This window comes from Yoonia vestfoldensis SKA53 (assembly GCF_000152785.1).
Lineage (GTDB): Bacteria > Pseudomonadota > Alphaproteobacteria > Rhodobacterales > Rhodobacteraceae > Yoonia > Yoonia vestfoldensis_A.
Window position 1 is genome coordinate 1 of the sequence record NZ_CH672414.1, and the last position, 56,732, is coordinate 56,732.

The window sequence follows — 56,732 nt, forward strand, 5'->3', positions numbered from 1 at the left end:
TTCAGTTGACTGGTACTAATTGCCCGATAGGCTTGATTTGATCCAGTAATAGTAAGACTGGCGAAAATCAGGATACATACACAAAACTACAGTCGTACATGACTTGGAACATAACGGTGTGCCCCTCAAAAGGCACATCGCTGGCGTTGTTTTTTTGGTTTGGTGGTCATAGCGCGAGCAAAACACCCGATCCCATCCCGAACTCGGCAGTTAAGTGCCGCAGCGCTGATGGTACTGCGTCTTAAGACGTGGGAGAGTAAGTCACTGCCAAACCTAATAAACAACGCCTCCTTGGAACACTCCAAGGGTATCTCTCTTACGATGCACCTACCAAAATAGGTGCGCCAAACATTGGCGCGGGATGGAGCAGCCCGGTAGCTCGTCAGGCTCATAACCTGAAGGTCGTAGGTTCAAATCCTACTCCCGCAACCAAATCACACATAATATCATTACCTTAACACCCACCCTCGGGTGGGTCTTGGCGTTTGAATACCACACTGGACCGGTTGTGGACGCAAGCAAGGCGGCTGGCGGGCGACGGGCACCCTATGCAAAGAACGCTCAGCTTTGAAATCACCACTGAACACGTCGTCTTCAACACGCTGGCCTCTGCCGATCTCGTCATATGGATCTCGATTTGCCTGAAGGCGCTGGTCTACGCGACCACCGATGGCAGCGGGAAACGCTTTGACCCCGCTTACGCAACGCAGCCTGCCTAGGCGCGAGGCGCAGTCGCTGAAATCGCTTGCGGTAGGCGACACTGATCCGCACCATATTAATCACGACAGATGCCTTGAACACGCCCCAGCCGCGTCAAATGTCCAAGCAAATCGCAGGTGGCAAGTGCATTTTTGACACCGAAACACGCAACCCCAACAGACTTAGGAATAGGCACATGAAACGTAGAGATTTTTTGATCACCGCCTCCAGCGCTGCCGTTTTGGCTTTGCCGGTGCGTGCGGCTGTAGCCAAGATGCAGGTTCTCAAGTCGCCAACCTGTGGATGTTGTTCGGCCTGGGTGGCGCATATCGAGGATGCGGGACTGGTCGTTGAAACCCAGGACGTGTCGCAAGAGGTCTTGTGGGCGGCCAAAGACAAGGCGGGGATCACCCCTGAGCTGAGTTCATGTCATACAGGGTTCATTGACGGCTATGTCATCGAAGGCCACGTTCCAGCAGCGGATATCCAGCGGCTTCTGACAGAGAGACCCGATGCGATTGGCCTGACCGTGCCCGGAATGCCAATTGGATCGCCGGGTATGGAAATGGACAATCGGCGCGACGCTTTTGATACGCTGCTTGTGCTGCGCGATGGCAGCATTGTCGTGTTTTCAAGCCATACCTAGATCTAATCAGCGCAGGCCGCTTCTGATCTTGAACAGGCCAAAACCTCAGATTGGGGTGGCTGGATAGCCTGCTTCGGCAAGGGCGGCTTGCACTATTGCAGTGTCCACGACGCTCCCCAGCGCGATCCGCCGTGTTTCCATGTCGAAATTGATTTGGGCTTCGGGATCGAGGCCTTTGATAGCTTTTTCGACGATCGTCTTACAGTGGCCGCAGCTCATGTCGGGAATATGGAATGTATTCATGCGTTTCTCCTTTTGACGCAGTTAAAGGTCAACACGTCGCAGACGCAATGCATTCGAGATAACCGAGACGGACGAGAGGCTCATCGCCGCCGCCGCGATCATGGGCGAGAGCAGCAGGCCGGTCACAGGGTAGAGCAGTCCAGCAGCGATCGGGATTCCAAGGCTGTTGTAGGCGAAGGCGAAGAACAGATTTTGTTTGATGTTGCGCAACGTCGCGCGGGCAAGTTTGCGCGCCCGCACGATCCCCATCAGGTCGCCGCCGAGCAGGGTGATGCCTGCGCTTTCCATCGCCACGTCAGCACCGGTGCCCATGGCAATGCCAACATCCGCAGCGGCCAGCGCGGGGGCGTCGTTCACCCCATCACCTGCCATCGCAATCTTGTGGCCATCCTTGCGCAACTGGTCGATCAGCTTTTTCTTGTCTTCCGGTAGAACACCTGCGCGGACCTCATCAATGCCCAGCCTTTCGGCCACAGCCTTTGCTGTGCGTTCGTTGTCGCCCGTCGCCATGATGACGCGCAGCCCCTGGGCGTGGAGTGCCTTGATCGCCTGAGCCGTGCTGTCCTTGATCGGGTCGGCTACTGCCACGATGCCTGCCAGCGCCCCATCGACCGCGACGAACATCGCCGTCTTGCCCTCGGCGCGCAAAGCATCGGCCTTTTCTTCGGCAGCACCCGTGTCCAGGCCGATCTCTTGCATCATCGCCGTGTTGCCAAGGGTGACAGCGTGCCCGTCGATCTGTCCGCGCACACCCTTGCCGGTGACGGCCTCGAACTCGGTGGCCTCTTGCCTTGCGGCGCCTGCCGCTTCGGCCCCTTCAACGATGGCTTCGGCCAGAGGATGTTCGGACCCACGTTCAAGTGCTGCGGCCAGCGACAACAACTCCGCCTTAGTTACATCGCCCAGCGTCACCTTGTCAGTCAGCGTGGGCTTGCCCATCGTCAGCGTGCCGGTCTTGTCGACGATCAGCGTGTCAACAGACGCCATGCGTTCCAGCGCCTCGGCGTCCTTGATCAACACCCCCGCCTGCGCGCCGCGTCCCGCCGCCGTGGTGATCGAGATCGGCGTGGCCAGCCCGAGCGCGCAAGGACATGCGATGATCACCACCGAGACGGCTGAAGCGATGGCAAAGACAAGCGCGGGGTCCGGCCCGAAGATCATCCAGACGACAAAGGCGAAGATCGCAGTGCCTACCACGGTTGGCACGAAAACCGCTGACACGCGGTCAGCCAGTCCTTGGATTGGCGCACGCGACCGCCTCGCGTTCGACACCATCGTCACGATCTGCGCCAACACAGTGTCTGCACCGACCTTGCCCGCTTCGATTACCAACGCGCCGTTCTTGTTGATCGTAGCACCGGTCACAGCATCGCCGGGACCTTTTTCGACAGGCATCGCCTCGCCGGTCAGCATGCTTTCATCCAGGCTGGAACGCCCCTCGATCACCGTTGCGTCCACGGGGACGGCATCGCCGGGGCGCACGCGCAGCCGGTCGCCCTCCATGATATTTTCCAGCGGTGCATCGTATTCCGTGCCGTCCGGCAGAATCCGCCGCGCGGTCTTGGGCGCGAGGTCAAGAAGCGCGCGGATCGCGTCTCCGGTACGTTCGCGGGCGCGAAGTTCCAGCACCTGGCCAACAAAGACCAGCGCCACGATCACCACCGACGCCTCAAAGTATGTGCCGACGCCCGCGCCCATGCGATACTGGTCTGGGAACAGTCCCGGCAGGAACGTTGCGAAGATCGAATAGAGATAGGCCGCCGACACCCCAAGGCTGATCAGCGTCCACATATTGGGCGATCGGTTCACGACTGAATCCCAGCCCCGCTTGAAAAACGGCCATGCCGCCCAAAGCACGATGGGTGTGGCCAGAACAAATTCCAGATAGCTTGCGGTCTGATGCCCGATCCAATCGCGCACCGGCAGGCCGACCAGCCCGCCCATGGTCAGCACGATCAGCGGCACCGCCGCCGCTGCAGAAATCCACATCCGGCGGGTGAAGTCGGTCAGCTCCTCACTAGGTTCATCCGACGGAAGCATCGGCTCCAGCGCCATGCCGCAGAGCGGGCAGGCTCCGGGCGCGTCACGGATGATCTCGGGGTGCATGGGGCATGTGTACTGGGCATGCGCGGGCGCTGTCTTCTTCACCCCTGCCGCGCGGCCGGACGCGTAGTGCCACGGGTCGGCCTTGAACTTTGTCTGGCATTTCTCGGAGCAGAAATGGAAGGTCTCGCCCTCAAACTCCGCGTGCCGCCCGTCGGGCTTGACCGCGACAGTCATCCCGCAGACCGGATCCTTGGCCGTCTCTGCTCCCGCCTGCATTTCGGGTGCCGCGTGAGGGTGATCGTGGTCCATGAGGTGCCAGCCTTTCAGTTGTTTCTCAGCCCAAGGCGTCCAGTCATTGGAACCTCAATGGTCCTGTCACGTATTCGTGCCGCTCCAAGTGCTCGTTTAAGCCACTTTCGTTCGAAGGCGACACGGCTTTTCCAACCCAGTGCTGCGTGCGGACGGCGTGGATTGTACAAGCCGTTGATGTATTCGAAGAGCGCCATGAAAAACGGCTGCAGTGAAGCTCATATATTCGCCAAGTGACGATGAGAGCTGTTTTCGGTACCCAGAGCCGACCGCACAGCCGACGATACGACGGCAATGCAAGCCCGGGATCACAGCCAAGTAAAGCCAGTCCTCACGGGTCCAAACAGAGCTGATATCACCCGCCTAGTTCTGGTTTGGCGCTTCTGCCATGACGTCATGATCCAGCAGGTTCGACGCGATATTGAACTTATGATCACTGTCCACTCTGGGCAGATTACTTTGCAATCGCCTGCGGGGCAATGGTCGTCACCTTGTGTGTGCGGGTTCTGGCCACGGATATGCCGTTCTGGCACATCAATCGGCCAACGCAGCGGTGGGCTGTAACCAGTCCAATGTCCTTCAGCTATGCGGTAATGTGTGGGCGAGTATAGCTGCCTATGACCCGTCAACCTAAGCAGGCTTTCGCCCGAGTGATCAATTCAACCTGACAGAAATGGCTCCAAGGCCGTCGATCTGCCCATGCACTTCGCAGGGAACATCAATATACGTCAGCGGATGAAGTGATCCTGTAATCACGATTTGGCCAACCTGCAGCCCGCCACAATGTGTCCCGATCTTTGCCAAAAGCATCTTCAGGGTGGAAAATGCGGACCCACCCGGTACATCAGCAGGACCATCCAACATAATATTATCCCCAGCCTGCATCCGGGCTTTGATATTACCAATGTCACGTCCGTCCCAGTCGCCCATCGTCGCCCCGATGATCAGCCCGTGATTGATCTGAAAGTCTGCGAGCTTGGCAATCGGGTCTTCTGCGAGGGGGGCGCGCAACCGGCTGTTCACCAGTTCGATCACTGGCACCGGCCGAACGCTACGGCAGAGTTTGGCTTCAAAATCGTCGGCTGATTGGTCAGGCAATGGCGCAACGATCTTCCAGCCCACTTCCAATTCAACCCCCATGACATCGCCTATCGCCACGGTCGCACCAGATGCGAAAACGAAACCGGGTACGATCGGCGACATGATCGGCTCTTGCCCAGGCTTGAGTGCCGCCTTGAAACCGGCGATAGGCCCCAGTGCAGCGGACACCCGCGCTTGAATGTAATATGCCTCGGCATTTGTTTTGGGGGCAGGGCCATCAGGCGCACAGCGGTTGCCCGACTGATGGGCCTCGATCAGCGCATCTGCGAAAGCATCAAGATGTTTCATTGCCATTCCTCCATGATGCGCAGCATCCGGCGCGCTGCCTCTGGAATTGGTGCGATAAGATCGCAAGGTGCAAGTGGGCGTAAGCGTTCGGCAGATTGCCCTAAAGGTCCGCCGCCTATGATGACCGCCTGTGCACCCGCCGAGTGTGCCCTGTGCGTCGCGGCTAATAAAGCTGCATCGAGTGCGTCCTCATCTGCGGACAGTATCACGGGGTCGCCATCTGTTAGAAAAGTCCCCAGATAGGCGCCGCTTGGGGCGGCGGTGCGCATGAGCATGTCAATTCCGGACACCAGCCCTGGCGTATGGGTGACCACGGCATAACGTCGGCCGCCAGAGGCCGCGGCAATCGCCGCAGACTCGCCTATTCCGATGACAGGAATATCCAGTCGCGCCGCCAAAGCCGCGCGTCCGGGATCACCAAACGCGCACACAATGATCCCGCCCACAGCATCTGGAATCTCTGCCGCAGCCACATGTGCAGCCGCTGCATCAAGAAGCGTCATCGAGGTCAGCAACCCTGGTCCGTCTGGCGCAGTCCAGCCCTGTACGTCTGGCAGGATCGTGCTCGCGATTGCAGCCATCTCGCGGGTCGTCGCGCGATTGCTATTGGGGTTCATCAAAAGGACTGGTTGCCTTGGCTGTCGCGTCAATTGAGTTCAACCACGGCTTCCACTTCGACCAATGCATTGGCTGGCAAAGACGCTACGTTGACAGCAGTGCGCGCGTGCCGTCCGGCATCGCCCCAAAGGTCGATGAAAAGCTGCGATGCGCCGTTCACGATTTGTGGTCCATCCGGATAGCCGGGGTCTGCGGCAACAAAACCACCAACCCGCACGATCTGGCTGACTTTCGTCAGGGACCCGGCGACAGCACGTATCGAGAATAGAAGGTTCAGCGCGCACATTTGTGCGGCTTGTTGCCCAATGGCGGTGTCGAACCCGGTGCCAATGGGGCCAAAGTATTTTGGCACGCCTTCCCATTCACAGATTTGACCGGACAGGAACAATAGATTGCCGGTGATCTTGCCGGGCAGAAACAAAGCCCGCGATGGGGCCGATGGTGGCAGCGCAAGGCCCAGTTTGCCTAGCTGCGCTTCGATGGGGCAACTCATGTCGTGGTTCCTTTTGCCAGCGCATTAGCCAGCGCAATCAGCGATAAATCCGACCCGCGTGGCCCGATCAGAGAAAGCCCGAAAGGCGCGCCGTCGATACTGCCTGCGGGGAAAGTCACCTGAGGTAGCCCGACAAGCCCTGCCACGCACAAAAGACGCATAGCGTCGTGGCGGTAGGTGTCGAACACCTCGATAGGCGCGTCCAAGCGAAACGGAGCCTCTGGTACGACGGGAGCGAGCAGCACGCCGGTGTCACCCAGAAGTGCCACAATTTTTGCGGCATAGTTGGCCCGCGCCTTTCGCGCATCGGCGATCTGCGCCTCTGCAAGCTGTTCTGCTGCGGCCACCCGCCCATGAATGCCGCGCACCAAGGGCATCCCTGACGCTTTGATCCATGGCACGATTGCGGCTTTGGCATCGCCGCTGATCGTGGTCAGGAAAATGTCATATACAGCAGCTACCCCTTGCGGAAAAACTTCGACGTCTTGGGCTTGCAAGGCTCCAAAGACGCTGACGTATATCGCCTGTTGCTCCGCGGCCAGTTGCGCGATCATATCTGTCGGGCGCAGCAGCACAGGGTTTGGCGGTAAAGCGGCTGTATCCGGGCCGAGCAGCGCATCGGCAGCGCGGGCAAGTGTCGCGCCATCGCGCGCGAAAAGGCCAACAGCGTCATAGCTTGGCGCGAGCGGCTGAACACCGTCCAGACAGACCCGTCCATGCGTTGGACGCAGTCCCCAAATCCCGCAAAAGCTGGCTGGCGCGCGCACTGATCCGCCGGTATCTGATCCGATGGCAATATCGGCAAGTCCGCCTGCGACCGCAACTGCCGACCCCGATGATGACCCGCCGGGAATGCGGTCGGGGGCAGCAGGGTTCACAGGTGTGCCGAAATGCGCATTCATCCCGTACATCGACCAAGCAAGTTCATCAGTATGGGTCTTTCCGACAAACTGAGCGCCCGCATCTAACAGCCGCTGGGCCGCAGAGGCGGTTTTGCGTGCGACAGGGCTTTGCGCAAGCCGTGTTGGACAGCCCGAACCGGTGCGATAGCCTGCGACGTCAAAGATATCTTTCACGGCCAGCGTGAGGCCCGCAAGAGGGCCATCGGCGGCATGGGCCACGCGAATTGCCTCATACGGCATGAAACAGTTGAAGGGGTCTTTGTCGATCAGCACAATCTACTCCGCCAAGATGGGCGCATTGGGGTGGATACAGGCCACGCGGCGGCGGTCGTTTGGCGAATGAACCGGGGGCAGTGCCGCAAGACACTGCGGTTCAGCAAGCGGGCAGCGCGGCGCAAAAGAACAGGCATCTGGACGCGTGTCCAAGGGCGGCGGCGCGCCGGGGATCGCGTTCAAGCGTGCGCCGCGCGCTGCATCATGCAGGTTCGCCGCCAAGAGGCCGCGGGTATAGGGATGGCGCGGGTCTTTGATGATCTCGCGGGTGGTGCCTTCTTCAACGATTTGTCCCGCGTACATGACCGCGATGCGTTCGGACACTTCGACGGCCACGCCGATGTCATGCGTCACAAAGATCACGCCCATGCCAAATTCTTTTTGCAGGTCGCGCAGTAACAACAGGATCTGGATCTGCACCGTCGCATCAAGCGCAGTCGTTGGCTCATCCGCCAAAAGCAGCCTTGGACGGCAGGCCAGCGCCAGCGCGATCATGACCCGCTGTAACATCCCCCCCGACAGTTCATGCGGATAGTTGTGCAACCGTCGCTCGGGCGATGGAATCCGCACCCGTCGCAGCATGTCCAAGGCTGTTGAAAGCGCCTCGTCTTTGCGCACGCCTTTGTGGCGCATCACGGATTCAGCGATCTGGTCGCCCACGGTATAGACCGGGTCCAGCGCAAGGCCGGGTTCTTGAAAGACCATGGAGACTTCTTCGCCGCGGTAGGCTTGAAGTTTCTTGCCCGACAGCGTGAGGACATCAACACCGTTCACGACGATATTGCCGTCGATATGGCTGCGCTTGGGGGGCAGCAGCCGCAGCAGGGTTTTCAATGTCACGGACTTGCCTGATCCGCTTTCGCCCAGCAGGGCCATGGTTTCGCCCTGCTTGAGCGTCAGTGTCAGGTCATTGATCGCATGCACGGTGCGGGCACCGCTGAAGCGGACGTTCAAATTGCGGATATCGACAAGGTTCTCGGTCATTCGAACACGTCCTTTCCCGCCTTGCTGTGACCAGAGCTGATGTCGTGCAGGTGACAAGCCGCCAAGTGATCGGACCCGGCCGTCAAGGGGTGCAATAGGGGTACTTTGGCTTTGCACACGTCTTCGGAAAATCGGCACCGCGTATGGAACCGACAGCCAGAGGGCGGGTTGATCGGGTTGGGCGGATCACCGGCCAGTGGCGGTTCTTTCGTGCGGTTGTCGGGGTCCATCGACGGCATCGCAGAAAACAGCGACCGGGTATAAGGGTGCGCTTGCGAGGTCCAGATATCATCGACCGGGGCAATCTCGACCACTTCACCCAGATACATCACAAGGATACGGTCCGAAATGTAGCGGACCACGTTCAGGTCGTGGCTGATAAAAATATAGGTCAAACCAAATTCGCGGCGCAAGTCAGCCAACAGGTTGAGCACTTGTGCTTCGACCGATTTATCAAGTGCCGACACAGCCTCATCCAGCACCACCAATCGGGGCGACATGGCCAGCGCGCGGGCGATGTTGATCCGCTGACGCTGTCCGCCGGATACCTCGTGCGGATAGCGTTGGGCAAAGCGATCGGGCGCCAGGCCTACACGCTCCATCAGTTTTCGTGCGCGCCCGACCGGGTCGGACAGTCCCTGAATGCGCGCGCCAAAGGCTATCGAGGCTTCAATCGTCAGGCGCGGGTTCAGCGAAGCATAGCTGTCTTGAAACACCATTTGCACGCCGCGCCGCAATTCGCGCAGGGACAAGGTGCCACCAAGGTCTTGGCCATCATAGATGATCTCACCTTTGTCTTTATCAAGCAGGCCAATCAGCAAGCGCGCGGTCGTGGATTTTCCACAGCCAGACTCGCCCACGATGCCAAGGGTTTCACCCTTTTTGACTTCAAACGATACGCCGTCCACAGCCTGCACCACGGCCTTTTTGCCGCCAAAAATGCCACCGCGAACAGGGAAGTATTTCTGCAAATTGCGCACGATCAAAAGGGGTTGGGCCGGCCCGCCCTTATCTGGTTGGGTATCTGCCAAGGTTTCAGTCTTTGACATTCATTGCACTCCTGACGCCGTCGCTAAGCAGGTTCAGGCAAAGCGAGGTGATAAAGATCATCAAACCGGGCAAGGCAGACAGCCACGGGTTGATATAGATGGCGGACCGCAATGTGTTCAGCATCAGCCCCCATTCAGGTTCGGGCGGGCGCACGCCGATCCCCAGAAAGCTAAGGCCTGCGGCAAGGATCATGCAGACGCTGGTCAGCGAGGTGGCATAGACAAAGATGGGTGACAGCACGTTGCCGATCACATGCACCCGGATCACGGTCAGTGCATTCGCGCCCGATGCGCGGGCTGCGTCGATATAGTCCAGCGAACGTACGCCAGACGTCACCGCTTCTGCGACCCGTGTGATGGGCGGGATAAAAACAATGGTGAGCGAAACAAGGCTGTTCAAGATCCCCGCGCCTAGCGCCCCCGAAATCGCGATTGCCAGCAGCACGGACGGAAAGGCAAAAAACACGTCTACAGTGCGCATGATCACAGTATTGACCCAGCCACCCAAGTAGCCAGCGACAATCCCCAATGCGCCACCGATAAAGAACGCCAGCACAACAGGCATCAGACCGATAAACAGTGTCAGTCTGCCGCCATAAATCAGCCGCGCCAGCATGTCGCGGCCTTGTTCGTCGGTCCCAAGGATATGCCCTTCGGTCCCGATCGGGGCCAGCCGCTTGATCATTGATCCGGTGTAAGGATCAGCAAGACCCAGATAGGGTGCGAAGACAGCCGAGAGGATCAAAAGCAGAATGACGCCAAGGCAAATCATCGTAACCGGATCGCGGATCAAGCGCGATCCGACGCCGGACCAATAGCCTTTGCCAGCCTCCGAGATAGGGTCTTCCAGACCATGCGTCTCTATCAAAGCCATCTGCTCAGCTCCTCTTGATACGCGGGTCAATGGCGGCTTGGGCCACATCGACGATCAGGTTCATCGCAACAAAGAAAAGCGCAAGGACAAGGATCGTGCCCTGCAAGAGCGGTAAATCGCGCTGGAAGATCGCATTGGACAACAAAAAGCCGGAACCGGGCCAGTTGAACACGGTCTCAATCAGGATCGACCCACCCAGCAGATAGCCCAGCTGCAAACCCATGACCGACAGCGCTGTGGCGGCGGCGTTGCGTGCGACGTGGCGCAATACATCGCCGCGGCTCATCCCTTTGGCGTATAGGGCGGTCACAAAGTCCTGGGTCAAAAGATCGCCCGCCAATGCGCGCACCGTTCGGGCGACGATACCGATTGGAACGACCGCCAAAGTGACTGCAGGCAGGACCAGATGGCGCATATGCAGCCAATCCCACGCCCAATCCTGCGACCCGCCGGGGCCTGCGCCCATCGAGGGCAGCCAGCCAAGGTTTACCGAAAAGATGATGACCAGCACGATGCCCAGCCAATAATTGGGGACCGATACGCCTGCGATTGAAATCGCCGTGACGGCGCGATCCAGCAGGGTATCGCGGAAATAACCCGCGAGAAATCCAAGAAAAATACCGATTGGAAACGCAATCACAGCGGCGCTGAAGGCCAAAAGCAATGAATTCTGCACTGCTCCAAAAACTTCGTCCGCGACGGGCCGACCGGTGGCAATGCTCTTGCCCATGTCACCCTGAAACAGGTTTCCGATCCAGATGGCATATTGCACCGGCAGCGGCTTATCGAGGCCATAGATAGCCCGCATCGCGGCTTGTTCATCCGCAGTGGCGTCAACCGGCATGATCGCCGTCAGTGGATCACCCGGCGCGATCTGGACCAGCATGAAACAAATGACTGACACTCCAAAGGCCACAGGCAGCATCAAGATCACGCGGCGAAGAAAATAGGTGAACACGGTGGCGGTCCTCAGATAAATTAAGTCCCGCGCCATGACATGCATGGCGCGGGGTTCTTGGCATCATTCCATCGTGATTGACGAAAAGTTCTGGTACCAGTTCTGCGCCTGCACAAAGCCCTTTACGTTTGGTGCCAGCGCCCGTGGGGCCACGTCATGCGTCACCATCAGAAACAGCGCGTCATTCACGTATTTTTCGTGTGTTGCACGCATTACCGCGTCCTGCTCTTCAGCATCAAAGGTGTTCTTGATCTGGTCGAACAGCCCCTGCATTTCTGGATCACAGTAATGGCCCCAGTTGGTGCCGTTCGGGGCAATCAGATCACATGACAGGTGACGGATGAGGCCGGTGAAGGGATCCTGGATGAAGTAGGTAAAGTTGATCGACATGGCACCCTCGACCGACGGGTCTTCGGCACCTGCGCGCCACAGGTTGATCATCTGGTTCCACTCCACGACGACGAATTCGACGTCGATGCCGACTTGGGCAAGGTTTTGCTGGAGGTATTCGTTCATCGGCAGCGGCAGCATCTGGCCAGAGCCCGAGGGCGAAATCAGCGCCTTGACCTTGAGCGGGTTTTCCAGACTGTAACCGGCCTCTGCCAGCAAGGCTTTTGCCGCTTCGGGGTCATAGCGAACGTCAAAGGTTGGGGTGCCGAACCACTGGGAGGATGGCGGCAGGAAACCCTTTGCAGGGATCATCAGCCCACCCAGAAGCGCGCTCATGCCTTCACGGTCCACGGCCAGGTTCGCGGCCTGGCGCACACGGATATCGTTCCAGGGTGATCCTTCGGTGCGCGACAGATGCCATGTCCAGTTGTGTGGATATGCGTTTGAGGAGATCACAAACCCATTGCCGGTCATCGCCGGAATGGTGTCAGGTGCGGGGGCCTCGATCCAATCAACTTGGCCAGAGAGCAATGCGGCTGCACGCGCGTTTGGTTCTGGCAGTGGGATCAGCACCATTTTGTCGAGCTTGGGAATACGGGTTTCATCCCAATAGGCGGTGTTCGGCACCAGTTCAGCCCGTTCGCGTGGCACGAAGGTTTCCAATTTCCACGGGCCCGTGCCAGAGGGGCTCGCTGCAAAGGCTTCCCAGTCCTTGCCGACAGCTTCAAACTGGGCGGGCGAGGATATCAAGATCCATGCAAGTTGATATGGCAAAGTCGCGTCAGGTGTCTTGGTGATGATCTCCAAGGTGTAGTCGTCGATGGCAGTATAGCTTGCGACCGCAGGAATACGCGACTTGCCTTGGGCTGCCTGACGGGAATCGTATTGCTCGGAGGTCTCATCAAGCAGCTTGTCAAAGTTCCAGACGACGTCGGCTGCGGTAAAGGGGCTGCCATCGTGGTATGTGACGCCCTCGCGCAGGGTGAAGGTCCATTTGGTTTTGTCCGCGTCATCGACGGACCATGCGGTCGCCAGCCCCGGGATCAGGGCCGACGGCTTGTCTGCACTGGTCAAATCCCATTCGATCAGTGAATCATAAACCGTATAGCCCATGAACCGCATGCCTTCGCCACCTTGGTCAGTCTGCCCTGTGGTCAGCGGAATATCTGCGGCCGTCATGCCGACACGCAAAGTGCCTTGCGCCCATGCACCTTGGGCACACAGGGACGCAGCAACCAGTAGCGTCGCGACCCCTTTCTTGAAATGTTTCATCTCACAACTCCATGTCAATTCAGGGCAGTTATCCTTCGCCCCCTGATCGGTACGTTGCGCGAAACCTCAATGGCATTCCATTCTATGGGCAAAGATCGAAAACCGAACGGTGCGAATGCCTTTATACCGACCAATAAAGGAGCGGCTTATTCAGCTATGATGCGTTTTTAGGCGTATACCGCATGGTCATTAATCTGGTTCAGCGCGTGGCAGGACGCATCTTGTGACGTTTCGACCATGCGCAAGGAATCAATTCGCTGAAGGGGCAGGCCTGTTGGCTAGCCTTTTGCGGGTGCGTCTTTTGCCGCAATCCGTGTGTAGGCTTCGGGTCTGCGGTGTTTTGCAAAATCGAAGATATTTGCGCGGATCTCGGCGCAGCGGTCGAGGTCGCAGTCGGCCACGATGATCTCGTCTCCCAAAGTCTGGGCTTGCACGACAATCTCGCCGGTTGGCGCGACGATGGCAGAGCCACCGATAAGGTCGCACCCTTCCTCGATCCCTGCCTTGGCCACACCAATGACCCACATCCCATTGGCGTAGGCCCCGGCCTGAAGGCTTAGGTGATTGTGGAAATCCTGAAGGTGGTCGTGCTTGGGAGCGGGTGGGTAGTGGCGCGGCGTGTTGTAGCCAATCAAGACCATCTCGGCTCCGGCAAGGGCCAATTCGCGATAGGTTTCGGGCCAGCGCCTGTCATTGCAGATGGCCTGACCAATCTTGCCGCCCAAAGTATCAACCGCATGAAAACCAAAGGGACTGGGGTCAAAATAGCGCTTTTCAAGATGCTGAAACGGGCGCCAAGGCTCGTGTTCGGGATGTCCGGGCAGATGAACCTTGCGGTAGCGGTCAACGATCTGCCCTGCACCATCGACAAGAATGGCGGTATTATAGCGGTGCAGCTTGCCATCGTGCTGACACATCTCTGCATAGCCAAATGAAAATGCGATCCCAAGGGCGCGCGCCCGCGCAAACAAAGTTTCAGTGGCGGCGTTTGGCATTTCGGTTTCGAAGAATGCATCGACGTCGGCTTGATCTGGCATGAACCATCGCGGGAAAAAGCTGGTCAGGGCAAGTTCGGGAAACACCACAAGGTTTGCACCTTGCCGTGCGGCTTGATCAAGCAACGCAACCATCCGTTCGGCGGCTGAGGCGCGTGTTTCATCGCGAGAGATCGGACCCATCTGGGCCGCGGCGGTGCGGACCACCCGGCTCATGCGCTAACCCCGTGGATTGGCCTTGAAGTGTGGCGGTTCATTTGTGCCACCCCGGTCGTTTCGTTCCTGTTCTGGAGCAATGGATGGCGCTTTCAATCATTTGGGTCTTTGGCAATGGCAGGCCAAGCGAACGCGGCGGCACAGGCGCCGGCAACCGCAACGATAGAGCTTTCGGACCCCATGGGACCGATCAGTTGCATGCCAATTGGCAGACCTGCGGTTGGGGCAGGGAAGGCAACCGCGGGCAGGCCTGCTGCGTTGATCCATCCGGTATAGATTGCGTGCCCTCTGGGTCCGACGCTTTGTCCATCAATGGTGTCGGGAAATGGTTCTGCCGCAGGCCAAGGGTTTGCGGCTGCGGTCGGCATCAGGATCGCATCATATTGCTGAAAAAGTTCCGCAGTCTCGTGGCGCAGTTTGAAAACGAGATCGAGGATACGATATAGATCAGCCCCCGATTTCTTGGCACCGGTTTTGGCGATCGCAATATATTTGGGATTGGCACTGACGCGGACTTCCGGGTGATCCTCAAGGTAGGCGGCAAGTCCGATTGCCCCGATGTCGGTCCAAACTGCGTTCAGTTGGCCAATGTCCAGCGGCATCGAACCTTTGACAACCGCGTGGCCCAGTGCAGACATCCGGTCACATGTCGCGGTGAATGCGGCGCGAATTGTGGGGTCGCAAGGCGCGTCACCCAGTGTTGCGATGGCGAGAATGCTAAGCGGGCGCTCAGACGGGGCCTTGTTGGGGCCGCCCGAAAGCACGGTGTCGAGCAGCGTAAGATCGCGCGCACTGCGCGCAATTGGTCCGACGACTTCGAAATCCAGCAAGACCTGAGCAAGGCCACCGGCGCGTGGCACATGTCCAATCCCGGGTTTCAGCCCGAAAAGGCCGGTATATCCGGCAGGTCTGCGGATTGAACCGCCACCATCGGTTCCGATCCCTGCAAACGCAAGCCCTGCCGCAACTGCCGCCACGACGCCACCGGACGATCCGCCTGGCGTTAACGCGGGGTCGAAAGGGTTGCGCGTCACGCCAAAGGTCAGGTTATCGGTGTAGCCTTCGATGGCGAACTCTGGCGTGTTACCTTTGCCCAAAAAGATCGCCCCAGCCGCTCGGAGCCGGGCAATCGGTGCCTCGTCATGGGTGGCAATCTGGCGGGCCAAATGTGCATTGCCCCAAGCAGCCGGCATACCTGCGGTGACAAGGTTGTCCTTGATGATCAAAGGCACGCCGTCCAGCGGGCCATTCGGCGCGCCTGCCCGCCATCGCGCCGTCGCGGCGACCGCTTCTGACAGGCCCAAGTCGTTCATCGCGGTATAGGCGTTCAAAGTGGAGTTCAACATCGCTATCCGCGCCAGCATCGCTTCAACGGCCTGCACAGGTGTCACCTGACCAGTCGCATATGCGGCAAGCAATGCAGTTACATCTGTTTGCCAGATACTCATCGGGCAAGGCTGCTGGGCAGCCACATGACAATGCTTGGCAAAAAGATCAGCATGGTTGCGAAAAGCAACATGATTGCGGCATAGGGCAATGCGCCGACGATGACATCCATAAAGGGGCCTTTGTCGCTGCGCACACCTTGGACCACATAAAGGTTCATGCCGACGGGTGGGGTGATCATGCCAAGCTCGCTCATCAACACCACGAAGATACCAAACCAGATCGGGTCAATCCCTGCCGCGATAATGATGGGCACGACAACGGGAATTGTCAGAACCTGCATCGAAAGCACATCCATGAACATGCCCAGGATCAGGTAAAACAACATGAGCGCGAAGAGCAAAGCCGTCGATGTCAGCCCCAAACCACCGACCCAGGAGCTCATCGCGTTGGTAATGCCACCAAGCGCCAGAGTGACATTCAGCGTGAAAGCGGCGGCGATGATCAGCAGGATCATACCCGTCGTCTTGGCAGTCTGGCGAAAGCAGACGTCAAGGAAAGACAGGCTCAACCGTCCTTCGCGCCACACGAAAACAAGTGCTGCAATCACGGCAAGGGCGGCGCTTTCGGTGGGCGTGGCGATCCCCATGTAGATCGACCCCATGATGATCGCGAAGACGACCGCTGGTGGTATCAGGTGACGCAGCGCGTGGATCCGCTCTGCGCGGCTGACCTGCAGCGGTTTGGACACATCATCGGGTTTCCAATAATGCTGGAGCGCAATCAGGATCATGAAGGAAAGCGTCAGCAAGATGCCCGGGATGATCCCTGCGATGAACAACTGGCCGACAGAAACATTCGCCAGCGATCCATAGACCAGCAGGTTGACCGAGGGCGGGATCAGAATGCCCAAGGTGCCGCCTGCGGCCAGTGACCCCAGCGCGCGCGAGGACGAATAGTTCCGCTCGTTCAGCGAGGGTAAGGCTACGGTTCCGACCGTCGCCGCCGTAGCAACCGACGATCCCGAGGTGGCGGCGAACAGCGCACAACACCCGATGTTGGTATGCAGCAGCCCGCCGGGAAGACCACCAAGCCACATGGCCAAGGTCCCGTACATGCGGTCAGCGATCCCTGATCGCAACAGCAATTCGCCCAGAAGAATGAACAACGGGATCGCGGTCAGAACATTTTCGTTCTGCACCCCCCATAACACCGGCCCCATGCTCTCTAGCAGGACGGGACCATAAAGCAGCACGCCACCCACGACGCCCATCGCGACCATGACAATCGCGACGGGAAATCCGATCAGCAACAGCCCCATCATCACTGAAAAACCGATGGCAATATCTGCAATCGTCATTGGAGTTTGCCTTTGCGTTTCGCCAGTTCCTGAAGCTCGTCGACGAGTTCGTCGGCGGCCCCTTTGGGATTGAATTCGGCGGCCAATGTCCTGTGGTCACCTGCGAAGAACAGCCAGGTTGCGCGCGCCGACAGAGCAATTGCCGAGATCGAAAAAATCGCGAGCGCCCCGTACCAAGCCGTTTGCGGCCAGATCAGCGGGGTGGCCCAAGGGGTTGCTGCCGTGGACCCGTAGGCCAACGTATCCTTCAGGACGAACCACCCCACATACAGCAGGAAACAGCCCAGCACTGCCATCGACAATGCAGCAAGCCAGTCGATCAGCGATTGTACGAAAATCGGGAATTTTCGGTGCAGCACATCGATACGGATATGCGCCCGCTCTGCCAATGTCACGACAAAGGCCAGCGACGATCCGAACGCCAGAATATAGCCGCCAAGCTCGTCCGCGCCCTGCAAGGAGGTATTGAAAACCTTACGCATCACTGTTTCGAGCGCAACAAAGCACGACAAGAACAACAGCGACCAACCGAACAATCGGCTTATCCATGTGGCGATGAATTCCATTTCCGTCCCTCACGTTGATGCAGGGTTGGGGGCGAAATGAACCGCCCCCGACAAGCGCCTAGTAACCTTTCGCGACACCGACCGTTTCCAACCAAGAAGAGGAGCAGGCAGGGTTGGTTGCGTCACAGATTTCCTTCCAGGCCGGGAAGGACACGTCAGTGACGGCTGTGCTGATCAGGGCCTTGTCCGCGTCGCTCACTTCGACCAGCGTCAGGTCATATAGCGTGCCTGTTTCGCAAGGTTGCTGGCCCACGTTGCATTGCACCGCATCCACGAACAGCTCTTCTGAATAGGTCCAGATGTCTTCGATCAGCGTGTCAAAGGCGGCCTGCATCTTTTCCTGATCTTCGGCAGACAGGGCATTCCAAGTGTCCAAATTCATGCCATAGCCATTCATGGCCATCTGGAATGCGATGGGCATCATGTAGGATGTGACCTCGGGCCAGCCAGCAGAGTTGGCAGACGATGGCCCGGTGATCGCGCAATCAACCACGCCCCGCGCCAGCGATTGCTGCACATCACCAAAGGACAGCGGAACCGGTGTGCCACCGACCAGCGAGATGAAATTGGCAAGGTTCTGATCGTAGACCCGCACTTTCAGCCCGCTGAGGTCTGCAAGCGATGAAATCTCTGGTTCGCAGAACAGGACCTGCGGGCCAAAGGGCCAAACGCCAAGCAATTTCGTATTGAACTGTTCTTGAAGCCGCGCATCAACGACCGACTGGAATGCCGCAACGGTTTCTCTGCCGCTTGCGTAATCAGGGTTCAGGCCGACCAAATCCAGACCCAGAATTGTCGGCTCGTCGCGGGAAACCTGGCTTAGTCGCAGCGAAATGATGTCAAACAGCCCACTTTTTAGAACGCGAAGTTGCTCTGTATCCTTGATGCCTGTGATGTCGGCAGGCTGGAATTCAGCCGTGATATCCAGACCAGTGCTTGCGGCGAAGTCAGCAAAGAACGGGCCTTCGACGTTGTTTTGGATAAGGCCGGTCGCCGCCGGTTGGCCCATAACGCGCATGGTGGTTTCGGCGCTTGCTGGAACAGCCAGCGACAAAAGGGCAATGGTGCTGATAATATGAGTTGTTTTCATTGTTTCTCTCTTTGTTGGGAAGGATAGTGAAGGTCGGAAAAGAGCTGGAAGACGGATCCCCAATTGTTCACCCTGGCGGGATCAAGCCCCATTTCGCGCATGCAATGCGCGGCTGTTACGGATACGGAATCGAGGATCGGGATGCCGGTTTCGGCTTCAAGTGCAGCCGCTTGAGGGGCGCCTCGGAAATTGGTGCAAAGGATCGAAATGGCCTGTGGTTTGCTTTTGGCCACCTCGCGGATCATCCCCGCGATCTGATCGGCTGAATACGTCCCAAAGGCATGGTTCACTTTTTCTTCCAACCGCGCATCGGCGCTGACGGCGATCCCTTGCGACGCATATTGTGCGACAATCAGGTCCTGAACTTCGGTCAGATAAGGGGTGACCAAACCCAGCGATTTCAGCCCCATGCCGCGAAATAGATGGTCATAGGCCAGACTGGTCGATGTCGCCTTGATCCCGGTTTCTGCTTCGATCATGGCGCAAAGGGCGCGGTCTTTCTCCAGCCCCAGCCAACTGGCCGATGTGCCGTTCCACGCAATCAGATCGACCTTGGCTTCGGCCAGTGATCTGGCGGCTTCAAGGATCGGCGCGTCGGTGAATTGCCCTTGGCTGGCGTCCGACATCGAGATTTCAACAACCCGGAACCGCCCGAAATGCGCCGAGGCGGCGTCACCGAAAGGGGCGAACATGGCAGATGTATAGGGTTCAAGAACTGTGTTGGAGGAGGGTGTGAGCATCCCCACACGCTTTCCCGTCTGGCGTTCAAACACAGTCATATCAAGAACTCCGGCGCGGAGCGGGACAGATAGTCGCCCGTCGCGGCCCCCACGATTTCGCCGTCCTTGGCCACTGTCTGTCCGCGCAGCAGCGTGCGCACCGGCCAACCGGTCACCTCAAACCCTTCCCAAGGCGTGTAATCGGATCCGTGATGCAAGTCCGTCTGCCTGATCGGCTTGGTCAGGTTTGGATCCCACAGGGCGATGTCGGCATCGGCCCCAACACAGATGGCACCTTTGCGTGCGGCCAGCCCATACAGGCGGGCATGGTTTGTCGCTGTGATGGCTGCAAAGCGGGGCAGCGTGATCCGGCCCTTCATCACGCCTTCGGAAAACAGGATCGGCAGGCGCGTTTCGACACCGGGGATGCCGTTGGGAATATTGCGGAATGTGGCACGCGCACCTTGTGCGTCCTTGCCAGCGCTGTCGGCAAAGCGAAACGGACAATGATCGGATGAAAAGAGATCAAAGTCGCCTTGTTCCAGCCCGGCCCAGATCGCGGCTTGTTCCGCGCTGTCGCGTGGCGGCGGAGAGCAGACATATTTCGCGCCTTCAAAGCCCGCGCGATCCAGATCATCTGCGGTCAAAGTGATGTACTGAGGACAAGTTTCGGCAAAAACCTTGAGCCCACGTCGCCGCGCCCGCGTGATTTCTTCCAATGCGGCACCGTTGGAGACATGCACAATCGTCAAGGGAACCCCCGCGATCTCTGCCAGTGAAATCGCCCGATGTGTTGCTTCGCGTTCCACGGGGATGGGGCGTGTGCGCGCGTGGTGCACTGGTCCGGTGTTGCCTGACGCCTCGGCCTTGTCGCGCAGAAATTCGATGGCGTCCTCGTTCTCGGCGTGGACCATGACCATTGCGTTATGCGCTTTGGCCACATCCATCACGTCAAGGATTTCCCGATCAGACAGGGCCAGCCCGGCATAGGTCATGAAAACCTTGAAGCTGGTGTAGCCTGCCGCGAACAGGGCAGGTAGGTCCTGACCAAGGGTCTGGGCATCCGTATCCTTGATGATCAGGTGAAACGACACATCAACATGGCACTGTCCGTCGGCCTTGGCGTGGTAATCGTTGACCGCCTGCCGCAGTGTTACGCCGTCTTCAGGCAGACAAAATGGCATGACCGTTGTGTTGCCGCCGCAAGCCGCAGAGCGCGTCGCACTGGCGAAATCATCCGCCATCTCGATGCCGGGACCAGAGGGTTGCGCAATATGCACATGGCTGTCGATCCCGCCAGGCAGGGCGATGAGGCCTGTGGCATCAATCACTTCGTCAGCAGGGCCAAGATCCTGTCCAAGCGCATTGATACGCCCTTCTCGAATGCCGATGTCACATTCCACAACCTCTGCACCCGTAACGACGCGGGCGCCGCGTATGATAAGATCGTAAGTCACGAAGCGGCCCCCCCATGGTGAATGGCCATAGCGAGCGGTGCCGCGAGCCCAATGGATGTCTTTGCCGCAGGTTTGTTCACGCGCAGCGGCGTGGCTGCATGTGCCGTCATTCGCACAAGGGTCATCGCTTGCAGAACGGCGGCTGCGATAGGATCAATAACGATTGCTGGTACTTGTGATGCGATTTTGGGTGCGAGCCCTGCCAACGGGGCACCACCTAAGATGATGACGTCTGCATGATGACGTGTGGCGGCCGTTGTCGCCATGGTGATGATGTCGGCGCCCAGATCTGTCTGAACGTCCGTCAGCCGGGCAGGTGTGATGTCGGGGGTAAGGACCCCTTTGAACCGATTTCCCAAGCCTGTCGCTTGCACGCATTCATCATACCACCGGGTCATGAGCGGCGAAAACGTCACAACTGCAAAGCTTTCACCAAGCAGTGCCGCAGTCATGACAGCGGCTTCTGCCATTCCGACAATGGGCAGGTCGAAAAGGTCTCTTGCCCCTTTCAGACTGGGGTCACCGAACGCCGCAATGACGACGGCATCAACCGTGCTGGCGTGTTCCGCGATCATCTCAAGGACAATCCCACCTGCGATCTGCGCCTCTGCGCGGCTTGCGATATAAGGAAATCCACGGGTTGCAGTAACGGGGATGATTTCTGCCAAGTCACCCACGGTGGCGCGGGCAATCGCAGCCATATTGTCCGTCATGGCTTGGGTCGTGTTGGGGTTCAGAAGAAGGATTCTCATACGGTGCCCCCGGTATCTGACAGCTCTGGGCTGGTGCGGCATTTGACGCTTCCGAAATGGCGTGCTGTGTGCAAAATCATTGCGCATGCACCTTCCAATGGGCGGCAATCTCGCGTCTGGGCGCGATCCAAACGTCTGGTTTGCCGGTGATATGCGCGAGGACATCTTCGAGCCCTTTGATCCGGCCCGGTCTGCCAATCAGCCGCAAATGCAGGCCGATCGACATGATCCGCACCGCTCCGGCGCCCTCGGCGTAAAGCCGGTCGAATGCGCCGATCACATAGTTGGAAAAGTCGCTGTGTTGAACAAAGCCACCGCCCGGTGAAAACCGCATGTCATTGGTGTCGAATGCATAAGGCAGGATGACGTGGGTCGCGTCATGCATCCGGGGGATATCGTCATCATAAACATCGCTGTCGTAGGCAAAGCCGCCGTGCTCGAGCAGTAAATCGCGCGTGTTCACTGATGGTGCCGAGCGCGTGTGCCACCCGACAGGGGCGACGCCGCAGGCCGTTTCAATGGCCGCATGGGTGCGCGCGATCATCGCCGCCTCGTCCGCACGCGCCATTTCGGCCTGCCGCTCCCAGCGCCATCCATGACAGGACACTTCGTGCCCGCGCGACACCACATCTTGCAATAACCAAGGCGATCTTTCGGCGGCGCGGCCGCAGCTGGAAAATGTGGCCTTTGCACCGTAGGTTTCAAAGGCCTTTGCGATGCGCGCATAGCCCTGACGCGTGCCATAGGTGAAATGCGTTTCCATGCAGGGGTCGGGGTATCCCACGACCTCTTCACGGATTTCATAGGTGTTTTCATTGCGCTCGTCGCCATCGGCGATGGACAGTTCGGCACCTTCTTCCACGTTGACGACAAGCGATACCGCAAGCCGCGCGCCCTGTGGCCAGTTGGGCGGCGGTTCAGCGCCAAAATAACCTTTGAAATCGCGGCGTTCGGTCATGTTTCAATCATCCTGTTCAGGCCAACGGTGCGCGACGCCACGACCAGCACGATAATCGCCATCAAGATCAGCCCAGACGACATCGCCGCAAGCGATGGGTCTGGCTGTTCTTCCAGATATTGCAGCATCTTGATGGGAAGCGTCTTGTTGCGGGCATCGGTCAGAAAAATGGAGATCGGGTAGTTGTCCATCGACGCCAGAAAGGCGAACAGACCACCGGTCAGATAGGCGGGTGCAAGGTTTGGGATCAGCACCTTGAGGATCGCGCGCGGATAGCTCATGCCAAGTGTGCGCGCGGCATCAATGAGCGAGAAATCGAATGCCCCCATTGATGCCAGCAGCGTGCGCATCACGAAGGGCAGGGTGATCACGACATGCGCCAGCAGCAGCGACCAATAGGCGTCACGCAGGCCGATCTCTCGGAAGAATTGGAGCATGGCCACGCCCACGACAAGCCCGGGCATCATCAGCGGAGAGACCGTGAAAGTCGCAATCGCTTGCTTGCCGCGAAACTCGCCTCGGGCCACGGCGATGGCGGCCATGGTCCCTAAGACCATCGAAATTGCTGTCGAAATGAAGGCAAGGTTGAGGGAAAGCTGCACCGCCTCCCACAGCCCGCTGCGTCGCTCAAGCGACCTGTACCACCGCAGCGACCATTCAGGCGGTGGCAAGGTGTAGACTGACGATGACGTAAAAGAGGTGGCAACCGTGATGACGATGGGCAGCATCAGAAAAATGATGCATCCAATGCCAACCGCCCAGGCAAAGAAGATCGTGATGCGGTCCGTCTGGGTCATTGTCGCGCCCCCAAACGGCCAGCAAGCCAGCTAGAGAACAAGACCACGAAGATGGCAATCGCAAGCAGGACCGCAGAAATCGTAGACCCGAGTGGTTCATTGCGCAGGTACAAGAATGACCGGGCGATCAGCATTGATAACGTCTGCTGTCGTTCGCCGACGATCAGGGACGGGATCACATACATCGAAATTGCCAATGAGAATGTGAAGGCCGATCCTGCAACGACGCCCGGCAGGCTCAGCGGCAAGGTCACGCGGGTAAACCGAAACCAAGGTGTGGCGCCCAAGGAAGAGGCGGCTTCGGGAAGCGAGCTGTTCAGTTGGCGGAGCACTGAATAGATCGGCAGCACCATAAAAGGCAGAAAGACGTTCGCCGCGCCGACAATCAGGGCTGTTTCCGTGAACAGCATGCGGACAGGCCCATCAGTCATTCCGATAGCCTGCAATGTGGTATTTAGAAATCCGTTCGACCGGAAAAGGATCGACCAGGCAAAGGCCTTGACGATCACACCCAGCGACATCGGCAGGACAAGCGCCACCATGAAGACGGTCAGCCAAATGCCTTTCGCGCGCGCCATCGCAAAGGCTGTGGGGTAGGCTATCACCAATGCAAGAAGGGTGGTCAAAAGGGCCACGCGCAAGGTGCGCCACAGGACGGTCTGGTTGAATTCGTCCCTGAAGAAGTCGATGTAGGTGACCAGGGTCAGCCCTTCGGCGCCTTGAATGCTTTTGAACAAAAGCATCACAAGAGGTAGCGCATAGATAATGGCCAAGAACGCCAATCCCGGCACAGCCAAAAGCGCGATCCGGTTGGAACGTGCGATCATGCGGGCACCTCATGGATCAGCGTATCTGCGACTGCCCAGCCCCAAGTGACGGTTTCGCCACGTGCATAGCCAGTCCGAATGCCGGGCAATTCACACAGGAATTTATCCGCGCCTGTTGTCACCCCGTGCAGCACGGTTTTGGACCCGAGCGTCATGACATCATCCAGCTGCACTTTGATCTGGTTCATTTCTGTGCTGGGATCGGGTGTGATCAGTTCGGGTCGCACGCCCACTTGTACTGGTGTTCCAACCACCAGCTGGGAATTTGCACGCACTTTGCCCACGTGCGTTTTGACTGTGGCGATGCCATCGGCCTGTGCGATGACATGGCCCGTCAGTCGTGTTGATAGCCCCACAAAATCCATGACGAAAGGTGAGGCAGGCTGCGCATAAAGTGTCGAAGGGTCTGCGAATTGTTCTATTCGACCGCTGTTCATGACCGCGATCCGGTCAGAGACGCCCATCGCCTCTTCCTGATCATGGGTGACGAAAATTGCGGTAATACCCCGGCTGCGCAGCAGCGCCTTCAATTCGATCTGCATGGTCTCACGCAGTTTTCGGTCAAGCGCGGAAAAGGGTTCATCAAGCAGCAACAGATCTGGTGAAACGACAAGCGCACGCGCGACGGCAACGCGCTGTTGCTGGCCACCCGACAGGGCTGACACCGGGCGATCCGCAAAGGTGTCCATGCGGACAAGTGCCAAAGCCTCGGCTACGGGTGCTTTGACATCCGATTTTGACATGCCGCGTGCGCGCAGGCCAAAGGCTACGTTTTCGGCAACGGTCAGATGTGGAAACAAAGCGTAGTTTTGAAACACAACAGAGATGTTGCGCTTGTGCGCGGGAAGCGACGACACGTTGCGCCCGCCCAAAATGATATCGCCGGTATCTGCCTCCAGAAGGCCCGCGATGATGCGCAGCAATGTGGTCTTGCCGCAGCCCGAGGGGCCAAGAAGCGAGACAAGCTCGCCTTTGGCCACCCGAAAGTTCATGTTGTCCATGACCACGGTGCCTTTGAAGGATTTGGCGGCACCCACCACATCAAGATAGCGGTGCGCCGGCGGACGCTGCTCCGTGGCCTGGGCAAACATATGCTTAAATCGCCATCAGCTTGTCGAACCTGTCGATCCATGCGGCGCGATTTGCTGCGACAAAGCTCCAATCCGGCGAATAAATTGGCACGCCGTCCGGAATGATTGCACCCGCAGTTACCGTTGTATTTGCCGGGACAGACGAGGCGAAATCAGCAATGGCCGCCTGCATCACCGGGCCAAGCATTTCGTTGACATAGGCCTGCGCCAGTTCCGGGTTTGGGCCACCTTTGACCAGACAAATCCCTGATGGCATTGCAAAGATACCTTCGGCGGGGGCTGCAAGATCAACTGGCACGCCTTCGGCTTTGCGGGGTAGGGTGTAGGAAGAGAAATTACCCGACAGCATCGAAATTTCGCCCTGTTCCAGCAGGTTGAACGCTTGGCTCATTGTGGAATAGACGGTCAGCAGATTGGGCTTCAACTCTTCGAGCTTGGCGAAAGCTGCGTCGATTTCGTACTGCGCGTCGACGAAGGGCAAGCCCGATCCCAGCATCGCAGCTGACATCAAGGTCCACATGCCTTCTGTGTTTTGCAGCGACGGAATGACGACCCGCCCGGCATTTGCGGGATCCCAAAGTGCGGCCCAGGATGACACACCGTTGGTCATGTTGGTGTTATAGGCGACGCCCGCCCAAGGCTGCACATAGTTGCACCACATCCCGTCCATATGCGTGGCGTCAGGGCGCAGATCGGTCATGTTCGGAACGGCGTCTGGCGTGATCGGCACCAGCAAATCGGCCTCGACCGCCTGGATCATCACCGGATCATCCATCTGCACGACAGAAAGATAAGGTGCATCTTTGTTAGACGACATCTTCTCTAGGTTCACGGAAGATTTCGTGCCTTCGAAAATGATGTCGGCGCCGATGGAGGCTTTCATGTGAGGGGTGACGAGGGCCTCCATCCACGCGGTGTGAGATCCCGCGCAGCCGATCACCAGTTCACTTGATTGTGCGCGCAGGATCGAGGGCGCGGCAAACGTTCCGACGGCCGCCATCGCGGAATTTCGGAGAAGCTTTCGACGGGTCAGGCCCCGTTCCATAATATGTGTCATCGTTGTTCTTCCTCTGTCAGGGTGGGTCCACTCTTTCGGCAGATCAAAATGGCATTCCATTTGACACCATGGTCCTGTCCGGTGATGGATAGCGATGAAAACAGCCCGAATTCTTGCTGTTGCGCGCAGATGACCGAATGACCCGCAGCATTTGCGCCCCGATGCTTAAGGAGTAAGCAGAATGAAAATTCGGATGGCATGCCATTTGTACAATGTTGCACTTTTGTGCCCGACAGAGGGATTCGTTTCGAACGGGTCGCTCACAATTCGAGATGGCATCATCGCCGCGCGCGGCGCGGCACCCAATCCCGGTGAAACCGTGATTGATGGCAAAGGGGCGATGTGTCTGCCCGGATTGATCAACACGCACAACCATTCCCCATTGATGAGCGTGCGTGGCATGGTCGAGGATTTGGGATTTGCCCCGGCCTATACGCCGGGCGTGCCACAGGGGCATTGGCTGTCTTCGGAGGAAACGCAGATCCTTGCAAGGCTCGGCGTGATGGAAATGCTTTGTGCGGGGGCGACGACAATCGTCGATTATTACCGGATGCCCGATGCGCTTGCCCGCGCAGCAGAGGCCTTTGGACTGCGCGCCATGATCGGCGGCAGGGTGATGGATGCGGACACCGCAAGCTTGGCAAACGGTCGTTTTCTACACGATCCAAAGTTGGGAGAGGCCACATTGCGTGCGGCGCTTGATCTGATCGACACATGGGATGCCAAGGGCAATGATCGCATCAGCACGATCCTTGCCCCCCATGCCCCAGACACCTGTTCGCGGCAGATGCTGCACACTTTCGCTGATCTGTCCGCGAAGACGGGCAAGCAGGTTCACACACATCTTGCGCAATCCAAGATGGAGGTCGCACAGGTCAGATCCCGCGAGGGGCTGTCGCCTGCAGAATTACTGGAAGATGTGGGTCTTTTGTCGCCTGATCTGGTCGCGGCCCATTGTATCTTTCTGGACGAGGCCGACATCCGTCGGATTGGCAAGGCCGGTGTCGTGATCAACCACGCCCCGATTGGAAACGCAGCATTTGGCGCTGCCGCACCTGTTATCGCGCTGCGGGAGGCCGGCGCAAAAATAACCTTATGCACCGACACAAAATCCGCCGATATGTTCGAGGCAATGCGCATGGCCATCGCGGCGGCGCGGTGGCGCGCAGATATGGAATTTGTCCTTGATGCAAAAACCGTCTTTGGCTGGGGAACAGTGGACGCGGCGCGGGCTTTGAAGGGGCATGCGGCGTCGGGGACGCTTTCGGTGGGATCGCCTGCCGATCTGATCTTGCTTGATCCCAACGCGCCCAACCTGCGGCCTGTCATCGATGGCTACGGGATTGTCGTGCATTCGGGATCGGCTGCGAATGTGACCGATGTGATGGTCGCAGGTGAATGGCTGGTGAAAGATCGCATGCCAACGCGTGTCGATATGGATACCGTCATACGAGACGCACAGAAGGTCGCCGAAAATCTATGGAAGCGCGCCTCAGCCTAGGGCTTGACTGCGCAAGACATCTGTCACGCTCTGACCTGTGTTTAAAAGGTGCTTACGCCATATTTGGCGCGCTGCATCTGCATTTTGGGTGCGGAGGGCAGCCATAAGCTGTTCATGCTCTTCAACTGCAGACTTCAGGCGATCGGGGTTCATAATTGCCATAAAGCGTCCTCGACGCGCCCGCGCCATCATCTTTGTATGCAGGTTCTGCAGGATGATATTGCCGCAGGCTGCAAGAATGGCGTCATGAATTTCAGAATTTAAGTCAAAATAGGCATCAGCTTCACCCGCCTGATAATGGGTCAGCATGGCTGCATGTAAATCCTCAAAGGTAGCAAGTTGCTCTTTGGTTATTCTTTCCGCCAAACGCTCTGCGGCCAGACTTTCCAATGATGCAATCACGTCGAAGAGTTCCAGGGCTTCCTGCGCCAAGAATTCTGTTACCTGCGCACCCTTGTGACGCGAGATATCAATCAGGTTGTCTGCGTGAAGCAGTTTGAGTGCTTCACGGATGGGTGTCCGCGAAACATCCAGTTCCGCCGAGAGCTTGCGCTCAACGATCCGTGCGCCAGCAGGTAGGACGCCCCTGATAATGCGGTCACGCAAGATATCGGCCACCCACTGAGCAACTGCAGTCACGTCACCATTTGGTGCGCTTCGTGGCGGTGGTGTGTCCATGGTTTCATCCTGTCCTTTGGTCTACATTAGACGTTCACCCCATACATCAAAAGACCCAACTCGTTTCATGATGCGTAACACATCAGGCGCGCGGACCTTCATTCCCTTTTTCTGCGTTGAGCGATGCCCAAGTCAGATGCCCCGCCATTCAATGTTGCTGATGCAAGGGTGTACGCAGCGATCGGCAGCTTCGCCCTGCACTGCGGTTACACAAGATGGACGTCTCGAATGACCGCGCCGCAGCCGCTGGCCCTGCTTTGCGCGCTTGTCGGCGACCGACCAGACCACCCTTGCCGTCACGGTCATCACAGCAAACGAAACCGAGAAATGTGATGAAACACCTGCGCGTCCCGAAAAGGCCTGCCAAAAAAACGAGGCCGCTGCCCTGTGAAAACGCCAGCACCACACAACAACGCTTGTTGCTAGCCTATTTTTCAGGGCCTAGTCCGGCAAGGCCAGTGGCCACATGCGCACCAGCCTGTGCGTACCACGCAGCGTCGCGCCAAAGCGCCGGAACATAGGTGCTTTGGTCACCGGCAAGCGCGGCAACAATGCCATCTGCGGGACGCAGCGTTGGCGACGATGCTGCCCCGCTTGGCAGTTGGATCCATGATCTTCGCTGACCGATTTTTCCAGCCTGCACCACGGCGGCAATACCCGCTGTCACGGCAAGGTCCGCCTCGCCCGCCACTGCCATCGTCACCTGTCCTGTGGCGAGAAGCTGGGCAGCCTCGGCGTCGCTGTCGACCCAGATGATGCTGGGGGCGATGTCAAGAATTGCTGCGCGCGCGATCTGCATGCCGCGCGCAGAAGACAGGATGTCATAGACCTGAACTTCGGGCACGCCTTGTGCGAGGATTGCCCATTCAAGCAGCGCGCGTGGCGGCCACACGACCGCACGAGGGCCGGGAAACGACGCCGTATCAAATACCGCAAGCCCTGTTGATGGCGGCGAAAGCACAAAGGCATCAAGACGGTAGGCAAGCGCCTCGAAGCGGGTATCATAAGTGAGCGCGCAACCGCTTTTTGCGCCGCCTTGGCCTGGCCGCCGGGCAAATCGCGTTGATATGTCAGCTGTGGTGGTTTCGCTCGTGGGGGCTTTTTGCAGCACACCGGCACCGCAGGCCGCGATTTCGGAAGCCTCGTCAAGCGCGATGATATCCCAACCGGCCAAAACGGCCTGCGCAATCGCAGCCTTGGCCCCGTCGAGTGCCACGATGCCCGTCCCTGTCGCTCTGGCTGGGTCGGGGACGACACGCACTTCGGACGACTGAAGAAGCGAAAGCCGCGCGTTCCGAGCAGGGTTATCGTCGGGGGTAGCCAGCACAAGAGGCGACTGAGCGAGCGCCGACCCGCAAAGCGAGCCCAAAAGGACCCAGGCGCCTAACGCTTTGGACAGGGCTGTTGCGGCTGTGCGGATGGGCTCAAAGACCGGCATTTTCTTCGTTCCTGAGTTTGGCAACAATATCGAGATAGGCACGCACGATCGCGGCTTCGGTTACAACTCCCACCAAGTGCTGGCTGTCGCGGTCGACAATGGGGATCGCATCGCCAACGAAATCCTTGAGCAGGCGCATGGCGTCGCGGACGCTTGTGTCGGCATCGAACATCAATTGCGCTGGGCGCAGGATATCGGACACAGGCGCTGGTGAGCCTTCACCAAGGTCAACGATGCGAAGATAGCCGCGAAACAACCCATTGGCGTCGATGGCGTAGCCCTCGCTCCAGCCGTGGGCGTCCAATTCGGCGCGCACTGCATCTTGGCCCAGGCTGACATCAAAAATCGGCGCCTCGACAACGGCATAGTCACGCACCGCGAGCACGGACAATTGCGCCTCGGCTCGACCTTGCGACAGGTCGCAGCCGCGCAGGAAAAGCTGCATGTCAAACAGCGAGCGCCCAAAGAACCGGAAGGCCACGACATTCGAGAAAACGACGACCACCATCGAGGCAATAGCCAGCTCATAGCTGCGGGTGAGTTCAAACACGATCAGAATGGCGGTGAGCGGCGCCCCGATGACCGGGCTTGTCACGGCCATCATGGCGCAGATGACATAAACCGGAAACGCGGCAAGCCCTTCCATGCCCAGTGCCGTCAGCCCCGTCCAGACAAGCCCGCCCAGCATGGAGCCCACAATCAACGCCGGGCTGAACACGCCTCCGACAAACCCCATGCCAAGGCAGATCGCCGTGAGCACGATCTTGCCCACAAGGATCATCGCCATCTCCGAAGCGCCAAAGGCGCCTTGGATGGTGGCAAAGCGCAGCGTGTATTGCCCCAGCCCGGTAATCTCGGGCAGCCATAACGCGCACAGGCCCACGGCAAGACCGGCCATGGCGCCGCGTGCCTCGGGCGGCAAGGCGATGCGCCCGCCGATCCGCGCGCCGGCCAGCAAGGTGCGCATATAAACGATCGACACCACGCCGCTGAGCAGACCCATCAAGGCGAAAATCGCGAATTCCGGCACATGTAGGCTTACCCCGGTTTGCACGACAAACACTGGTGCCCGCTCGAAAAGCACGTTGGCGACGACATAACCCACGGTCGATGCAATCGTGACAGGCGCGAAGGCCTGCATCGAGTAATGGCGCAAGATCGCCTCATGGGCAAAGACAAGCCCTGCGATGGGGGCGTTGAACGCGGCTGAGATGGCCGCAGCTACCCCACAGGCGATGGCAATGGCGTTGATGTTGGGCACGGCGAGCTTCAACTTCTCTACTAGCCCGCCAATCACTGCGCCGAAAAACACCATCGGGCCATATTGTCCGACCGAAGCCCCGACCCCGAGCGAACCCAGCGCCCCGAGCGTCACCAGCAGGCCGGAACGGGTATCGGGCATTGACGTCTGAAGTTGCACGGCGCGGATGGCATCGGCAGGGCCTGCAGGCCTGTGGATGGGTGCCAGACGGAACACGATGAAGCTGACCAGCGCCCCACCACACATCGGCACACCAAGCGTGATCGCCAGCAGAACGGTGGGCGACAGCCCCGATTGTACTTTGGCATAGGAACTGACCAGCAGCAGATCATTGAGCCACAGAACTGCTTCGACAAAGGCAATTGCGGCAATGGCAGTGACCGCACCAATGACCAACCCCACCGTCAACACGGTGACGATACGCCGAACCATCATGAATGGCGTCACGCCCAAGACGCTGGACGGAGTGTCGGGCACATGCGCCATCTATCATCTCCCGAATTATCTACAATTTTGTCTGCAGAAAACGTGCCAAGACGGTGCTATTTGGGTTGCACCAATTCCATAATGGCCCCTGGATCAGCGCGATTGGGATTTCGAAATGTCATGTGGTGAAATCGCTGTCGTGGCAAAAGCAGCGACGCCACGGTTCTATTGCAGCAGCGCCAAAGCATGTTTCTGCACCAAATTGGACAAATAGATATCGTTGCGCTATCAGCCATTAGCGAGACGCAGCCAGCGTTGGCGCGGACACGGTCGCGCGCTGACATACCAACACATGCGTCAGCGGCACACCGCCACCAGCGATCCGATCATTCGATACTTATCCAGCACGATCCCGAAAATATTTGAAGGAGACGAGAGCCATGGCCAAGAACACGAATTTGAGCGGTTTCACGACAGCACAAGCCAAATCAGAAACCACGATGGATAAAACGACCCGCGCCGTCAAACAAATCAAGGACGCGGAAACAAAGCATCGCGAAGACAAGATGGCCCGGCTGCGCAAGGCACGCCACGAAAGCGAAGCAGAAGCGCTTGGAAAACCGATAGCCTGACAAAAGGCGCCCTTGTGTCGCTGGGCGGTTGCCCACGTCCAAGAAGCCTGCCAAACCACCTTAGTCCAATATTGTGCGGCGGCTGCGCCCAGCGAAAGCGCGGCCGCTGTCGCGACATTGGCTAAAGGCAGATCAAAGCCATTAAGTGATGCCAGACCGATTAGCTGGGCATCAATAAATCTCTAACGATGATATTATATCTAAAAGATATAGATAATATCTAAAGATACGCTTTTATTTACCCTTAAAGTAACAGAAAGATAAGTACAGATACTTTTTGTCCAAAAAAAACGTTGTTTATGTTTGATTACAAATATTGCAAATACCCAGCAAGTTTAGTGCATAGATTCGTTCGCGCGGTTATAATTCCTCAATATAGAAGGTGCGACTAAAGCTATGAGTAGCATTCAAAATGATCCCTCAAAACAATCAGTGATCCGCGAAATCGCCTATGTTCGGGCGATGGGTGCTGTGGATCATACATTGCGTGCGTCAGCCAACCTGGGCGTCTATGAATTTATCCTGCTCCTGCTCGAGCAGGGAGAGCCGGGGTTGCCGCTTTACGCGACATTGGATCGCGTAAAGTCGCGCTATACGACGCGGTCTGGAATGATCAAACGTATCGCGGAATTGCGAAAGCAGGGGCTGTTGATCGAACGAAAAGGCAAAAAGCAATCAGAGGTATTGCTACAGCCGTCGCAAGAGCTTGTCGATCAGTTGCTGCCGATCCTTGGAATAAGAGGAGACGCGCAACGCGTAAATTACTCTGGTGTCACTTTATGCCAGATACCTGATGAATCGAAGGAAATGAGAATATCAACGATCTTGTCGGCGGATACAAAGTCCAGCCTAACGCTTTTGCGCCAAGCATAACGTTGAGAAATGAAAAGCCCCATCGAAAAAGAGCTGGAACGTCTTAGGTATCTGGCAGCGACAAAGTCATTGAAAGTATTCATAAAGTACCCAGAGTATTGGGAGCTTATGCTTTTGATCGCGATCAACGAAAATAACCAAGAAATCGGGATAGAGGACTATCTCGACAATATTGCTACAATGCAAGTCAATCGTGTAACGGTTCGGAATTTTATCAAGGATCGCGTTGCCGAGGGAACCATAATATCGCGGCAGGGCGAAAAGAAGAGCCGCCGGATGCTGACATTGAGTGATAAGGTAACTGAAGAATTGAAAGATTACTTCCAATACTTCCATATCAAAATTAACCAATTCGCCCCAAGAGATGAAAAATGATCAGCTTTAAAAAATTGCACCTCGAAGTAAAGTCAGAAAATCCAAAGCGGGGCATGTCTCGAATGCATTTTTGCAGCCACCGGCTGAATTTGCTGAATGCCTTGGCGATTTCGACGGCTTTGGCCAGTTGCGGGCAATCGCCTGATGACATCGCGACGATGCGCGTCGTGATTGACGAACAAATTTTGTTGGACAGCCAAGATGTGGAGGCGACGGCTGCTGCTCCGCTGCCATTTGCGCAGTTCGAGGCCGCGCTTCTTTTGGCAGTATCGCAGAACGAATTGTATCGTGCCGCACTGGCGGCTGAAATAGCTGCGAAAGCCCAGGTAGAGGTCGCATCAAGCGGCACACGCCCACAGATATCAAGCAGCCTCAATGCCGGCCTGATTCAAGATGCGTCCAGCAACAATGGGGATGTCGAGAAGGGCGCTATTGCCGGCGTCAACTTATCGCAACTGATTTATGATGGCGGCGAAACAACAGCTAATATCAACCGGGCGAACGCCGAGGTTTTGATTGCGGAAGCCGACCGTATGGTCCGCGGAAATGATGTTGCATCTCGTGCATCCCAGGCATGGGTTGACGTGTGGAAACATCAATCTCGCGCAGAACTACTTGCGTCACGCCTGACAAAGTTGAACGAACTTGTCGGCCAAATTGAACGTATGGCTGCAAATGGAATGGTTGACCGCTCCGTTGTCGATAGCGCGACGCGCGAGCGTTTAGAATTTGAAATGGTCGACCTCAATATTCAGGCTGATCTTCAAGATGCAGAACTGAGATTTGAGAGATTATTCAACACGTCTCCAGCTCGTTTACGCTTGCCTGAAAATGTGCTCACTGCAACTGACATCATGGCGGCAGCGAGCGCCCCAAGACAGGCGCCCGAATTGCAATTGAGCGCAGCAGAATTAATTGTCGCACGCAGCGCAGTTGCAAGGGCCGAGGCAGGATTTGAACCCCGCATCAGGTTGCAAGCCGGGCTGCGTTCGCCGGTCGATCAACAAGACGATGCCAACGGATCGCTGGGCGTGGTCGTGGAATACGTCATCGGTGATGGCGGCCGCCGACAATCGCAGTTGGAATCCGCAACGGCCCAAATGCAAAGATCAGAGGCACAATTCACGGCAAGCAAACAAGCGTTTGAAACAGAATTGAACATTTCAGTTGCACGGCTTGATGCAATTGAACGCAGCTTGCCGGTCGTGACACAACGTGAGGCGCTGGCCGCAGAACGGATCGAAACATTACAGTCGCAACTTGCCACTGGTCAAACAGGTCTAAGCCAGCTCATTGACGCTGAGATCGAGCTATATCGTGTGCGCGATCAGCTCGTTACGATGCGGGCCGAGCGGGAAATTCTCTTTCTCACCACCGGTGCGCGCCTGGGCCTGTTGGCGCGCCAGATCGGTTTGCTTGATGCGGATTCATAAATAATCCTGCCACGGTAGTGTCCAGGCAAGCCCAGCAATCTGAAGTCGACGAAGCAAGACCAAAAGAAAGAATTTTCTAATGCAAGGTTTTCAATCCAATCAACAAGAAACGGAAGACGCTGATCAAGCCGATCATCAGGTCGAATCGCGCGCGAACGGCGCAGATACGCCAGATGTGGCTGGCGCCCCTGATGTTGAAACGGCGCAAAGTTTTGACGAAATGTCGTTAATTCTTGCGGTTAAGTTCATTCTTGCAAAAACAGGATTTAGTTTTTCAACTGCCGCGGTCCGCGATCTAGCAGAATTATCAAGCGACGTTTTTGGCCCTCGGGCAGCGGTCTCCGCGTTTCAACATCTGAATTTCGAAGCGAACTTTGGTGAAATGCCGGTTACCGCGCTGAAGCAAAACCATTGCCCGGCGATCGGATTCACGCATGGCGACCAGGCTGTCGTTATCACGTCTGTGGAAAAAGACGGCGCAATAGAAATCGTCCGCTTTAATAAAGACATGAGCCAGACGGTCGAACGTGTCCAAAAATCTGACCGTGCCGGTCTGTTGCAGCCGCATTTCGTATTGTGCCGAAAAATGCATGTCAGCGTAAAGCCAAAGGGCAAGAACGACTGGTTTTTTGGGTCCTTTTTGCAAGGTAAATGGCTTTATGGACAGGTGATCATTGCGGCTGCGCTGACAAACTTTCTTGGCCTGTCCACATCCCTTTTCATCATGGTTGTTTATGATCGCGTCGTTCCAAACCAAGCGATTGAATCTCTGATTGCGTTGACGATTGGGGTTATGCTGGCGCTTGGTTTTGATTTTATTATTAAAACGCTCCGATCGCAGTTCGTGGATCGCGCTGGAAAGCGTGCTGACTCGCGGATGTTGCGGCTGATCTTTGACAAGATCCTGAATATGAAACTGGATCATAGAAAACAAAAAGCTGGTGCAATGGCCAGTATTGTCAGGGAATTTGATACTTTGCGCGAATTTTTTACATCGGCGACCTTGATTGCTGTTGTAGATATACCGTTCATTTTCTTCTTCATCTGGATCATTTCACTGATCGCTGGACCATTGGCAATCGTTCCGCTGATTGCGGTTCCGTTGGTGATCTTGTCGGGCTTGGTCATTCAACCCTTTCTGGCGTTGAACACAAAAAATGCCATGCAGAGCAACATGTCAAAACAGAGTGTTCTGGTCGAAACACTGAACGGGCTAGAAACTGTGCAGGCGACTGGATCTGGCCGCTTGATGCGCCGCAGGTTCGAAGAAGCCGCAGACGCCCAATCCGAGCTTGGACTGAAAAGCAGAATGTTGTCGCAGTTTGCCATCAATTCGGCGGCGTCTATCCAGCAATTTGCACAGATTGCGACGATTTTTTATGGCGTATTTCTAATTCAGGATGGCGTAATCACAATGGGGGCCATGATTGCGGCCGTCATTTTGGGTGGCCGGACGCTCGCGCCATTGTCACAGTTGGCGGCCGCGATGTCGCGCGCGAATGGCGCTCTCGAGGCCTATCGTTCGCTCTCAAGCGTAATGGCGTCAAGCAAAGACGACCCTGACGACACGGTGCAGCGCCTGAGCCGCCCCAAGATGTCTGGGAGTGTGGAACTGCGGGATGTGAGCTATTCTTTCCCGGGTTCGAATAACCCGATCATCAAGAATCTTTCGCTGAAAATCGAAGCTGGCGAAAAGGTGGCAATTGTTGGGCGGATGGGGTCTGGTAAATCGACCGTGTCGCGGCTGATTTCTGGCTTGATTGTGCCCAGTGAAGGCGCGGTGCTGATTGATGGTGTCGATGTCCGGCAAATTGATAAATCTGATCTTCGCCGTAATCTTGGCATCATGCTGCAAGACACATGGCTATTTTCAGGCACAATCAAAGAAAATCTTCAGATGGGATTTTACGAATATGACGATGCGCATATTCTAGAGATCGCAAAAATATCTGGTGTCGATGATTTTGTCGCAAGCGATCCACGCGGCTATGAGATGGAATTGAAGGAACGCGGCGAAGGGCTGTCAGGTGGTCAACGCCAGTCGATCAATCTTGCGCGCGCATTGCTGCATGATCCGGCAGTTGTGGTGCTGGATGAACCAACCAGTTCCATGGATACCGTTACCGAAAAAGGCGTGGTTGAGCGGTTAAAGCGGTGGTCCGGCGACCGGACCGTTATCATGGTGACGCATCGCAATTCGCTACTTGAATTGGCTGACCGTGTTTTGGTTGTTGATCGGGGCAGTATTGTTGCCGACACGACACCCGACAGAATTAGATCATAGCACAGGCGGGATGCATTAGATGTCATCAATCAACTTCAAAGCACTATCGCGCGACATGGCTGGCCGTGAGGGGCTGTCGGGATCAACGATCTTGGCGACGATCGTCGTGCTGGTAGTTTCCATCGGCATCTGGGCCAATTGGGCTGAAATCGACAATGTCACGCGCGGCGAAGGTCGCGTTATTTCATCCGTCCAAAACCAACTGGTTCAAGCCGCAGAAGGGGGCGTTATTCTGCGTCGCTTTGTGTCCGAGAACACGATTGTCGCTGCCGATGAAATTCTGTTTGAAATTGATCCTATTGATTCAAGCAGCGAATTGAACCGGCTGAACCAGCGCCTGACGGGCTTAGACGTCAAGGAATCTCGGCTGCGTGCCGAGATTGAAGGCTCTGAATTTGACCCGCCCAACCATGTCAGCGCGATGTCCCCGCTTGTCACATTGACCGAACAATCCTTGTTCGCCGCGCGCCGCGCAGAGCTTGCCGGGCGGATCGCGGTCCTCGAACAGCGGTTGCAGCAGCGGTCGCAAGATCTTGTTGCCGCTGAAAATGTATCTGGCACTGCCGAACGCACGGTGGCGCTGTTGCAAGAGGAAATCGAATTGGTCGAGCCGCTGGTGCGCGATAACATCGTGCCTGCGACGCGCTTGCTTGAACTGCGCCGGCAGATGGAACAGGCGCGCGGGGATGGTGAACGCGCGGCGGTGTCCATTGCTCAGGCTGGGTCAGGCATGGCCGAATTAGAGGCCGAGATCGCGAACGCCCGCGACAATTATACCCTGCGTGCCATGGACGAGTTGAACGATGTTGTCGCCGAGCAAAGCGAACTGCGCGAGGCATTGCCCAAATTGGAAGAACGGGTCAGCCGGACCATCATCCGCGCCCCGATGGAAGGTATCGTCAGCCGCCTGAATTTCCGTACGCCCGGCGGCTTTGTCGCGACCGGTGACGTGATGTTGGAACTGGTCCCGACCGGTGAAGCCCTGGTGGTCGAGGCCCGGATCATGCCGCAGGATATTTCGCGTATCCGTCTGGATGATGATGTGCGGATCAGGCTTTCTGCTTATGATTCGTCGAAATACGGTTCTGTCGCGGGGCGGGTGATCGAGATCAGCCCCGATGCGGTTGCTGACGAACAGAACCCCAATGCTGCCAGCAGCTATTTGGTCGAGGTCGCAATCGAGGGTGAATTGCGCGTAGATAGTGGCGAAATTGTGACACTTATCCCCGGTATGACAGCCACCGTAGATGTGCTTTCAGGCAAGCGGACGGTGCTGGAATATATCTGGCAGCCGGTGGCAAAGATACAGGAACTGGCGCTGCGCGATTAACGCGATCCGCGGGTAAAATTTGGTTAAAAACACCATATTTTTGGGGTTTCGGGGCAGGGTGGGGCGCAGGGCTTCATGCTGCCCCGCGCCCTATGCTGCAGTGCGCGGCAAGACCCGATGCCAAGCCATCAACGTCAAAAAGTGTTTATAAATAAAGGTAAAGATGTCCCCCATTTTTGCATCTAAACCGATACGCGATTGGGGGCGAGTTTGCGAAGCCCTTAACAACATCGGTAAAAAAGGACCAAAAATGAACAAGATCGTTTCGACAGACTTCATCACGGATGATGTACAACGTCTGGTGCCCGTGGATGCAACCGCAACCACGCCAAAGAATGCCGCTGTTGCCAAGCTGATGAAAGCTTGGGAAGCGAAAACAACACAGCGCACTGCCAAGGGCGCTGGCCTGACACTGATGGCGCTCTCGCTGGCTGCTTGTAATGACGACAACACCACCGCCGCCGCGCCAACGACACCAACGACACCAACAACACCGGTGACGCCAGCTGGCCAAACCTTCACGCTCACTCCACTTGTGGATATCGCTTCTGATACAACAGCGTTGACCGGCTCGGCCGCGTCGACCTTCCGTTTCACTGGCGCCGACGAAGTCGTGAATGGTATGACCGCAACAATGGCTGCGACTGACACGCTGCTGGATGGGTCGACCACTGACAATGATGTCCTGAACGTGACACTGACCGGTGCCACGACGATCACGACCATGAACATCGAAACGATTAACCTGTCCTACGTTGTGGCTGCTGCTGACTTTACCGGCGCAAACACAGGTACAACGACGTACAATGTTTCGGGTGCGGTTGCTGGTGTACTGTCGACACCTGCTTCTGCGGCTACAATCGCGCTGAACGACTATGATCGTGTTTTGACCGTTGAGGGCCTGACACTGACCGGAACGACAGCCGCTGGTAGTGCAGAAAGCATGAGCATCGCCCTTTCTGGTGCGTCATATGGTACGACGGCTGCAACCCAAACTGGTGTGACAATCGACGGCACCGATGGCGAGCAGCTGGAAACGCTGAACATTGCGTCTAACGGCTCCTCGGCCAACAGCTTTGCGCTGGCGTTTCAGAGCACTGAAACCGTGGGTACTTATACGATCACTGGTGCGCAGGACCTTACGATGCGGGTCGCTGATGCCAAGGTTTCCGGTACAACGATCAACGCAACCGGCAACACCGGCACAGTTGCAATTTCGCTCGACACCGGTTCCGGTATCACTGTAAGCGCTGCCAACTGGACAGGCGTTGACAACATCGTTCTGCGTGACTCCGACACCACCGCTGGTGCTGCGACCCTCAACTCCACAGCCTCCGGCCAGAACGTCGTTGTGGCGAACTCTGTGTCCACTTTGACTGTGGCTGCGACTGGTGCGACATACACGGCGCCAGCAGCTGCTGCATCGTTGGAGCTGAATGGCACATCCACAACTTCTGGCGTGACTGTCACGACCTATGCCGTGCAGAACGCAACAGCGTTGAACCTGTCGTCGCTTGGCCTTGCTTCCAGCACTTCGACAACAGCCGCGAACACGATTTCTAACCTTGACGGCGATTTCACGAGAATCAACATCACCGGTGATACATCGCTTGCAATTACTGATTTGGACATCGAGGCGACTGAAACAGCCACGACTGCCACTACGGCTCGCGCAGTTGTGCTTGATGCATCTGCGATGACTGGGAATGCATTCGTGAACATCACTGCATCGGCAGACTCCAAGGTGTCGTACTCGATCACTGGTACCGCTGGCGCAGATACAATCGTAATGAACCAGTCAGGCGGTACTGTGATTTCTGGTGCCGGAAATGACACTGTCACGAGCGGAAATGGTGCCGATACCGTCAGCCTGGGTGCAGGTACAGACACTTACAACGTAAGTTTCGGTGTTGATACGCTGACTCTTGGGGCTGGTAATGACACTGTTGACATCGATGCGGCTACTGCGTCTGCCGTGGCACAGGTGTCTACTGTTGTTAACAGTACTGCTACATACACTCATGTTGGTACAGTTTCGGATACAATCTCCGTGACAATTAATGGAACAGTGTATTCAACCACTATAGGCGCTGCCGGCGGTACCGCAGACATTGCTGCAGCATCATCGCTGTCACAGTTTATCACGGAGCATGCAACTGATATTCTGACTGCTCATGGTATCAGCGTTACTAACGTAGTTGCCAGTACCGCTACAGATGATATTATTGCAACCGGCAAGGCGGATGGTACCGCATTTACAATCAGTGCGCGCACTGTTGACGCCAGCAACTCCAACGCCCAAGCTGATCTTACTATAACTGCAACCACTGAGGGTTCTGCAGCTAAGGATGTTGCCACAACAATCACGGACTTCGTGGCGGGTGATATCATTAACACAGTTGGCCTGACGGCGCTGGGTACTGGTGGGTACGTTGAAGGTCTTGCGAATGTCAGCAATGTGACTGAACACGGTGTAATCGTTATCACTGATGCATCGTATGCGTCCGTGGCTGCCGCTGAAGACGCGCTGCAGACGAAGACAGCAGCAACTACAGGTGACGTCACAACGACAACTGCAGGCATTGTTGTATTCTTGAACAGCACTACTGGGACAGCTCAGGCATTCCTGGACAACGACATTGATAGTGACGGCACTCTCGCTGATAGCACAGTGGTCTTCACGTTCAGCAACATCACAAACCTGACCGACCTGGCGTCGATCATGTCCGCTGATAGCTTCGTGATCTAATCACGTGACGGCTGAAATATAGGATTGGCCCGCTTCGGCGGGCCTTTTCCTTTTTTATATTCGCTTTTGACGATTGTAGCCTGTCCAGCATCGTCGTCAGCGCCCCGTGCGCAAGTGCGGGGGTTCTCACTAAACAACGTCAGGAACACCATGCCCCGCTATGAGCTGATCACCAAAACCGGCTTTGCCGCGCAGGCCTGGCGGCGAGTTGACAGCTATGCTTTTGCCGCTACGGATGCCGTGGCCCCCTTGGTGGTGCAGGAACTGGCCAAGGCCTGCATGAGCCTGCCCATCGCCTTCATCCAACAAAACGACGCCTTTGTCCCCCATGCCGTGCAGGGGCTGGAACCCGGCCGCAACCTGTTTGTCGTCAACGGCACATGGGTCACGCCCTACACCCCCGCTGTGTACCGCGGTTATCCTTTCGGACTGGCGCAGGGCGACGGCGATGATCTGCATCTCTGCATTGACATGGACAGCGGTCTGGTCGGCGCGGGCGAGGGTTTTGACCAGCCGTTTTTCGACGAGGCGGGCGAGGCCGCGCAACCGGTCAAGGACGCGCTGAATTTCCTGCAACAGATCCACCGCAACCGTGCTGTGACCCAGCGTGTGTGTGCCGCACTGGCCGCCGAAGACCTGTTCCAGCCCTGGCCCCTGACCGTGCAAAGCCCCGACGGCGAACGCCGCGTCGATGGCCTGTTCCGCATCGACGAGGCGCGGTTGAACAGCCTCGACCCCGATGCCTTGGCCCGCGTCCAAAAGGCCGGTGGTCTGGCCGTGGCCTATTGCCAATTGCTGAGCATGGGAAACATTCAAACGCTGGGCCTGATCCAGCGGAAGCTGGCGGAGGTCAAAACACGGATGCCAGAGATGTCAGATCAAATCGACGTCGACGGCATTTTGCAGCGGCATAAATCCTCCGAGCCGGAACAAACCCTGGAACCGGTCTCAAACGACAATGTCGTCAATATTGCTTCAGACGAGGGCGATTTCGATCTCTCAGCGTTCGTGAAGGCCAAGCAAGACGATTAAACATCACAGCAGCACAGCGGCTAGACCGCACTGCATGTCGTGAACAGAACCGCATCAATTGAGAGATACAGATGACTGACACCAAAGCAGCTACTATCACCATCGACGATAAGGCATACGAACTTACCGATTTGACCGAGGCTGCACGCGCGCATATCGCAAACATTCAGTTCGTCGACGCGCAGATCCGGCAGTTGAATAATGAATGGGCGGTTTGTGATACGGCTCGGATGGCTTATGAGGCGGCGTTCAAGCGGGAACTGGCCAAGACCTGATCCGGCGAAACGCTCATTGAATACCAACACTGACCGATAGAAAGACCACCATGCCCAAAATCAGCGTAGACGGCACCGAATACGACACCGAGAACCTGAGCGTGAACGGCAAGGCCCAATTGGCCAGCCTGCAATTCCTGGAAGTGCAGATGCAAAAGCTGAAGAACGAAATTGCTGTGTATCAAACAGCGCGTGCCGGTTACGCCGCCGCGCTGAATAATGAGCTAGCAAAGATTGAGGCAGCGTAAAGCGATGAATACAATCACAGCCGCGATATTGGCTGTCGGCATGATCGGGGCGGCAGCTATGCTGTCGGCCTATTCACCCATGGCCGTTGCGCAGACCCAGCCTGCACCAGATACCAATACTGTATTGAACACTGGCACAGATGCCCTGCTGACCATGCCGCTGCTGGCTGATAAGGGGTGGTTCGTCCACGCGTATGGTGGCCGTGTGCGCGCCTGTACGGCGGATGGGGCCAGTGTCGCAGGCGAAAGACCCGCGCCCAAATGTTCGCAGTGGAGCGAATACTGATATGCGCATCTGCCCTCTGGAGCTGTTTCTGGAGGGTCTGCGCGTCTGACGCTGGGTATCCAGCCTCAGAGCGCTGTACGGCGTATGTAGGCGAGGCCCAGCTGTATCGTCGGGCCTAGGTTCACAGGACCAAGGTCCGAGATTCATGACCCATGGTCCGCTAACCCCAAGATCCGAGGTTCAAGACCCACCCCTCAAGCCCCGTGGTCCGTGGTCCAAGGCTCCCTCTCCAATTGCCGATGTCCCCGGTCCAAGCACCAACACCCCACCCAGCACGCTAGAGGGCTGCCCCCCTGAGAGTCCCTGCGCCGCTTGCCCGCCGTGATGGCCCACCGGCGGCACAGCACCTCCACGCCCCGCCCTAGGCTCTCTCATGCGGTCTGTGTGGCCGTTAGCCATTCTGATGGGCGCCGCACGCGCCAAGCCCCGGCACAGCCCTCCTGTGACTCCGCCTACGCCCGCTGGCCACGGCGAGCTACCCACCCCAAGCTATCCCGCTAGCAGGCCTCCACGCAGCCCCTGTATGTCGCAGCGCGCGGCACGTACCACGTACCACGCACCTCGGCTGCACCGCATGCTTGCTGCGGAATCATATGTGTTATAGTATTACATATAGATGGGGCCGCAGAGGGGTTTGTGTTGATTGGGGGGATCCGAGGTCCGTGTTGCACGGAGCAGGAAGTAAGGCCCGTGATCCGCGTTGCACGGTGTGTCGGCCAAGGACCAAGGACCAAGGACCAAGGACCAAGTGCCACTTTACACGGACCGTAGTCGAAGGCCAAAGACCCGACAGGAGAGGCCCACATTCCACGGTGTGGTGGGCCAAGGCGTCACGGCCCACGGCACGCCCAGCCGCAACGCGCAGCCCGTACCTCGCAACCCGCACCTCGGTCCTTGGTCAGACTGCGCCGATACCGCGGGGCAGTCCGGAGCAGACGGAGACGACTTGTATGCCGACAACAAGCCCAAATGAAATTGGGCCCAGCAGAATTTGGCAACCAAACAAGTATAGGTGCTTGCTACAGCAAGGGGGGGCCAAAAAAGGGGGGTGGGGGTCCGGCCTGCGTCGTTTCATCGGAATGGAAAGGCTCCAGTAACCCCCAGAGCTGGGGTGCGCTTGTTTGGGGTGGTCGTAAATTCAAGGGTGTATGGCTGATCGGTGGCGCGGATTATCTGGAAGCGGGCAAGGACCAAGATGCGAGGATCAAGGGTCAGGGCGCGAGATCCGAACGCCAACTGCCTTGAAGCGGTCGGTGGCGCGCAGCGGTCCTCGGACCTTGGACCTTTGCTTTGTGGAGCGGGGTCAGCTGGGTGGAGCTTCGCGGTCCTCGGAACTTGGATCTTGGTAGATAATGGAGGCTGGCGATGAACGATAAATTCCTCGAGTGCGGGCGGCTCTGGCAACTCGGACCTGACTGGCGAGGGCAGCGCTGCGGGGCCAAAACACGGGCCGGTACGCCCTGCAAGAATCCGGCAGTCACGGGCAAGGCGCGCTGCCGGATGCACGGTGGCAAGTCGACAGGGGCCAAGACAGCGGAAGGGCGGGCGAAGCTGAGTGCTTTGCACCTCAAGCACGGGCGGTCCACGACCGCGGCCAAAGCGGAAGCCAAGCGGCGGGCGCAGGTCGGGCGTGAGATCCGTGCGGAGCTGAGGGACATCGAGCGCGAGGCGATTGCGGGTGGGTGGCTGGCCAAAACTTGGAAAGACCAATTTGAATAGGCCAATTGTTCATGCCGCCCTCTGTTCATCCGTTCACCCCCCTAAAGGGGGGATGAACTGAACATGGCGATGAGCGCTGTTGTTACAGCTGGTGAACACGTGGAAACCCTTGTTTTATTGGCTCCTAGGCGTCCCTGTTCACGTTGGTGTGGTTGCGTGAACAGAAGCTGAGCAAAAGGGCGTGAACACTTGGCGTGAACATTAGAACGGGATTTGAAACCGCTCCGGATTAGGCGGTGGATCATACCGGTCGGGAAAGGCTTCGTGCAGCGCGTAGCGCCCGTAGTCCGTGAGCCGCGTACCACGGGCGTCCTTTTCTATCATCCCGTCTTTCGCAAGCTTTTGGATGACTTTGTTGGCTTTTCCCGCCGAGCAGCCAACCTTGGCTGCTATAGCACGTTGAGTGGGTATTTTTTGCGATTCAGCGACAACGCGAAGAACCATAATATCATCGCTCACCTCGAAGGCTGCGTGGTCGACACTGAATGCCAACTTGCCATCAGCGTCCTCATCAAGAACAGCGACGAAGTTGGCATTCTCCGGCGCACGCCCACGGATTTTCGAGAAACTCAATTCAAAGTTGGCGCCTTGGTGGAAGATAGCGCCCCCTTCGGGTTTCTTGAGTTCAATGACGTAGTCCATCGGGACCTCGATGATCGACGCACCGCGCTGTTTCCCAGCTTTGTTGGTATGGTGAACGACTAACACGGCGTATGTGCTGTGGCGCAACTTCACCAAGAAATCGACCAGACTTTGCGTCTCAGTGTTGGAGTTTTCGTCCACGCCGCGCCGCAACGTTGACAGATTATCCAAGATGATCAGCCCGGGCCTGCGGCCCTCAGCCTCCAACGCGTTAAGCATTGCCTCAATCTGGCTTTGCTCTGTCCGGTCATCTAGGCAGACTGGACGACCTTCTTGGTAGAGCTCTTCGCTCGGGAGGATGTCGAGGCTGTCCAGCTCCTGACCGCCGCTTAGCGCCTTTATGCGATCGCGGATGTCGATCGTTTGCATTTCGCCATCGACATAGAGCACCCGTGTTTGCTGGTGGATCTTCCAGCCGAGAAACACACCTTGCCCAGTTGAGATGGCAACACCGAGTGCGAGGGAAAACCACGACTTCCCAATGCCACGCGGCGCGACGACCATGCCGAAACTTGAACGGGGCATGAAGGTCGAGAGCAACATTTGTTTCGGGGGCATGTCCCGTTTCATCAGCTCAGTCGCGCTGACGACGAACGGAAAAAGGTTTCGGGGAGGCGGGGCCTGGTTTGGCATCGCCTGCGCGAGAAGTTCTTGTAACTGGCTATTCTCTGTCATTTCCGCAACTCCCGCTTCAGGATTGAACAAAAAACCTCATCAACCTCTTTCAAAATAAGCGGCTCTGTCATGAGCGTTTTGTTCATGTGATGGGCGAGATCGTGAACTTCCTGAGGGGAATAGACTTTCAGCAAGTAGCCGATGCGCGATGCGAGCTCACTGTTGCGTTGGCCTGTGACGATTGGGGTAGTGAGCCGTTCCCCAACGTCCGAGCGTGTGTATCCGTTGGTTGTTTGGGTTCCACTCGAGGGGGTCGCGGCGTAGATCAGCCTCTTTAAATCAGCCGGCATGGGTGCAGGCCGCCACGTAAAACCAGATACGCTGTGATCCCAGCGGTACATGCCCTTCTGGGACGTGCTGCCAAAACTGATAGCATTCGCGCCACTGCCGCGGATGTCGATGCCCGGCCCGAGCTTCCCGACGGATGAGGGCAGACCCTCTGAACCGGTACGAAAATACAGATGAATTCCGCCCGACGGTGTTCGAACCAACATCGTCGGGGGCAAGTCATCAATCAGGCCACGCAAAGTTTCGATCCCGTTTACACCTCCTTTCACATCGAGATCGACGACAGTGACGCCGTTAATTGGGCCCGTTGGGATGGCGGTCATAGCATTCGGGAAATTCCCGAACAGTTCCTCGATGCCCGCCTTGTCATTGGTGGCTCTTCCGAAGGGATCTTTCACGCATGGCTTTTTCTGCTGGTTTGACGGAAAAACGCGATAGCCAGTTGTGCCTGCAACCATCAGTGCGACTTCGAGGGGTGTCATGTCGCTCATGCTGCGTCCCTCCCTAACAGAGTGGCCCAATCGTCTGGTGACAGCTCCATGATATCGCGGTTGGTGAAGGTGCCACCGTTGAGCTGTTGGAGCGACATCGCCAAGCTGGCGCGCTGAAAACCGATCACGGTTTCACCCGCTGTCGAAAACAGCGCCCAGCTGTCGTCTGGCACAAGAACGATGCTTGGATCCTTCGTCCGCATGCCTAGAGGAAAACCAAAGGGGGACTTTATCACCACTGTGTCGATGAGCGTTATCCGGCCCGCGGCAAGGTCGACCGTTTTTGTGCGTGTCACGAGATACCTATCTGGGTCGAAGAAGCGTCTTGCGAGTTCCGAGGGACGATCCACGCCGACCGGTACGTTTCGAAGCAGGATCGCAAGGCCTTTTGAGCTACTCCGTAGCCCGACCAAACCCTTCTTGTGACGCTTAAAGTCGCGCACCATTTGGGCCTCGCTTTGAGCGGGCGCACCTTGTGAAAGGGGTGCTACCCCTGGCAGACATGCCGCAGGGAAGGCTCCTGACCAGTCATAGGCCTGCTGTGCAGCGGCAATCAGTGCTGCCTTTGTCTGTTTAGACATCATGAAAACTTCAGACATCGGAGCCCCCTTCCTTGTTGGAAGAGAGCCATGCTTCGAGATCACTCTCGCGCCAGCCGACGATGCGTTCGCTGACGGCGATACGCGGCGGCATGCGGCCCTCACGGTGCAGATTGCGGACATGCCGCGTGCTGCAGCCCAAAAGTTCGGCTACCTCATCGATGCGAAGTAGAGGGCTGATTGGGCGGTTTACGCCTGTATTAATACTGGACATTTTTTTCTCCTGTCCGTTGGCGGGGGCAGGAGTCTGATCTATGCACGTGGCAGGCTGACGTCCTACCCCGGTTGCGATGGGGGCTGGAGGAACGCTGCAAACTGTCGTTTTTAAGAAATATCCAGCCCTCGGTGGGGGACTTCAGACATCTACGCTTGCCCTAGATTGTCAGAGTCTTGAGCTGGTTCTTGCGGAACCACGTGGTCTTGCGAGGCAATCACGCCTCTGGCTAGATTCAACGGCCAAGCAGCTTAACCAGGGACGCTCTGCCGCCCCACGCTGCTAATGCGAAAAATACAGAAATAACAGGATAGGTCAATATAGAAGATGGAGCGCGAACTCACTCGAACTAATAGGTTAGTTTTCAGATGCTTGGACGAGATAACCCATTGTTCCTCGGAGGACCAAGGACCACCTACCTCTACAGCGTGGTCCGAGAAACGAAGCAGCCTTGAGCACAGGAGACGCCCACGCTCACTACGCGCCGTTCAGCGCTGCGAGGGCAGCCTCTGGCGCACGGTCCAATATCTTGAGGAGCGCCTTTGCAGGGCCGGTCGGATAGCGCTTGCCTTGCTCCCAGTTCCGAAGTGTGTCGATAGGAACGTCAAGCTTTGTGGCCAATTGGACCTGCGTCAGGCCTAGCCGCCTTCGGATCTGGCGCGCGTAATCGCCTGCATCGGCAAGCGCAGCCAGATCGTCCTCTAGCATATGGCGTTTGATTTCCGCCTCAGTGGTGGCGTCAACCCGCGAGACATCAATACGCCCTGCTGGGGCTGCGCCGTCAGTTTTGTAAACGCCCATATCGTTTCACCTCTCTTTGGTTGGCCTTCCGCGCCGAGATAATCCTGAACCGTCCACCGCGTTGAGTAAATACCACCACGAACAACCGTCCGGTAACGGTGCCATAAACTTGGTAGCGGACTTCCCCATAGATCATGCGGTCATCGGGCAACACAGTCCGGCCTGGATCGAAGAACACTTGCGTTGCATAAGCAAAGTCAAAGCCCCGCTGCCGAAGGCATGCCTCACTTTTATCGTCATCCCATTCGAACTCCATGCCCTAAAGTAGGCCATTGAACGACTGCATTCAAGTGGGATTACTCGGCGTTATCGCTTGGCCATTTGACAACCGGAATGCCAAATCAAACAGGCCGGACATTTCTGCCCAGCCTGTCTGCTGTCATGGTCGCGTTGCAGGGCGCACGGCTATAGCTTCAGCACAGCCGACCTTCGATGACATCGCCATGTGACCCCATCCCGAGCGTGGCGGCCATGGCGGCGGTCCCAATGTTGGACGCGTCCAGCAGCGTCTCTTGGGTCAGGTGCGCGTAGCGTTGCGTAGTCTTGATCTGCGTGTGGCCCAAAAGCTTCTGGACCTCATAAATGGAACGGCCGTTGTTGATCAGCAGGCTGGCGAAGGTGTGCCGCAGATCGTGCATGCGAACATCTGGCAAACCTGCTCTCCTGCGTGCTGTGTCCCATGCGTAATAAATATGGACATAGGGTTTGCCGGTCTTGGGGTTCCCGAAGATATACTGGGAGCGTGATACGCCCTGCATCTGGTGCAGTACCGCCATAGCCCCGTCGTTAAGGGGGAGATGGCGGGCATAGCCGGACTTGGTGTCAGGTATCCGCCACTTCCCCGTTGTCAGGTTTATGTCCTGCCATGTCGCATGCAGGACTTCGTTGCGCCGCGCCCCTGTTAACAGCAAAAAGGCTACGACATGTTTGAGCATCGTGTTCTGCGAACTGCAGATTTCGGCATAAAGCCGTGCCATCTCGTCTGCCCTGACATACCGCTCTTTTTTGTTGTTCTCCTTGAGCAGACGAACCCCATGTGTCGGATTCTCCTTCACGCCGGCGATCTTCCAGTCGCGCCATGCCGTGTTGAACATATACCGCAGCAAGATGAGCCGACGATTCACCGACCCAGGCGCTGCGCCAGCCTTCAAGCCAGCTTGCTGCATGCTAAGTACATCCTCCGTGGTGATCTCATCTAGATGTTTCTTGCCGAACGCGGGGATGAGGTGGGTGCGGATCAACGTCTCGTCTGTTTTCCATGACCGCTTGTTGGCCTGAGAGAACGGCATGTAGCTGTTCCAAGCGAAGGCCTCGAAGGTCGGGACCAGTTTCTTGCCAGCCCTCTCCTTGAGCGGGTCGACCCCCATCGCGATCTTGTTGCGCATCCTCTCGCACAATGTCCGAGCCTGAGGCAGGGTCACATCACCAGCATCGGCCAGCTTGATGTAGCGCGTCTTGCTGCGATCATCGGAGTAGCGCAGGTAATAGGTCCGTCCACCTGAGATCCGCACTTCGAGCGCGAGGCCCTTTGCGCGTCGATCAAAGAAAACTTCCTTCCGTTTTGAGTCTGGACAGACTACGGTAGCCACCAAGGTGGATGTCAGTTCAACTGCGGGCATTGTAGTCCCCTATGATTTTGAAAGTATATATATGACTTTAATAGTCACGAGGGACTGATGTCAAGCAGAACAGACGAGATGAAGATATCGATCGTATTGCGGGCTGCTAGGTCTGGTTTAGGTATATCGCAAGCTGATCTGGCATCGGAGCTGGGCGTATCGCAGTCGACGATAACCCGGTGTGAACGAGGCGCAGGCTCGTTCCCAGCCAATATCCTGCTACGCGCCATCAGCTTCTTCAGGGCGCATGATATTGATATTACTGGCGTTCTTGAGGACAACCCAACCGTTGTCTTCAGGTCGCAGATGTTTGAGACGCTCGAGAAGAATAGAGAGACATCGCCCGATTGATCTGGCGACGATCTGCGATCGCGAAGCAAGATGGCGAAAGCAAATCAGCACCTACCAACCAAGGTATTTGGGTCATACGTAGGTACAGTAGTCTGATAAGACTAATTCAGTCGCTAAGTGACTCGTAAGACTCACTTTTCTGGGAAGCCGATTCTGTTCGCTCACTACAAGTACTGACACAGTAGCCGGTGGTACAGGCGACGATACAATCTCCGGCGCACGGGTCGATACCCTGCTAACTTTGAATACCGGCGATACCATCGACGGTGGCGCTGGTACGGACACATTGTCCGCTACTTTGAGCGGTGGCCTTGCTACCAGCACGATCACAAACGTTGAAAATCTTGTTTTGACAGACCTAGCGGCAGGAGAGGTCGTATTTTCGACTTCTTCGGCCACATATATCTCGGGTGTGCAGAGCGTTAAGTATGTCCAGTCCGCTGGCGACATTACTTTGACGCGAATTGTTGATGCGGCGTCGGTGACATTGGAAAACGTCGTTGATGACGTGACTATCACGTTTGCTGACACGGTGCTTGCTGGCACGAACGACACATTCACCCTTAACGTAAGCGGGTTCGTCCTGGCGGGTGGCGACGGCTTCGAAAATATTGATGTAGGGTCGGTTTCAGATACTGACGGTGACATTGAAACGCTGGTGATCAATGCAACTGGTGCAGCGTCAGACTTTAACGATCTGGACTCTGCTTTTGTTGAAGTTTCGACCGTGACTGTAACAGGTTCTGCATCTGTAGACTTTGGCGCAACGGCTGCATTTACTTCATTGGCGACCTTTAACTCTTCTGCATCGACAGGTGGCATGACGCTTCTCCTTGGTGCGGATGGCGTCTCCGGTACAACAAACGCGAAGACGCTCACGTTTGGAGCTGGTGCCGACGCACTGGATCTGGGTGTGCTTGCACCGGCAGATATCGGTGTGTTGACAGTCGACATGGGTGCTGGTGCCGACACTGTCGACCTTGATGATTATGCTGACACTACAATGATAATCTCTGGTGGTGAAGGAACGGACACGCTCGTTTCTGCTGCTGTGATTACTGCAGCTAATGCGACTACTATTTCAGGTTTTGAAACTTTCGAGCTTGGTGCAAACGCAGGCACTCAGGTGATGTCGGATCTTGCCACCGGCAATACTTTTACGACACTGACTGCTGGTGCAGCAACCACGACTTTCACTAATGTTGGTGCTGCTGTGACAACGTTCAACCTGAAGGGTGGCGTCGCGACAACAGCTGCTACGTTGACCAAGCTGATTGATGGATCGGCAGACAGCCTCACTGTGAAAGCCACAACCGCAGACGCAGGGTTGACGGGCGATCTCTCGATTGATGAAATTGAAACTGTGACCTTCGACTCCTCTGCTTTTAATCTCGTCGTTGCTGGCGACATCACGTCCACAGATTTGACTTCGGTAACTTTGGTCGGCACCAACTTGATTACGCTCGGTGCTAATGGAACTAAAGAGTTTAGCTCGACTAAGATTGCAACACTAAACGCAACTGGTGTAACTGGCACAGAGGCGGTGAATGTTTTCGCAATCAATAACACCGTTGCGATGACCGTAACTGGTCCAGCTTCTACTGGAACATTCACCCTCGACACGGGTTCTGGTGCTGACATAATCACTGCTGGTAGTGGTATTTTGGATGTTGATGCCGGTGCAGGCGATGATACCATCACTGGTGGTGCCTTGGCTGACGTTCTTGAGGGTGAAGCGGGTAACGATACGATCACCGGTGGTGAAGGTGCTGACTACATTGGTGGTGGCGCAGGTGTCGATACTATAACACTGACTGAGACGACAGTTCTTGCTGACGAAGTGGAGCTTTCTGTTGGCGCCGCAAACTATGACAATATCATTGGGTTTGATTTCGGCGGAACTGCAACTGATGATAATCTCTCAGCATTGGATGCAACGTTTGCGTGGTTGGGTGTCGGCGCAGCCACTAACAATGACGGTGCAGTTGCTCTTTCAACCGGTGCATCAATCAAGGCAGCAGAAGTTGCCGACGACAACGCGACAGTCTTGACTATCTCTACTAATGTCGCTGGTGGCACTTTCGCAGCGTTTATGGCTGGAACAATGACCGAAGCAACAATGGAAGCAAATGTTATTACGGCACTTGGTTTGACAGGAGCAATGTCAACGACTGATGTGATTATGGTACTAGTCGACGATGGTACGCACACTGGCGTGTTCAAATTCACCGGTGCTGACGCAGCAACTGACGACGCTGTTGACGCCGCTGAAATTGAAATCATGGCAGTGCTGAATGGTGTATCTGATGCAACCTCCATTCTTGCTGCTGATGTTCTGTTCGCCTAACGCTCCATAGTTTTGCTGCAGTCCTGCCCCTTCGGGGGCAGGTTATCTTATCGAGATCTAACCTTACCAAACATCATCCTCGATGTTGAAACGATTTATGTCATCCAGCATTCGCTTGCTGTAAAACGCATTAGGCACCGATTGTTTCTGAGTTTGGTCCTCTCATGGTAAGTGAAAAGCCCCGTGCGAAAGTACGGGGTTTTTCTGTAAGAATATGTTAGGAAGAATATGCCCCGCTACGAGCACATCACAAAAAACGGCTTTGCCGCGCAAGCCTGGCGGCGTCATAACAGCTACGCCTTTGCCGGCACGGATGCCGTGACGCCCTTGGTGGTGCAGGAACTGGCCAAGGCCTGCATGAGCCTGCCCATCGCCTTCATCCAGCAAAACGACGCGTTCATCCCCCATGCCGTGCAGGGGCTGGAACCGGGCCGTAACCTGTTCGTCGTCAACGGTAAATGGGTCGCCCCCTACACCCCCGCCGTGTATCGCGGTTATCCTTTCGCACTGGCGCAGGGCGACGACGATCAGCTCCATCTATGTATCGACATGGACAGCGGTCTGGTCGGCGCGGGCGAGGGTTTTGACCAGCCGTTCTTCGACGATGCGGGCGAGGCGGCGCAACCGGTCAAGGATGTGCTCAATTTCTTGCAACAGATTTACCGCAACCGCGCCGTGACCCAACGGGTGTGTGCGGCGCTGGCTGCCGAAGACCTGTTCCAACCCTGGCCGTTGAAGGTGCAAACCCCCAAAGGCGAACGCCGAATTGACGGCTTGTTCCGCATCGATGAGGCGCGGTTGAATAGCCTCGATCCCGCAGCGTTGGCCCGCGTCCAAAAGGCCGGTGGTCTGCCCGTGGCGTATTGCCAATTGCTCAGCATGGGAAACATTCAAACGCTGGGCCTGATTGCGCGGAAATTGGAAGAGCTCAAAACGCGGATGCCCGAAATGACCGACCAGATTGATGTGGACGGGATACTGCAGCGGCATAAATCCTCCGAGCCGGAACAGACACTGGCACCGGTCGAAAACGACAATGTCGTCAATATTGCGGCTGATACCGGCGATTTCGATCTGTCCGCATTTGTGAATCCCAAACAGAACGATTAAGTAGGGATAGTGCGCGGTCGCCGGACGGCAGCGCGTGACGTGGACAGAACCGCAAAAACTGAGAGAGCCAAATGACTGATACCAAAGACGCCAAGATCACCATAGACGAGCAAGAATACGCGGTTGCTGATTTGACCGAGGCTGCGCGTGCAAATATCGCCAATATCCAGTTTGTGGATGCGCAGATCCAGCAGTTGAATAACGAATGGGCTGTTTGCGACACCGCCCGCATGGCCTACGAGGCGGCATTCAAGCGGGAACTGGCCAAGGCCTGAGCGCCAACCTGTTTGCTGCTAATTGCTTCAATGATAGATGGAAGAGCCTAAAAATGCCCAAAATCACCGTAGACGGCATCGATTATGACACCGAGAACCTGAGCGTGAACGGCAAGGCCCAATTGGCCAGCCTGCAATTCCTGGAGGTGCAGATGCAAAAGCTGAAGAACGAAATTGCTGTGTATCAAACAGCGCGTGCCGGTTATGCTGCTGCTTTGCAAAACGAGCTTGCCAAAATCGAGGCAAAGTAACGCGATGAACACAATCACGGCCGCGATATTGGCTGTCGGTATGATCGGGGCGGCAGCCATGCTGTCGGCCTATTCACCGATGGCGATTGCCCAGACCCAGCCGGCACCGAATAGCGGCACGGACGCCCTGCTGACCATGCCGCTGTTGCAGGACAAAGGTTGGTTCATCCACGCCCATGGCGGCCGTGTGCGCGCGTGTACGGCGGATGGGGCCAGTGTGGCAGGGGACAGGCCCGCGCCAAAGTGTTCGGAATGGAGCACGTAGTAAAGACCTTGGGTGGTTAACAGCGGGTGACGCCATTGTTGCGGATATCGCGACGGGGGCCGATACTAGCGCCACGATGGCTGTATCCAGCACTGGTCTCTTGCTGCGCGGCGCTGGGGCCACGCAGGACCAGATTAACCGCACTGCGTGGCTATTTGGGTTCGATGCGCCCGAGGCGGCGGCCTGACAGGTCTTGCACAACTGCCCAAAGATAATCGTCTTGCCACGCTTTTTGTTATCCAGCCGGGTGCATCTGTGAACCAGGGTCCAACACTTGCCCTATGGCTGCATTCGGCATCTCCGATCCGGTAGAAATGGCGGCTCTGCGTCTGTTTCCAGCCTGTCGGTCCGGGGCCAGTTCCACCGCGTCATAGATATCGCCTTCGATCACATTGCGCTGTGGAACCATCCCCAAGGTCGCGGCCACCGCAGCTGTCCCGATGTTTGACGCATCAAGCAAGGTTTCTTGCGTAAGATGCGCGTAGCGTTGTGTCGTTTTGATCTGCGTATGCCCGAGCAGTTTTTGGACTTCATAGATTGAGCGGCCATTATTGATCAACAGGCTGGCGAATGTATGACGCAGATCATGCAGGCGGACATCGGGTAAGCCAGCCTTCACGCGTGCGGAATTCCAAGCGTACCAAACATGCACATAAGGCTTGCCTGTTTTGGGATTGCCAAAGATGTAATGCGATTGAGAACGGCCCTGCATCTGTTGCAGCACCGCATATGCACCGTCATTCAGCGGGACATGGCGCGCGAAACCAGACTTTGTTTGCGGAATGCGCCACATGCCTTTGATCAAATCAACATCTTCCCAGGTGGCATGCAGAACCTCGTTCCGGCGTGTCCCCGTTAGCAGCAAGAAAGCGACGATATGTTGCAGCATCTTGTTTTGGGACTCTTTCACCGCCCGGTAAAGCAGCGCAAGCTCTTCGGCTCTTACATATCGTTCTTTTTGGTTGTTTTCCTTCAGCAGACGAACGCCATGCGTGGGGTTGCCTGTAACGCCCGCGATCTTCCAATCGCGCCACGCCAGGTTGAACATATAACGCAACAAAATCAGCCGTCGATTGATCGAGGCGGGCGCTGCGCCGGCTTTCAGGCCAATCTGCTGCAAGCTCAGAACATCCTCGATAGTGATCTCATCCATATGCATGGTCCCCAATTGTGGGGTCAGATGTGTGCGGGCCAAAGTCTCGTCGGTTTTCCAAGACCGCTTGTTTGCCTGCGCAAATGGCAAGTAACGCTCGCGTACAAAATCACCAAAAGTGGGCACCAGCCGTTTGACGGCCCTTTCGGCAAGGGGGTCAATGCCCAATGCGAGCTTGTTGCGGTGTTGGCGGCACAAACCTCGGGCCTGTGGCAGCGTGATATCGCCCACATTGGCGAGCTTGATATAGCGGGTCTTGCTCCGATCGTCGGTGTAGCGCATGTAATAGGTCATGCCGCCGGATGTGCGCACTTCAAGCACAAGACCTTTCACACGACGGTCAAAAAAAACTTCCTTGCGCTTCGTGCTAGGGCAGACTGCAGATGCGACAAATTGTGCAGTCAGATCAATGACGGGCATGGTGGTATCCTTTGATTACAATACGTTAGCAGAAGATCGGAATCATAAAGACGGACGTTGTTCGACTTAATAGAACAAGCTCCATGCTTTTTTGAACTTTTTTCTTGCTGTGGTTGTGGCGGCATGTCCGTTTGCACCAGCGACAGGGATGCCGGCGGTCGCCGATCGCCGGACACCATACTGGCCCTAATGGCCCTAATGGTTGGCCGCTTTCGGGGTAAACAGCGGCATGATCAGCGGCGCATCTGTGCCGCTATTCGGTGCCGGCTGGGTTT

General features: G+C 56.7%; 58 protein-coding genes, 1 tRNA gene, 1 rRNA gene and 1 pseudogene (1 of these 61 running past the window's edge). 24 read left to right on the plus strand and 37 right to left on the minus strand.

Translation table 11 applies throughout. The features are described 5' to 3' along the window. Positions 1-158 precede the first annotated feature (158 nt). The 4 genes from rrf (at position 159) to SKA53_RS00025 (ending at position 1,345) form a co-directional block, all read left to right on the plus strand. A 5S ribosomal RNA gene (rrf, locus tag SKA53_RS00015) occupies positions 159-273 on the plus strand. Positions 274-355: 82 nt separating this feature from the next. Continuing rightward, positions 356-432 (plus strand) — tRNA-Met (locus SKA53_RS00020). A gap of 53 nt (positions 433-485) precedes the next feature. Continuing rightward, a complete protein-coding gene (locus SKA53_RS15360; RefSeq protein ID WP_131494558.1) occupies positions 486-719 on the plus strand; it encodes a hypothetical protein in 234 nt (77 codons plus the stop codon). A gap of 176 nt (positions 720-895) precedes the next feature. Further along, positions 896-1,345 (plus strand): DUF411 domain-containing protein, encoded by a 450-nt coding sequence (locus tag SKA53_RS00025; RefSeq protein ID WP_007203963.1) that lies wholly within the window; start codon positions 896-898, stop codon positions 1,343-1,345. A 45-nt stretch (positions 1,346-1,390) separates the two neighbouring features. Here SKA53_RS00025 and SKA53_RS00030 read toward each other — a convergent pair whose 3' ends face one another. The 25 genes and pseudogenes from SKA53_RS00030 to SKA53_RS00145 all read right to left on the minus strand — a co-directional run bounded on the left by SKA53_RS00030 (position 1,391) and on the right by SKA53_RS00145 (position 26,416). Continuing rightward, positions 1,391-1,588 carry a heavy-metal-associated domain-containing protein gene (locus tag SKA53_RS00030; RefSeq protein ID WP_007203964.1) on the minus strand — a complete coding sequence of 66 codons (198 nt, stop codon included), beginning with the start codon at positions 1,586-1,588 and terminating at the stop codon, positions 1,391-1,393. A 21-nt stretch (positions 1,589-1,609) separates the two neighbouring features. Continuing rightward, positions 1,610-3,943 (minus strand): heavy metal translocating P-type ATPase, encoded by a 2,334-nt coding sequence (locus SKA53_RS00035; RefSeq protein WP_007203965.1) that lies wholly within the window; start codon positions 3,941-3,943, stop codon positions 1,610-1,612. 104 nt (positions 3,944-4,047) lie between these two features. After that, a pseudogene (locus tag SKA53_RS15675) lies at positions 4,048-4,562 on the minus strand (IS3 family transposase); the annotation flags it as partial. 35 nt (positions 4,563-4,597) lie between these two features. Further along, the gene (locus SKA53_RS00040; protein ID WP_007203966.1) at positions 4,598-5,332 is read right to left on the minus strand and encodes a hypothetical protein; all 735 of its coding nucleotides are present in this window, start codon (positions 5,330-5,332) and stop codon (positions 4,598-4,600) included. Beyond that, entirely contained in the window at positions 5,329-5,949 is a 621-nt protein-coding gene (locus SKA53_RS00045; protein WP_007203967.1) for an aspartate/glutamate racemase family protein, read from the minus strand. The genes SKA53_RS00040 and SKA53_RS00045 overlap by 4 nt, the downstream gene beginning before the upstream one ends. A 29-nt stretch (positions 5,950-5,978) precedes the next feature. Further along, positions 5,979-6,443 (minus strand): RidA family protein, encoded by a 465-nt coding sequence (locus SKA53_RS00050; protein ID WP_007203968.1) that lies wholly within the window; start codon positions 6,441-6,443, stop codon positions 5,979-5,981. Next, the gene (locus tag SKA53_RS00055) at positions 6,440-7,618 is read right to left on the minus strand and encodes an amidase (protein WP_007203969.1); all 1,179 of its coding nucleotides are present in this window, start codon (positions 7,616-7,618) and stop codon (positions 6,440-6,442) included. Before SKA53_RS00055 ends, SKA53_RS00050 begins: the two co-directional genes overlap by 4 nt. 3 nt (positions 7,619-7,621) lie before the next feature. Further along, a complete protein-coding gene (locus SKA53_RS00060; RefSeq protein ID WP_007203970.1) occupies positions 7,622-8,602 on the minus strand; it encodes an ABC transporter ATP-binding protein in 981 nt (326 codons plus the stop codon). Further along, complete coding sequence (locus SKA53_RS00065) at positions 8,599-9,651, minus strand: ABC transporter ATP-binding protein (protein ID WP_007203971.1); 1,053 nt, start codon at positions 9,649-9,651, stop codon at positions 8,599-8,601. Before SKA53_RS00065 ends, SKA53_RS00060 begins: the two co-directional genes overlap by 4 nt. Further along, a complete protein-coding gene (locus SKA53_RS00070; protein ID WP_007203972.1) occupies positions 9,638-10,525 on the minus strand; it encodes an ABC transporter permease in 888 nt (295 codons plus the stop codon). The genes SKA53_RS00065 and SKA53_RS00070 overlap by 14 nt, the downstream gene beginning before the upstream one ends. 4 nt (positions 10,526-10,529) lie before the next feature. Continuing rightward, positions 10,530-11,528: an ABC transporter permease gene (locus tag SKA53_RS00075; RefSeq protein ID WP_007203973.1), complete on the minus strand. Its 999-nt coding sequence runs from the start codon at positions 11,526-11,528 to the stop codon at positions 10,530-10,532. An 18-nt stretch (positions 11,529-11,546) separates the two neighbouring features. Next, a complete protein-coding gene (locus SKA53_RS00080) occupies positions 11,547-13,145 on the minus strand; it encodes an ABC transporter substrate-binding protein (RefSeq protein WP_007203974.1) in 1,599 nt (532 codons plus the stop codon). A 278-nt stretch (positions 13,146-13,423) separates the two neighbouring features. Next, the gene (locus tag SKA53_RS00085) at positions 13,424-14,356 is read right to left on the minus strand and encodes an N-carbamoyl-D-amino-acid hydrolase (RefSeq protein WP_007203975.1); all 933 of its coding nucleotides are present in this window, start codon (positions 14,354-14,356) and stop codon (positions 13,424-13,426) included. Between the two features lie 92 nt (positions 14,357-14,448). Then, on the minus strand, positions 14,449-15,804 hold the full coding sequence (locus tag SKA53_RS00090; RefSeq protein WP_007203976.1) for an amidase: 1,356 nt from the start codon (positions 15,802-15,804) through the stop codon (positions 14,449-14,451). Beyond that, complete coding sequence (locus SKA53_RS00095; RefSeq protein WP_007203977.1) at positions 15,801-17,102, minus strand: TRAP transporter large permease; 1,302 nt, start codon at positions 17,100-17,102, stop codon at positions 15,801-15,803. The genes SKA53_RS00090 and SKA53_RS00095 overlap by 4 nt, the downstream gene beginning before the upstream one ends. Then, entirely contained in the window at positions 17,099-17,668 is a 570-nt protein-coding gene (locus tag SKA53_RS00100; protein WP_007203978.1) for a TRAP transporter small permease subunit, read from the minus strand. The genes SKA53_RS00095 and SKA53_RS00100 overlap by 4 nt, the downstream gene beginning before the upstream one ends. A 58-nt stretch (positions 17,669-17,726) precedes the next feature. Then, on the minus strand, positions 17,727-18,758 hold the full coding sequence (locus tag SKA53_RS00105; RefSeq protein WP_007203979.1) for a TRAP transporter substrate-binding protein: 1,032 nt from the start codon (positions 18,756-18,758) through the stop codon (positions 17,727-17,729). Then, positions 18,755-19,537, minus strand: coding sequence for a maleate cis-trans isomerase family protein (locus tag SKA53_RS00110; protein ID WP_007203980.1), 783 nt, complete (start codon positions 19,535-19,537; stop codon positions 18,755-18,757). The genes SKA53_RS00105 and SKA53_RS00110 overlap by 4 nt, the downstream gene beginning before the upstream one ends. Next, complete coding sequence (gene hydA, locus SKA53_RS00115; RefSeq protein ID WP_007203981.1) at positions 19,534-20,934, minus strand: dihydropyrimidinase; 1,401 nt, start codon at positions 20,932-20,934, stop codon at positions 19,534-19,536. The genes SKA53_RS00110 and hydA overlap by 4 nt, the downstream gene beginning before the upstream one ends. Next, positions 20,931-21,773 carry an aspartate/glutamate racemase family protein gene (locus SKA53_RS00120; protein ID WP_242601222.1) on the minus strand — a complete coding sequence of 281 codons (843 nt, stop codon included), beginning with the start codon at positions 21,771-21,773 and terminating at the stop codon, positions 20,931-20,933. Before SKA53_RS00120 ends, hydA begins: the two co-directional genes overlap by 4 nt. After that, the gene (locus SKA53_RS00125; protein WP_007203983.1) at positions 21,763-22,644 is read right to left on the minus strand and encodes a polysaccharide deacetylase family protein; all 882 of its coding nucleotides are present in this window, start codon (positions 22,642-22,644) and stop codon (positions 21,763-21,765) included. Before SKA53_RS00125 ends, SKA53_RS00120 begins: the two co-directional genes overlap by 11 nt. Beyond that, positions 22,641-23,441 (minus strand): ABC transporter permease, encoded by an 801-nt coding sequence (locus SKA53_RS00130; RefSeq protein ID WP_007203984.1) that lies wholly within the window; start codon positions 23,439-23,441, stop codon positions 22,641-22,643. The genes SKA53_RS00125 and SKA53_RS00130 overlap by 4 nt, the downstream gene beginning before the upstream one ends. After that, on the minus strand, positions 23,438-24,268 hold the full coding sequence (locus SKA53_RS00135) for an ABC transporter permease (protein WP_007203985.1): 831 nt from the start codon (positions 24,266-24,268) through the stop codon (positions 23,438-23,440). The genes SKA53_RS00130 and SKA53_RS00135 overlap by 4 nt, the downstream gene beginning before the upstream one ends. Then, the gene (locus tag SKA53_RS00140) at positions 24,265-25,359 is read right to left on the minus strand and encodes an ABC transporter ATP-binding protein (RefSeq protein ID WP_007203986.1); all 1,095 of its coding nucleotides are present in this window, start codon (positions 25,357-25,359) and stop codon (positions 24,265-24,267) included. The genes SKA53_RS00135 and SKA53_RS00140 overlap by 4 nt, the downstream gene beginning before the upstream one ends. Positions 25,360-25,363: 4 nt before the next feature. Continuing rightward, positions 25,364-26,416: an extracellular solute-binding protein gene (locus SKA53_RS00145; protein ID WP_040482705.1), complete on the minus strand. Its 1,053-nt coding sequence runs from the start codon at positions 26,414-26,416 to the stop codon at positions 25,364-25,366. Positions 26,417-26,597: 181 nt separating this feature from the next. Between SKA53_RS00145 and SKA53_RS00150 the strand changes: the two genes are divergently transcribed. Then, positions 26,598-27,917: an amidohydrolase family protein gene (locus SKA53_RS00150; protein WP_242601223.1), complete on the plus strand. Its 1,320-nt coding sequence runs from the start codon at positions 26,598-26,600 to the stop codon at positions 27,915-27,917. On the opposite strand, the gene SKA53_RS00155 is transcribed toward SKA53_RS00150, so the two are convergent. Further along, complete coding sequence (locus tag SKA53_RS00155; RefSeq protein ID WP_007203989.1) at positions 27,909-28,595, minus strand: GntR family transcriptional regulator; 687 nt, start codon at positions 28,593-28,595, stop codon at positions 27,909-27,911. The genes SKA53_RS00150 and SKA53_RS00155 overlap by 9 nt on opposite strands. Before the next feature lie 265 nt (positions 28,596-28,860). On the opposite strand from SKA53_RS00155, the gene SKA53_RS15760 reads away from it, so the two are divergent. Continuing rightward, positions 28,861-28,986, plus strand: coding sequence for a hypothetical protein (locus SKA53_RS15760; RefSeq protein WP_007203990.1), 126 nt, complete (start codon positions 28,861-28,863; stop codon positions 28,984-28,986). Between the two features lie 36 nt (positions 28,987-29,022). Here the strand turns inward: SKA53_RS15760 and SKA53_RS14955 are convergent, their stop codons facing one another. Beyond that, on the minus strand, positions 29,023-30,033 hold the full coding sequence (locus tag SKA53_RS14955; protein ID WP_131494559.1) for an extracellular solute-binding protein: 1,011 nt from the start codon (positions 30,031-30,033) through the stop codon (positions 29,023-29,025). Then, entirely contained in the window at positions 30,020-31,780 is a 1,761-nt protein-coding gene (locus SKA53_RS00165) for a chloride channel protein (RefSeq protein WP_007203992.1), read from the minus strand. The genes SKA53_RS14955 and SKA53_RS00165 overlap by 14 nt, the downstream gene beginning before the upstream one ends. Positions 31,781-32,160: 380 nt before the next feature. Between SKA53_RS00165 and SKA53_RS00170 the strand changes: the two genes are divergently transcribed. The 12 genes from SKA53_RS00170 (at position 32,161) to SKA53_RS00225 (ending at position 44,956) form a co-directional block, all read left to right on the plus strand. Next, positions 32,161-32,352 carry a hypothetical protein gene (locus SKA53_RS00170; protein ID WP_007203993.1) on the plus strand — a complete coding sequence of 64 codons (192 nt, stop codon included), beginning with the start codon at positions 32,161-32,163 and terminating at the stop codon, positions 32,350-32,352. A 396-nt stretch (positions 32,353-32,748) separates the two neighbouring features. Further along, the gene (locus tag SKA53_RS00175; protein WP_007203994.1) at positions 32,749-33,225 is read left to right on the plus strand and encodes a hypothetical protein; all 477 of its coding nucleotides are present in this window, start codon (positions 32,749-32,751) and stop codon (positions 33,223-33,225) included. A gap of 9 nt (positions 33,226-33,234) precedes the next feature. Further along, positions 33,235-33,600, plus strand: coding sequence for a hypothetical protein (locus SKA53_RS00180; RefSeq protein ID WP_007203995.1), 366 nt, complete (start codon positions 33,235-33,237; stop codon positions 33,598-33,600). Continuing rightward, positions 33,597-35,033, plus strand: coding sequence for a TolC family protein (locus SKA53_RS00185; protein ID WP_081440102.1), 1,437 nt, complete (start codon positions 33,597-33,599; stop codon positions 35,031-35,033). The genes SKA53_RS00180 and SKA53_RS00185 overlap by 4 nt, the downstream gene beginning before the upstream one ends. Before the next feature lie 79 nt (positions 35,034-35,112). Further along, positions 35,113-37,317, plus strand: coding sequence for a type I secretion system permease/ATPase (locus tag SKA53_RS00190; protein ID WP_007203997.1), 2,205 nt, complete (start codon positions 35,113-35,115; stop codon positions 37,315-37,317). A 19-nt stretch (positions 37,318-37,336) separates the two neighbouring features. After that, positions 37,337-38,647 (plus strand): HlyD family type I secretion periplasmic adaptor subunit, encoded by a 1,311-nt coding sequence (locus SKA53_RS00195; protein ID WP_007203998.1) that lies wholly within the window; start codon positions 37,337-37,339, stop codon positions 38,645-38,647. 250 nt (positions 38,648-38,897) lie between these two features. Continuing rightward, positions 38,898-41,396, plus strand: coding sequence for a beta strand repeat-containing protein (locus tag SKA53_RS00200; RefSeq protein ID WP_007203999.1), 2,499 nt, complete (start codon positions 38,898-38,900; stop codon positions 41,394-41,396). Between the two features lie 150 nt (positions 41,397-41,546). Further along, positions 41,547-42,428, plus strand: a complete 882-nt coding sequence (locus SKA53_RS00205) for a SapC family protein (protein ID WP_007204000.1) — start codon at positions 41,547-41,549, stop codon at positions 42,426-42,428. Between the two features lie 71 nt (positions 42,429-42,499). After that, positions 42,500-42,703 carry a DUF6447 family protein gene (locus SKA53_RS00210; protein WP_007204001.1) on the plus strand — a complete coding sequence of 68 codons (204 nt, stop codon included), beginning with the start codon at positions 42,500-42,502 and terminating at the stop codon, positions 42,701-42,703. A 50-nt stretch (positions 42,704-42,753) separates the two neighbouring features. Continuing rightward, entirely contained in the window at positions 42,754-42,951 is a 198-nt protein-coding gene (locus SKA53_RS00215) for a DUF6447 family protein (RefSeq protein ID WP_007204002.1), read from the plus strand. A 4-nt stretch (positions 42,952-42,955) separates the two neighbouring features. Next, positions 42,956-43,237, plus strand: a complete 282-nt coding sequence (locus SKA53_RS00220) for a hypothetical protein (RefSeq protein ID WP_007204003.1) — start codon at positions 42,956-42,958, stop codon at positions 43,235-43,237. A 1,365-nt stretch (positions 43,238-44,602) separates the two neighbouring features. After that, positions 44,603-44,956: an HGGxSTG domain-containing protein gene (locus tag SKA53_RS00225; protein WP_007204004.1), complete on the plus strand. Its 354-nt coding sequence runs from the start codon at positions 44,603-44,605 to the stop codon at positions 44,954-44,956. Positions 44,957-45,157: 201 nt separating this feature from the next. Here the strand turns inward: SKA53_RS00225 and SKA53_RS00230 are convergent, their stop codons facing one another. From SKA53_RS00230 to SKA53_RS00260, 7 genes are all read right to left on the minus strand, one after another. Continuing rightward, a complete protein-coding gene (locus tag SKA53_RS00230; protein ID WP_007204005.1) occupies positions 45,158-46,273 on the minus strand; it encodes an AAA family ATPase in 1,116 nt (371 codons plus the stop codon). Further along, entirely contained in the window at positions 46,270-47,052 is a 783-nt protein-coding gene (locus SKA53_RS14960) for a bifunctional DNA primase/polymerase (RefSeq protein WP_007204006.1), read from the minus strand. Before SKA53_RS14960 ends, SKA53_RS00230 begins: the two co-directional genes overlap by 4 nt. Further along, positions 47,049-47,651, minus strand: a complete 603-nt coding sequence (locus SKA53_RS00240; RefSeq protein ID WP_040482707.1) for a hypothetical protein — start codon at positions 47,649-47,651, stop codon at positions 47,049-47,051. Before SKA53_RS00240 ends, SKA53_RS14960 begins: the two co-directional genes overlap by 4 nt. Next, positions 47,644-47,865, minus strand: a complete 222-nt coding sequence (locus tag SKA53_RS15075; protein WP_040482708.1) for a helix-turn-helix transcriptional regulator — start codon at positions 47,863-47,865, stop codon at positions 47,644-47,646. The genes SKA53_RS00240 and SKA53_RS15075 overlap by 8 nt, the downstream gene beginning before the upstream one ends. A gap of 477 nt (positions 47,866-48,342) precedes the next feature. Then, positions 48,343-48,666, minus strand: coding sequence for a helix-turn-helix domain-containing protein (locus tag SKA53_RS00250; protein WP_007204009.1), 324 nt, complete (start codon positions 48,664-48,666; stop codon positions 48,343-48,345). Then, entirely contained in the window at positions 48,647-48,922 is a 276-nt protein-coding gene (locus SKA53_RS00255) for a BrnT family toxin (RefSeq protein WP_007204010.1), read from the minus strand. The genes SKA53_RS00250 and SKA53_RS00255 overlap by 20 nt, the downstream gene beginning before the upstream one ends. A 157-nt stretch (positions 48,923-49,079) precedes the next feature. Continuing rightward, the gene (locus tag SKA53_RS00260; RefSeq protein ID WP_007204011.1) at positions 49,080-50,285 is read right to left on the minus strand and encodes a site-specific integrase; all 1,206 of its coding nucleotides are present in this window, start codon (positions 50,283-50,285) and stop codon (positions 49,080-49,082) included. Between the two features lie 78 nt (positions 50,286-50,363). Between SKA53_RS00260 and SKA53_RS15805 the strand changes: the two genes are divergently transcribed. The 6 genes from SKA53_RS15805 to SKA53_RS00290 all read left to right on the plus strand — a co-directional run bounded on the left by SKA53_RS15805 (position 50,364) and on the right by SKA53_RS00290 (position 54,884). Next, positions 50,364-50,636, plus strand: coding sequence for a helix-turn-helix domain-containing protein (locus SKA53_RS15805; RefSeq protein WP_165474473.1), 273 nt, complete (start codon positions 50,364-50,366; stop codon positions 50,634-50,636). A 298-nt stretch (positions 50,637-50,934) separates the two neighbouring features. Continuing rightward, positions 50,935-52,983 (plus strand): beta strand repeat-containing protein, encoded by a 2,049-nt coding sequence (locus SKA53_RS00270; RefSeq protein ID WP_165474474.1) that lies wholly within the window; start codon positions 50,935-50,937, stop codon positions 52,981-52,983. A gap of 228 nt (positions 52,984-53,211) precedes the next feature. Continuing rightward, complete coding sequence (locus SKA53_RS00275; RefSeq protein ID WP_007204014.1) at positions 53,212-54,093, plus strand: SapC family protein; 882 nt, start codon at positions 53,212-53,214, stop codon at positions 54,091-54,093. 71 nt (positions 54,094-54,164) lie between these two features. Continuing rightward, on the plus strand, positions 54,165-54,368 hold the full coding sequence (locus SKA53_RS00280; protein WP_007204015.1) for a DUF6447 family protein: 204 nt from the start codon (positions 54,165-54,167) through the stop codon (positions 54,366-54,368). Between the two features lie 53 nt (positions 54,369-54,421). Continuing rightward, a complete protein-coding gene (locus SKA53_RS00285) occupies positions 54,422-54,619 on the plus strand; it encodes a DUF6447 family protein (RefSeq protein ID WP_007204016.1) in 198 nt (65 codons plus the stop codon). Positions 54,620-54,623: 4 nt separating this feature from the next. Then, the gene (locus tag SKA53_RS00290) at positions 54,624-54,884 is read left to right on the plus strand and encodes a hypothetical protein (RefSeq protein ID WP_007204017.1); all 261 of its coding nucleotides are present in this window, start codon (positions 54,624-54,626) and stop codon (positions 54,882-54,884) included. 235 nt (positions 54,885-55,119) lie between these two features. On the opposite strand, the gene SKA53_RS00295 is transcribed toward SKA53_RS00290, so the two are convergent. Both SKA53_RS00295 and SKA53_RS15465 read right to left on the minus strand, forming a co-directional pair. Continuing rightward, complete coding sequence (locus SKA53_RS00295) at positions 55,120-56,457, minus strand: site-specific integrase (protein WP_007204018.1); 1,338 nt, start codon at positions 56,455-56,457, stop codon at positions 55,120-55,122. A 195-nt stretch (positions 56,458-56,652) separates the two neighbouring features. After that, on the minus strand, positions 56,653-56,732 hold the end of the coding sequence (locus SKA53_RS15465; RefSeq protein ID WP_007204019.1) for a hypothetical protein. The gene runs 88 nt beyond the window's last position; the window shows 80 of its 168 coding nt (coding positions 89-168); its start codon lies off the right edge, out of view; the stop codon is at positions 56,653-56,655.

Coding starts and splice junctions, on each gene's coding strand:
- SKA53_RS00025 (WP_007203963.1), top strand. CDS start 896: ATGAAACGTAGAGATTTTTTGATCACCGCCTCCAGCGCTGCCGTTTTG.
- SKA53_RS00030 (WP_007203964.1), bottom strand. CDS start 1,588: ATGAATACATTCCATATTCCCGACATGAGCTGCGGCCACTGTAAGACG.
- SKA53_RS00035 (WP_007203965.1), bottom strand. CDS start 3,943: ATGGACCACGATCACCCTCACGCGGCACCCGAAATGCAGGCGGGAGCA.
- SKA53_RS00040 (WP_007203966.1), bottom strand. CDS start 5,332: ATGAAACATCTTGATGCTTTCGCAGATGCGCTGATCGAGGCCCATCAG.
- SKA53_RS00045 (WP_007203967.1), bottom strand. CDS start 5,949: ATGAACCCCAATAGCAATCGCGCGACGACCCGCGAGATGGCTGCAATC.
- SKA53_RS00050 (WP_007203968.1), bottom strand. CDS start 6,443: ATGAGTTGCCCCATCGAAGCGCAGCTAGGCAAACTGGGCCTTGCGCTG.
- SKA53_RS00060 (WP_007203970.1), bottom strand. CDS start 8,602: ATGACCGAGAACCTTGTCGATATCCGCAATTTGAACGTCCGCTTCAGC.
- SKA53_RS00065 (WP_007203971.1), bottom strand. CDS start 9,651: ATGTCAAAGACTGAAACCTTGGCAGATACCCAACCAGATAAGGGCGGG.
- SKA53_RS00070 (WP_007203972.1), bottom strand. CDS start 10,525: ATGGCTTTGATAGAGACGCATGGTCTGGAAGACCCTATCTCGGAGGCT.
- SKA53_RS00075 (WP_007203973.1), bottom strand. CDS start 11,528: ATGCATGTCATGGCGCGGGACTTAATTTATCTGAGGACCGCCACCGTG.
- SKA53_RS00080 (WP_007203974.1), bottom strand. CDS start 13,145: ATGAAACATTTCAAGAAAGGGGTCGCGACGCTACTGGTTGCTGCGTCC.
- SKA53_RS00085 (WP_007203975.1), bottom strand. CDS start 14,356: ATGAGCCGGGTGGTCCGCACCGCCGCGGCCCAGATGGGTCCGATCTCT.
- SKA53_RS00090 (WP_007203976.1), bottom strand. CDS start 15,804: ATGAGTATCTGGCAAACAGATGTAACTGCATTGCTTGCCGCATATGCG.
- SKA53_RS00095 (WP_007203977.1), bottom strand. CDS start 17,102: ATGACGATTGCAGATATTGCCATCGGTTTTTCAGTGATGATGGGGCTG.
- SKA53_RS00100 (WP_007203978.1), bottom strand. CDS start 17,668: ATGGAATTCATCGCCACATGGATAAGCCGATTGTTCGGTTGGTCGCTG.
- SKA53_RS00105 (WP_007203979.1), bottom strand. CDS start 18,758: ATGAAAACAACTCATATTATCAGCACCATTGCCCTTTTGTCGCTGGCT.
- SKA53_RS00110 (WP_007203980.1), bottom strand. CDS start 19,537: ATGACTGTGTTTGAACGCCAGACGGGAAAGCGTGTGGGGATGCTCACA.
- SKA53_RS00120 (WP_242601222.1), bottom strand. CDS start 21,773: ATGCGCAATGATTTTGCACACAGCACGCCATTTCGGAAGCGTCAAATG.
- SKA53_RS00125 (WP_007203983.1), bottom strand. CDS start 22,644: ATGACCGAACGCCGCGATTTCAAAGGTTATTTTGGCGCTGAACCGCCG.
- SKA53_RS00130 (WP_007203984.1), bottom strand. CDS start 23,441: ATGACCCAGACGGACCGCATCACGATCTTCTTTGCCTGGGCGGTTGGC.
- SKA53_RS00135 (WP_007203985.1), bottom strand. CDS start 24,268: ATGATCGCACGTTCCAACCGGATCGCGCTTTTGGCTGTGCCGGGATTG.
- SKA53_RS00140 (WP_007203986.1), bottom strand. CDS start 25,359: ATGTTTGCCCAGGCCACGGAGCAGCGTCCGCCGGCGCACCGCTATCTT.
- SKA53_RS00145 (WP_040482705.1), bottom strand. CDS start 26,416: ATGACACATATTATGGAACGGGGCCTGACCCGTCGAAAGCTTCTCCGA.
- SKA53_RS00150 (WP_242601223.1), top strand. CDS start 26,598: ATGAAAATTCGGATGGCATGCCATTTGTACAATGTTGCACTTTTGTGC.
- SKA53_RS00155 (WP_007203989.1), bottom strand. CDS start 28,595: ATGGACACACCACCGCCACGAAGCGCACCAAATGGTGACGTGACTGCA.
- SKA53_RS14955 (WP_131494559.1), bottom strand. CDS start 30,033: ATGCCGGTCTTTGAGCCCATCCGCACAGCCGCAACAGCCCTGTCCAAA.
- SKA53_RS00165 (WP_007203992.1), bottom strand. CDS start 31,780: ATGGCGCATGTGCCCGACACTCCGTCCAGCGTCTTGGGCGTGACGCCA.
- SKA53_RS00170 (WP_007203993.1), top strand. CDS start 32,161: ATGGCCAAGAACACGAATTTGAGCGGTTTCACGACAGCACAAGCCAAA.
- SKA53_RS00175 (WP_007203994.1), top strand. CDS start 32,749: ATGAGTAGCATTCAAAATGATCCCTCAAAACAATCAGTGATCCGCGAA.
- SKA53_RS00180 (WP_007203995.1), top strand. CDS start 33,235: ATGAAAAGCCCCATCGAAAAAGAGCTGGAACGTCTTAGGTATCTGGCA.
- SKA53_RS00185 (WP_081440102.1), top strand. CDS start 33,597: ATGATCAGCTTTAAAAAATTGCACCTCGAAGTAAAGTCAGAAAATCCA.
- SKA53_RS00190 (WP_007203997.1), top strand. CDS start 35,113: ATGCAAGGTTTTCAATCCAATCAACAAGAAACGGAAGACGCTGATCAA.
- SKA53_RS00195 (WP_007203998.1), top strand. CDS start 37,337: ATGTCATCAATCAACTTCAAAGCACTATCGCGCGACATGGCTGGCCGT.
- SKA53_RS00200 (WP_007203999.1), top strand. CDS start 38,898: ATGAACAAGATCGTTTCGACAGACTTCATCACGGATGATGTACAACGT.
- SKA53_RS00205 (WP_007204000.1), top strand. CDS start 41,547: ATGCCCCGCTATGAGCTGATCACCAAAACCGGCTTTGCCGCGCAGGCC.
- SKA53_RS00210 (WP_007204001.1), top strand. CDS start 42,500: ATGACTGACACCAAAGCAGCTACTATCACCATCGACGATAAGGCATAC.
- SKA53_RS00215 (WP_007204002.1), top strand. CDS start 42,754: ATGCCCAAAATCAGCGTAGACGGCACCGAATACGACACCGAGAACCTG.
- SKA53_RS00220 (WP_007204003.1), top strand. CDS start 42,956: ATGAATACAATCACAGCCGCGATATTGGCTGTCGGCATGATCGGGGCG.
- SKA53_RS00225 (WP_007204004.1), top strand. CDS start 44,603: ATGAACGATAAATTCCTCGAGTGCGGGCGGCTCTGGCAACTCGGACCT.
- SKA53_RS00230 (WP_007204005.1), bottom strand. CDS start 46,273: ATGACAGAGAATAGCCAGTTACAAGAACTTCTCGCGCAGGCGATGCCA.
- SKA53_RS14960 (WP_007204006.1), bottom strand. CDS start 47,052: ATGAGCGACATGACACCCCTCGAAGTCGCACTGATGGTTGCAGGCACA.
- SKA53_RS00240 (WP_040482707.1), bottom strand. CDS start 47,651: ATGTCTGAAGTTTTCATGATGTCTAAACAGACAAAGGCAGCACTGATT.
- SKA53_RS15075 (WP_040482708.1), bottom strand. CDS start 47,865: ATGTCCAGTATTAATACAGGCGTAAACCGCCCAATCAGCCCTCTACTT.
- SKA53_RS00250 (WP_007204009.1), bottom strand. CDS start 48,666: ATGGGCGTTTACAAAACTGACGGCGCAGCCCCAGCAGGGCGTATTGAT.
- SKA53_RS00255 (WP_007204010.1), bottom strand. CDS start 48,922: ATGGAGTTCGAATGGGATGACGATAAAAGTGAGGCATGCCTTCGGCAG.
- SKA53_RS00260 (WP_007204011.1), bottom strand. CDS start 50,285: ATGCCCGCAGTTGAACTGACATCCACCTTGGTGGCTACCGTAGTCTGT.
- SKA53_RS15805 (WP_165474473.1), top strand. CDS start 50,364: ATGAAGATATCGATCGTATTGCGGGCTGCTAGGTCTGGTTTAGGTATA.
- SKA53_RS00275 (WP_007204014.1), top strand. CDS start 53,212: ATGCCCCGCTACGAGCACATCACAAAAAACGGCTTTGCCGCGCAAGCC.
- SKA53_RS00280 (WP_007204015.1), top strand. CDS start 54,165: ATGACTGATACCAAAGACGCCAAGATCACCATAGACGAGCAAGAATAC.
- SKA53_RS00285 (WP_007204016.1), top strand. CDS start 54,422: ATGCCCAAAATCACCGTAGACGGCATCGATTATGACACCGAGAACCTG.
- SKA53_RS00290 (WP_007204017.1), top strand. CDS start 54,624: ATGAACACAATCACGGCCGCGATATTGGCTGTCGGTATGATCGGGGCG.
- SKA53_RS00295 (WP_007204018.1), bottom strand. CDS start 56,457: ATGCCCGTCATTGATCTGACTGCACAATTTGTCGCATCTGCAGTCTGC.